53 protein-coding genes (2 of these 53 cut by a window edge) are annotated in these 57160 nt (G+C 59.8%); 30 read left to right on the forward strand and 23 right to left on the reverse strand.

The features are described from left to right. Positions 1–533, forward strand: the 3' end of a protein-coding gene (locus ACMGG9_RS23710) for a putative transporter (RefSeq protein WP_033652317.1). It extends 1126 nt beyond the left edge of the window; the window shows 533 of its 1659 coding nt (coding positions 1127–1659); its start codon lies off the left edge, out of view; it ends in the stop codon at positions 531–533. A 10-nt stretch (positions 534–543) separates the two neighbouring features. Here ACMGG9_RS23710 and ACMGG9_RS23715 read toward each other — a convergent pair whose 3' ends face one another. The 3 genes from ACMGG9_RS23715 to ACMGG9_RS23725 all read right to left on the reverse strand — a co-directional run bounded on the left by ACMGG9_RS23715 (position 544) and on the right by ACMGG9_RS23725 (position 2470). Further along, entirely contained in the window at positions 544–924 is a 381-nt protein-coding gene (locus ACMGG9_RS23715) for a type II toxin-antitoxin system VapC family toxin (RefSeq protein WP_025304766.1), read from the reverse strand. Next, positions 924–1145 carry a ribbon-helix-helix domain-containing protein gene (locus tag ACMGG9_RS23720; RefSeq protein ID WP_025304767.1) on the reverse strand — a complete coding sequence of 74 codons (222 nt, stop codon included), beginning with the start codon at positions 1143–1145 and terminating at the stop codon, positions 924–926. Before ACMGG9_RS23720 ends, ACMGG9_RS23715 begins: the two co-directional genes overlap by 1 nt. A 74-nt stretch (positions 1146–1219) precedes the next feature. After that, positions 1220–2470: a valine--pyruvate transaminase gene (locus tag ACMGG9_RS23725; protein ID WP_273974498.1), complete on the reverse strand. Its 1251-nt coding sequence runs from the start codon at positions 2468–2470 to the stop codon at positions 1220–1222. Between the two features lie 1014 nt (positions 2471–3484). Here ACMGG9_RS23725 and ACMGG9_RS23730 point away from each other — a divergent pair. The 5 genes from ACMGG9_RS23730 (at position 3485) to ACMGG9_RS23750 (ending at position 8733) form a co-directional block, all read left to right on the forward strand. Continuing rightward, the gene (locus ACMGG9_RS23730) at positions 3485–4264 is read left to right on the forward strand and encodes a 2OG-Fe dioxygenase family protein (RefSeq protein ID WP_033645137.1); all 780 of its coding nucleotides are present in this window, start codon (positions 3485–3487) and stop codon (positions 4262–4264) included. 79 nt (positions 4265–4343) lie between these two features. Continuing rightward, on the forward strand, positions 4344–5483 hold the full coding sequence (locus tag ACMGG9_RS23735; protein ID WP_033645136.1) for a trans-sulfuration enzyme family protein: 1140 nt from the start codon (positions 4344–4346) through the stop codon (positions 5481–5483). Positions 5484–5488: 5 nt separating this feature from the next. Next, the gene (locus ACMGG9_RS23740) at positions 5489–6427 is read left to right on the forward strand and encodes a phosphotransferase (RefSeq protein WP_414161754.1); all 939 of its coding nucleotides are present in this window, start codon (positions 5489–5491) and stop codon (positions 6425–6427) included. A 103-nt stretch (positions 6428–6530) separates the two neighbouring features. Continuing rightward, entirely contained in the window at positions 6531–7793 is a 1263-nt protein-coding gene (locus ACMGG9_RS23745; protein ID WP_033645134.1) for an ATP-grasp domain-containing protein, read from the forward strand. Beyond that, complete coding sequence (locus ACMGG9_RS23750; protein WP_096242698.1) at positions 7783–8733, forward strand: hypothetical protein; 951 nt, start codon at positions 7783–7785, stop codon at positions 8731–8733. The genes ACMGG9_RS23745 and ACMGG9_RS23750 overlap by 11 nt, the downstream gene beginning before the upstream one ends. A 67-nt stretch (positions 8734–8800) precedes the next feature. Here ACMGG9_RS23750 and ghrB read toward each other — a convergent pair whose 3' ends face one another. The 8 genes from ghrB to ACMGG9_RS23790 all read right to left on the reverse strand — a co-directional run bounded on the left by ghrB (position 8801) and on the right by ACMGG9_RS23790 (position 16236). Further along, positions 8801–9778 carry a glyoxylate/hydroxypyruvate reductase GhrB gene (gene ghrB / locus ACMGG9_RS23755; protein WP_033645132.1) on the reverse strand — a complete coding sequence of 326 codons (978 nt, stop codon included), beginning with the start codon at positions 9776–9778 and terminating at the stop codon, positions 8801–8803. Between the two features lie 73 nt (positions 9779–9851). Next, positions 9852–11120, reverse strand: coding sequence for an MFS transporter (locus ACMGG9_RS23760; protein ID WP_033645131.1), 1269 nt, complete (start codon positions 11118–11120; stop codon positions 9852–9854). A gap of 139 nt (positions 11121–11259) precedes the next feature. Then, positions 11260–12225 carry a sugar kinase gene (locus ACMGG9_RS23765; protein WP_047026010.1) on the reverse strand — a complete coding sequence of 322 codons (966 nt, stop codon included), beginning with the start codon at positions 12223–12225 and terminating at the stop codon, positions 11260–11262. A 7-nt stretch (positions 12226–12232) separates the two neighbouring features. Next, positions 12233–12985, reverse strand: a complete 753-nt coding sequence (locus ACMGG9_RS23770; protein ID WP_333550370.1) for a sugar phosphate isomerase/epimerase family protein — start codon at positions 12983–12985, stop codon at positions 12233–12235. Between the two features lie 165 nt (positions 12986–13150). Further along, positions 13151–14185 (reverse strand): LacI family DNA-binding transcriptional regulator, encoded by a 1035-nt coding sequence (locus ACMGG9_RS23775; RefSeq protein WP_004933951.1) that lies wholly within the window; start codon positions 14183–14185, stop codon positions 13151–13153. 124 nt (positions 14186–14309) lie between these two features. Continuing rightward, positions 14310–14972, reverse strand: a complete 663-nt coding sequence (locus ACMGG9_RS23780) for an OmpA family lipoprotein (protein ID WP_033645129.1) — start codon at positions 14970–14972, stop codon at positions 14310–14312. 248 nt (positions 14973–15220) lie between these two features. Continuing rightward, positions 15221–15673, reverse strand: a complete 453-nt coding sequence (locus ACMGG9_RS23785; protein ID WP_033645128.1) for an N-acetyltransferase — start codon at positions 15671–15673, stop codon at positions 15221–15223. Then, positions 15670–16236 carry a DNA-3-methyladenine glycosylase I gene (locus tag ACMGG9_RS23790; protein WP_042783395.1) on the reverse strand — a complete coding sequence of 189 codons (567 nt, stop codon included), beginning with the start codon at positions 16234–16236 and terminating at the stop codon, positions 15670–15672. The genes ACMGG9_RS23785 and ACMGG9_RS23790 overlap by 4 nt, the downstream gene beginning before the upstream one ends. Positions 16237–16433: 197 nt before the next feature. On the opposite strand from ACMGG9_RS23790, the gene ACMGG9_RS23795 reads away from it, so the two are divergent. Both ACMGG9_RS23795 and ACMGG9_RS23800 read left to right on the forward strand, forming a co-directional pair. Continuing rightward, complete coding sequence (locus tag ACMGG9_RS23795) at positions 16434–18422, forward strand: autotransporter domain-containing esterase (protein WP_033645126.1); 1989 nt, start codon at positions 16434–16436, stop codon at positions 18420–18422. 592 nt (positions 18423–19014) lie between these two features. Then, positions 19015–19761 carry a helix-turn-helix transcriptional regulator gene (locus ACMGG9_RS23800; protein ID WP_033652310.1) on the forward strand — a complete coding sequence of 249 codons (747 nt, stop codon included), beginning with the start codon at positions 19015–19017 and terminating at the stop codon, positions 19759–19761. Here ACMGG9_RS23800 and ACMGG9_RS23805 read toward each other — a convergent pair. Continuing rightward, positions 19708–20382, reverse strand: coding sequence for an acyl-homoserine-lactone synthase (locus ACMGG9_RS23805; RefSeq protein ID WP_033652309.1), 675 nt, complete (start codon positions 20380–20382; stop codon positions 19708–19710). The two genes, ACMGG9_RS23800 and ACMGG9_RS23805, sit on opposite strands and share 54 nt — an antisense overlap. 474 nt (positions 20383–20856) lie before the next feature. Here ACMGG9_RS23805 and glyQ point away from each other — a divergent pair, with 474 nt between their 5' ends. Both glyQ and glyS read left to right on the forward strand, forming a co-directional pair. Next, positions 20857–21774 (forward strand): glycine--tRNA ligase subunit alpha, encoded by a 918-nt coding sequence (gene glyQ, locus ACMGG9_RS23810; RefSeq protein ID WP_004933966.1) that lies wholly within the window; start codon positions 20857–20859, stop codon positions 21772–21774. A 9-nt stretch (positions 21775–21783) separates the two neighbouring features. Further along, entirely contained in the window at positions 21784–23853 is a 2070-nt protein-coding gene (gene glyS / locus ACMGG9_RS23815) for a glycine--tRNA ligase subunit beta (protein ID WP_414161755.1), read from the forward strand. 40 nt (positions 23854–23893) lie between these two features. Here glyS and ACMGG9_RS23820 read toward each other — a convergent pair whose 3' ends face one another. After that, positions 23894–24898 carry a Fic family protein gene (locus ACMGG9_RS23820; protein WP_414161756.1) on the reverse strand — a complete coding sequence of 335 codons (1005 nt, stop codon included), beginning with the start codon at positions 24896–24898 and terminating at the stop codon, positions 23894–23896. 217 nt (positions 24899–25115) lie between these two features. On the opposite strand from ACMGG9_RS23820, the gene ACMGG9_RS23825 reads away from it, so the two are divergent. The 4 genes from ACMGG9_RS23825 (at position 25116) to ACMGG9_RS23840 (ending at position 30147) form a co-directional block, all read left to right on the forward strand. Beyond that, complete coding sequence (locus tag ACMGG9_RS23825; RefSeq protein WP_025304780.1) at positions 25116–25835, forward strand: DUF3053 domain-containing protein; 720 nt, start codon at positions 25116–25118, stop codon at positions 25833–25835. 542 nt (positions 25836–26377) lie between these two features. Continuing rightward, positions 26378–28297, forward strand: coding sequence for a PTS mannitol transporter subunit IICBA (locus ACMGG9_RS23830; protein WP_042783401.1), 1920 nt, complete (start codon positions 26378–26380; stop codon positions 28295–28297). Between the two features lie 58 nt (positions 28298–28355). After that, positions 28356–29501, forward strand: a complete 1146-nt coding sequence (locus ACMGG9_RS23835) for a mannitol-1-phosphate 5-dehydrogenase (RefSeq protein ID WP_042783402.1) — start codon at positions 28356–28358, stop codon at positions 29499–29501. Positions 29502–29595: 94 nt separating this feature from the next. Continuing rightward, positions 29596–30147 (forward strand): MltR family transcriptional regulator, encoded by a 552-nt coding sequence (locus tag ACMGG9_RS23840; protein WP_016929575.1) that lies wholly within the window; start codon positions 29596–29598, stop codon positions 30145–30147. Here the strand turns inward: ACMGG9_RS23840 and ACMGG9_RS23845 are convergent. Next, entirely contained in the window at positions 30144–30752 is a 609-nt protein-coding gene (locus tag ACMGG9_RS23845) for a LysE family translocator (protein WP_033652305.1), read from the reverse strand. The genes ACMGG9_RS23840 and ACMGG9_RS23845 overlap by 4 nt on opposite strands. Before the next feature lie 148 nt (positions 30753–30900). Between ACMGG9_RS23845 and ACMGG9_RS23850 the strand changes: the two genes are divergently transcribed. After that, positions 30901–32367: a PLP-dependent aminotransferase family protein gene (locus tag ACMGG9_RS23850; RefSeq protein ID WP_033652304.1), complete on the forward strand. Its 1467-nt coding sequence runs from the start codon at positions 30901–30903 to the stop codon at positions 32365–32367. 73 nt (positions 32368–32440) lie between these two features. Next, a complete protein-coding gene (locus ACMGG9_RS23855) occupies positions 32441–32803 on the forward strand; it encodes a YibL family ribosome-associated protein (RefSeq protein WP_021504152.1) in 363 nt (120 codons plus the stop codon). Between the two features lie 11 nt (positions 32804–32814). On the opposite strand, the gene ACMGG9_RS23860 is transcribed toward ACMGG9_RS23855, so the two are convergent. Next, a complete protein-coding gene (locus tag ACMGG9_RS23860; protein WP_033652303.1) occupies positions 32815–33594 on the reverse strand; it encodes a class I SAM-dependent methyltransferase in 780 nt (259 codons plus the stop codon). Between the two features lie 102 nt (positions 33595–33696). Further along, the gene (yiiM, locus tag ACMGG9_RS23865; RefSeq protein WP_033645117.1) at positions 33697–34368 is read right to left on the reverse strand and encodes a 6-hydroxyaminopurine reductase; all 672 of its coding nucleotides are present in this window, start codon (positions 34366–34368) and stop codon (positions 33697–33699) included. Between the two features lie 131 nt (positions 34369–34499). Here yiiM and ACMGG9_RS23870 point away from each other — a divergent pair, with 131 nt between their 5' ends. Continuing rightward, on the forward strand, positions 34500–35114 hold the full coding sequence (locus tag ACMGG9_RS23870; RefSeq protein WP_031299772.1) for a histidine phosphatase family protein: 615 nt from the start codon (positions 34500–34502) through the stop codon (positions 35112–35114). Between the two features lie 60 nt (positions 35115–35174). On the opposite strand, the gene ACMGG9_RS23875 is transcribed toward ACMGG9_RS23870, so the two are convergent. Continuing rightward, positions 35175–37103 (reverse strand): methyl-accepting chemotaxis protein, encoded by a 1929-nt coding sequence (locus tag ACMGG9_RS23875; protein ID WP_033652301.1) that lies wholly within the window; start codon positions 37101–37103, stop codon positions 35175–35177. A 125-nt stretch (positions 37104–37228) separates the two neighbouring features. Continuing rightward, on the reverse strand, positions 37229–37849 hold the full coding sequence (gene sodA, locus ACMGG9_RS23880) for a superoxide dismutase [Mn] (protein ID WP_004934003.1): 621 nt from the start codon (positions 37847–37849) through the stop codon (positions 37229–37231). Positions 37850–38276: 427 nt separating this feature from the next. Between sodA and fdnG the strand changes: the two genes are divergently transcribed. The 10 genes from fdnG (at position 38277) to ACMGG9_RS23930 (ending at position 49151) form a co-directional block, all read left to right on the forward strand. Then, positions 38277–41324, forward strand: a complete 3048-nt coding sequence (gene fdnG / locus ACMGG9_RS23885) for a formate dehydrogenase-N subunit alpha (protein ID WP_103101707.1) — start codon at positions 38277–38279, stop codon at positions 41322–41324. 12 nt (positions 41325–41336) lie between these two features. Next, on the forward strand, positions 41337–42239 hold the full coding sequence (gene fdxH / locus ACMGG9_RS23890) for a formate dehydrogenase subunit beta (protein WP_004934014.1): 903 nt from the start codon (positions 41337–41339) through the stop codon (positions 42237–42239). After that, a complete protein-coding gene (gene fdoI / locus ACMGG9_RS23895) occupies positions 42236–42871 on the forward strand; it encodes a formate dehydrogenase cytochrome b556 subunit (protein WP_033645114.1) in 636 nt (211 codons plus the stop codon). The genes fdxH and fdoI overlap by 4 nt, the downstream gene beginning before the upstream one ends. Further along, the gene (gene fdhE, locus ACMGG9_RS23900; RefSeq protein ID WP_089185151.1) at positions 42871–43800 is read left to right on the forward strand and encodes a formate dehydrogenase accessory protein FdhE; all 930 of its coding nucleotides are present in this window, start codon (positions 42871–42873) and stop codon (positions 43798–43800) included. The genes fdoI and fdhE overlap by 1 nt, the downstream gene beginning before the upstream one ends. Before the next feature lie 114 nt (positions 43801–43914). Continuing rightward, positions 43915–44565 carry a DcrB-related protein gene (locus ACMGG9_RS23905; protein ID WP_033645112.1) on the forward strand — a complete coding sequence of 217 codons (651 nt, stop codon included), beginning with the start codon at positions 43915–43917 and terminating at the stop codon, positions 44563–44565. 40 nt (positions 44566–44605) lie between these two features. Then, positions 44606–45211: a glutathione S-transferase gene (locus ACMGG9_RS23910; protein WP_033645111.1), complete on the forward strand. Its 606-nt coding sequence runs from the start codon at positions 44606–44608 to the stop codon at positions 45209–45211. Positions 45212–45280: 69 nt separating this feature from the next. Next, positions 45281–46675, forward strand: coding sequence for an L-seryl-tRNA(Sec) selenium transferase (gene selA, locus ACMGG9_RS23915; protein ID WP_142074801.1), 1395 nt, complete (start codon positions 45281–45283; stop codon positions 46673–46675). After that, the gene (gene selB / locus ACMGG9_RS23920; RefSeq protein ID WP_414161757.1) at positions 46672–48513 is read left to right on the forward strand and encodes a selenocysteine-specific translation elongation factor; all 1842 of its coding nucleotides are present in this window, start codon (positions 46672–46674) and stop codon (positions 48511–48513) included. Before selA ends, selB begins: the two co-directional genes overlap by 4 nt. 102 nt (positions 48514–48615) lie before the next feature. After that, positions 48616–48876 carry a CopG family ribbon-helix-helix protein gene (locus ACMGG9_RS23925; RefSeq protein ID WP_033639076.1) on the forward strand — a complete coding sequence of 87 codons (261 nt, stop codon included), beginning with the start codon at positions 48616–48618 and terminating at the stop codon, positions 48874–48876. Then, entirely contained in the window at positions 48876–49151 is a 276-nt protein-coding gene (locus tag ACMGG9_RS23930; protein WP_198772516.1) for a type II toxin-antitoxin system RelE/ParE family toxin, read from the forward strand. Before ACMGG9_RS23925 ends, ACMGG9_RS23930 begins: the two co-directional genes overlap by 1 nt. 180 nt (positions 49152–49331) lie before the next feature. On the opposite strand, the gene ACMGG9_RS23935 is transcribed toward ACMGG9_RS23930, so the two are convergent. Further along, complete coding sequence (locus ACMGG9_RS23935; RefSeq protein WP_033633516.1) at positions 49332–50579, reverse strand: MFS transporter; 1248 nt, start codon at positions 50577–50579, stop codon at positions 49332–49334. Positions 50580–50796: 217 nt separating this feature from the next. On the opposite strand from ACMGG9_RS23935, the gene ACMGG9_RS23940 reads away from it, so the two are divergent. Continuing rightward, entirely contained in the window at positions 50797–51789 is a 993-nt protein-coding gene (locus ACMGG9_RS23940) for an acyltransferase (RefSeq protein WP_147880992.1), read from the forward strand. Here the strand turns inward: ACMGG9_RS23940 and ACMGG9_RS23945 are convergent. The 4 genes from ACMGG9_RS23945 to ACMGG9_RS23960 form a co-directional block, all read right to left on the reverse strand. Beyond that, positions 51784–52707 carry a GlxA family transcriptional regulator gene (locus tag ACMGG9_RS23945; RefSeq protein WP_101452792.1) on the reverse strand — a complete coding sequence of 308 codons (924 nt, stop codon included), beginning with the start codon at positions 52705–52707 and terminating at the stop codon, positions 51784–51786. The genes ACMGG9_RS23940 and ACMGG9_RS23945 overlap by 6 nt on opposite strands. A 2-nt stretch (positions 52708–52709) precedes the next feature. Continuing rightward, positions 52710–53261 carry an isochorismatase family protein gene (locus tag ACMGG9_RS23950; protein WP_069100550.1) on the reverse strand — a complete coding sequence of 184 codons (552 nt, stop codon included), beginning with the start codon at positions 53259–53261 and terminating at the stop codon, positions 52710–52712. A gap of 100 nt (positions 53262–53361) precedes the next feature. Then, complete coding sequence (locus ACMGG9_RS23955) at positions 53362–54750, reverse strand: amidohydrolase family protein (protein WP_033645103.1); 1389 nt, start codon at positions 54748–54750, stop codon at positions 53362–53364. 130 nt (positions 54751–54880) lie between these two features. Then, entirely contained in the window at positions 54881–55735 is an 855-nt protein-coding gene (locus ACMGG9_RS23960; RefSeq protein WP_208061017.1) for a LysR family transcriptional regulator, read from the reverse strand. Positions 55736–55945: 210 nt separating this feature from the next. Here ACMGG9_RS23960 and ACMGG9_RS23965 point away from each other — a divergent pair, with 210 nt between their 5' ends. Both ACMGG9_RS23965 and ACMGG9_RS23970 read left to right on the forward strand, forming a co-directional pair. Next, positions 55946–57061 (forward strand): cyanate transporter, encoded by a 1116-nt coding sequence (locus tag ACMGG9_RS23965; protein ID WP_274256746.1) that lies wholly within the window; start codon positions 55946–55948, stop codon positions 57059–57061. A 75-nt stretch (positions 57062–57136) separates the two neighbouring features. After that, positions 57137–57160, forward strand: the beginning of a protein-coding gene (locus ACMGG9_RS23970; protein WP_042783417.1) for an esterase-like activity of phytase family protein. It continues 1320 nt past the right edge of the window; the window shows 24 of its 1344 coding nt (coding positions 1–24); its start codon is at positions 57137–57139; its stop codon lies beyond the right edge, outside the window.

Raw genomic sequence — 57160 nt, forward strand, 5'->3', positions numbered from 1 at the left:
TCGGCATCGGCCTCGGGGTGCTGCTGGGCTCCATTCCGCTGTTTGTGCCCGGCTTCCCGGCGGCATTGCGGCTGGGGCTGGCCGGCGGGCCGTTGGTGGCGGCGCTGATCCTGGGGCGCATCGGCAGTATCGGCAAGCTGTACTGGTTTATGCCGCCGAGCGCCAACCTGGCGCTGCGCGAACTGGGCATCGTGCTGTTTCTGGCGGTGGTCGGTTTGAAATCGGGCGGCAATTTTATCGATACGTTGCTGCATGGCGAGGGGCTGACATGGATTGGTTATGGCGCGTTGATCACCGCCATTCCGCTGCTGAGCGTCGGCATTCTGGCGCGCACGGTGGGCAAGATGAACTATCTGACGCTGTCCGGCATGCTGGCGGGATCGATGACCGATCCGCCGGCGCTGGCCTTCGCCAACGGCCTGCATCCCACCAGCGGCGCCGCCGCGCTGTCTTACGCCACCGTATATCCGCTGGCGATGTTCCTGCGCATCATGTCGCCGCAGCTGCTGGCGGTGCTGTTCTGGACGCTGTAGTGCGGATCGTCTACAGCCGATAAGGCATCAACACGCCATTGTCAGTGCCGAAATCTTTGGGGTTGCGGGAGATGAGCATCCGGAATCCCACCTGCGCTGTGGCCCAGATAATGGCGTCTGGCAGTTTCACATGCTGTGAGTGGCGCAGTTCTACGGCGCGTTCGGCGACTTCATCGGTAATAGGCAGCAGCAGAAATTGCCCTAAAAACTGACGTGTTTTCAGCTCCAGTGCCGGACCCTGTTTTTTAGCACCTACCATCACTTCCATCCAGGTGATGGCGCTGATGGCCGGATTGATGTGATACTCGACCAGAACGTCCCTGGCTTGAGGAATGCCGTTGAGATAATCGATCAGGATATTGGTGTCGAATAACGCCCGTTGAGCCACCATTATTCCCACTCCTCGCGCTGACGATTTTCGTACTCCACGCCATCTCCCATCGCCCCGGACCAGAGCCCGAAAGCGTTGCTGGGATCTTCCACGTGGTTCTCCGTCAGATAGCGAGAGACTGCTTGACGAATGATCTCGGCCCGGGGAACGTGGCGGATATTTTTCAGATTATCGAGCTGCCGCAGGTCTTCTTCAGGTAAATCGATCACGATGCGAGTCATCGTTGGCCCTCCAAAAAAAGATATACGATATATGCATCGTATATCTTTATCGGTCGATTTTCAATCAGTCGGCGTTAGCCTTCCTGATGTGCGCGCTCGATCTCTTCCGCCAGAATAGCCACGCCGCGCTCGATTTTCTCCGGATCGGGCACGTAGTTCATGCGCATGCACTGGTGGGTATGCGGCCATTCATGCTCCAGCCCCGGGAAGAAGTAGTGGCCGGGTACCATCAGCACGCCGCGTTTTTTCAGGCGCTGATACAGCACTTCGGTGGTGATCGGCAGATCCTTGAACCACAGCCAGAGGAAGATTGCCCCTTCCGGTTTGTGGATCAGGCAGCGTTCCGGCGACAGGTAGCGGCGAATGATCTCGATGGTGTGCTCGACGCGCTGTTTGTAGAACGGGCGAATCACCTCGTTCGACAGGCGCAGCAGATCGCCGCGCGCGATCATTTCCGTCGCCATCGCCGGTCCCATGCTGCCTGGAGACAGGCTGATGATGCCGTTCATGTTGGTCAACGCGGTGATCACCTTCTCGTCGGCGATCACGATGCCGCAGCGCGAGCCGGGCAGGCCGAGCTTGGACAGACTCATGCACAGGATGGTGTTCGGGTTCCACAGCGGCGTGGCGTCGCTGAAGATGATGCCGGGGAACGGCACGCCGTAGGCGTTGTCGATGACCAGCGGAATATCGCGCTGTTGCGCCAGCAGATCGAGCTTCATCAGCTCTTCGTCGGTGATCACGTTGCCGGTCGGGTTGGTCGGCCGTGAAACGCAGATCATGCCGATGTCATCGCCGATGGTGAGGTGTTCGAAATCGACGTGATACTTAAACTGGCCGTCCGGCAGCAGCTCGATGTTCGGTTTGGCGGAGACGAACAGCCCTTCATCCAGCCCGGCGTCGGCATAGCCGATATATTCCGGCGCCAGTGGGAACAACACGCGGCGGCGCGAGCCGTCGGCGTAGCGGCCGGCGAACAGGTTGAACAAGTAGAAAAACGCGCTCTGACTGCCGTTAGTCAGTGCAATATTCTGTGGCGAGATCTCCCAGCCGAGCTCGTCGCGCAGCAGATTGGCCAGCGCTTTCAGCAGCGCGTCCTTGCCTTGCGGGCCGTCGTAGTTGCACAGCGCTTCGGTCAGTTTGCCCTGGTCGAGCATCTCCTGGCACAGCTGTTTGAAATACGCTTCCATCTCTGAGATCTGTGCGGGGTTGCCGCCGCCGAGCATGATGGCGCCGGGGGTGCGCAGGCCTTCGTTCAGGTCGTCCATCAAACGGGTAATGCCCGCATAACGGGTAAATTTTTCGCCGAAAAGTGAGAAAGTCATAGGTGCAGCAGTACTGTTTTTTAGCAGGTAATCACCCACCATACCGCCAGATAAACCCCGCTGCAATGCGGCTGACAAATCGACCGGTGGGCACAAGTTTTGCCCTGCATTCGATTAGCAGCATATTACGCTGGATTATTGTGACCGTTCGCCGGCCCACGCCATTATCACCTCAACCTTTCAGCTACGCGATCTTAGGGTTGGCACAGGTTTTGCGGCCCCGACCCAGATCACACTTTTTCGCTGCATTTCATTAACACTATGGCAATTTATAACCATATCGAGTAACTTCCGCATCCGTTAAATTTAGCTTAACAATAAAGATTGTCTAAACTAATGCTCGGAAAGGGATGAGTAGTGCGGTAGCGTGGATGAAGCCATGCCAAAAGCACGGCTTTCAAGGCGATTTTACTTGCCTGACCATAGGTTGATTGCCAGTTTCGTCCCTGTCTCTCTACAGAGTAATCGGTTTGATGAGAGGTGTCTCCTGCTGGCCAGCATGGGGCATGTAGGTTGCCGTTGCCGAAAATCGGCTTTTTTGTATAAAAAACACTAATCATACTGCCCGCGAGGGAGCCGCAAATAGCATTCAGCGGCGTAACGCCAGGGTAGGGCGCTCTGTGTCCGGCAGATGCGCATCGCCAGGCATCGCAGCCCATTAGGTGGGTAGGGTTGGAGGATAAAGGTTTCGCGCCGATTCACCTGGCGTCATTTGAAAACCCGTATGCAGCGTAGACTTTCGCTCACCGCGTACAAGTGAGATGAGGTCAGGTAGCAATGAAAAACAGCGCAAGTCTGGTTTCGATAAATAAGTGGAAAAGAAATCTATAAAATTCTCTTTCGCACTTTTTAGCGTGCAGGAAGTTTAAAGAATAAATAATCAAGCTCTTTTATTTGTGAGATGAATTACTTCACTTGAAAAACAGGGAAGCATTTGCTGTTCAATGTTCATGAGCATTGCGGTGAACATCAATATGTCGTTATTCCAATCAGAGTAAAAAGGAAGATTGCACGATGATTCGTGGTAACATTAAAGAGTTTGAGAACACACTTGAGTGCCGTGTGAGCGCATACCCCATGATGACAGATGTAGGGTATTGCAAATTGGCTTCGGATGACTTTAACCTTACCGATGCGCAAAAATCAGACTTAAGTATTATTCAGCGGCATTTCGATACGCTTGCTCTGGATCCCTACGGTGAAAATGCGGGGCGCTATCGGCAGCACAGTAAATATGTGCTTTTACCTTGCTTTAATCTCTTGATTCCTCAATCTTCCGAACACGCCTACAGTTACAAACAAGATGTCGGATTTAATGATGAAGTCGTTGAGGAGGCAAGGAAGTTTCAGCCTGTCCCAAACGAAATTTTGTCAAATAATCTGATCACGTCGCTTGTCCTGCATGATTTTAAAAATTCCCCGTTACATGAGTATGCTTCCACGATTCCCATGGAGGTCGGCATTCACTTCATCAGAATGAAAGCGACGGTTGATGCGCCGGGGATTTCCGTACCGAATCGACTTCATAAGGATGGCGAGCCTTGCACCTGGATACATTTGATCAATCGTGATGGTGTTTCTGGCGGTGAGAACATCATTACAGATAACACCAAGACGAACATCCTGTGTAATGAGGCGATGCTCAAACCGCTGGACTCCATCGGCATCGTTGATGATCTAGTCTGGCACCAGGTGAAACCGGTTCATGTGGATGGGCACGGTAAGGTGGGCTTCCGCGATGTCATATTAATCGATTTCACCCCGATGTTCGCGGTGCCAAATAACCCATCGTAATAAAGACTCACATGAACGGGGGGATCCTTTATTCAAGGCATGCCCCCCACTTCCTGATACTCGAAAATAGGCAGTAACCGTGTTAGCAAAAGAAACTCTTGCCGTTCACAGCGGGACCATTATCGACGAAATGCATGGTGGCATTCTTTCTCCGCTATTCTCCGCGAGTTCTCACAAGCATCTTGATATGACAGAAGATGTCTATCCAAGACATGGTAACTTACCCAATCAGCGCGCCGTTGCCGAGAAGATGTGCGCATTGGAAAGCGGTGGTGAGGCCGCTCTGGTATTCAGTTCCGGTATGGCGGCTTTCGCGACGGCGATGCTTTCGCATTTAAAAGCCGGTGACCATATTGTTTTACAAAACGGCGTGTATTCAGGTGCGCTCAAGTTTGTACAGAATCATTTTGCAAAATTAGGCATCACATACAGCGTTTCGGAGAGTTGTGAAGTAGAGAGCATCATCGCATTAGTCCATTCGAATACGCGAATGATATATATCGAAACACCGACTAATCCATTGCTTAAAATTCTGAACATTGAGCTATTGACCCGATTCGCCAAGAGTCGGGGGGTGTTCACCATTATTGATAACACCGTGGCGACGCCGATCAACCAAAACCCTCTGGAATATGGCGTCGATTTGGTATTGCACAGCGCCACCAAGTTTTTGGGCGGCCACGGCGATGTGTCAGGCGGCGTGGCTGTCGGCAGTGAAGAGTCCATTGCTGCAATGGCCGAATATATGAATGACTTTGGCGGGTGTCTGAACGCGCAGTCATGTCATCTGCTTGAGCGAAGCTTGCGCACGTTGGCCATTCGAATGAATGCCATTAACCGCAACGCGATGGAACTGGCCAGCCGTTTAAATGAGCACCCTAATGTGACGAACGTGTTCTATCCGGGGTTGCCGAGTCATCATAATCATAGCGTAGCCCGCGAACAGATGCGGGGGTTCGGCGGCATGGTCAGCTTTGAAATCGCTCCGCGGTTTGACGCGACAAGTTTTCAGAAGAAGTTAAATCTCATCGTCCCTTCCAACAGTTTGGGGGATTTGGAGACCACGCTGAACTCGCCTTATCAGGCCTCATCGTCGTTCAGAAGTCTTAGCGAGCAGGAGCAGAAAAAATCAGGGATTACGAGGCAATTAATACGAATGTCAGTCGGCATCGAAGACGTTAATGACTTGTATGAAGATTTGCATCAAGCGCTCAAGTGAATGATATGGAATTAGAAATGCAAACAGGCTCAACGTTGAATAGTGATGAAGTTCACCGCATAGAATCTCTTTATGGGCTGACGGTAAAAAGCAGCGCCTTCTTGGGGATGGGATCCGGCAATACCAATTACTGCCTCGAAACGGATATCGGCCGCTGTGTTTTCAGCATTATTGAAGAGCAAAGCCGTGATGACGTTGAGATCATGGCAAAGACGCTGGTATGGCTAGAAGCACATGATTATGAGACCTCCTTGCTGGTCAAACCCAAAGGGCAAGAAAGCTATTCAATTATATTAAGGGGCAAGCACTCTCTATTAAGAACCTATATGGATGGCGCCGTCCGCCGGGATTTCAACGAGCATATGCTCAGGCAGCTCGGCGTTGCCATGGCGAAACTGCATACGATCCCCGTCCCTAATTTCTTAACAGACTCAGTCTTCTATGAGCAGAAAAAGTTCATGGATGCCCTCGATGCCAATATCGATCAGGATTATGAGCGCTGGGCCAAAGACAGACTCAGGCATCTTGCCGTAGAACGCATCAGCGGCTTGCCTACCTCTGTCATCCACTCCGATCTTTTCTACGACAATATGCTGTTTGAAGGCGAGCAGTTCGTCGGCATGATAGATTTTGAGTTGACCTGTATTTATCACTCCGTTTTCGATATCGCCATGGCGATTGTCGGCACCTGCGGCATCAATGGGACGCTGTCGCCGGAAAAAGCGAAGCATATCATCGCGGGTTATAATTCTATAAGAATGCTTGAAGCGCGCGAAATTAAGGTGTTGAAAACCTATACGGAATACGCCGCCATCCTGACATCTCTTTGGCGTTATTGGCGGTATAGAATCTATCAGCCGGGTAGTGATAAATCTGATAAATATCGCGAAATGACAAGCTTGGCTAAAAGTATTGAACGCACCGACTTCTCACAAATTTGCTGACACGTTCCCTTCATAAAGTAAAAGGGCGTCGAGCGTAAATTCGACGCCAAGACAATCGAACGTTAATATTCGGCCCTGATTATAGTACGGAGTAACCCGCTGCATGGACATCAAAGACACGAAAAAAATCGTCATCCTCGTTGACGCCTACTCATCCGGAAATGATGTGGCACCGGAATTCAATAAAAAAGGATACGGGTGCGCGCACATTCAAAGTCGAGAAGATATCCCGGCGAAGCTGCTGAATAGCTACAGAGGGGATGATTTCTTTATCAGTTTGCAATACACAGGGGATGAGATCCTCAATCAATTGCAAGAGTATGATGTTATCGCGGTGATTGCAGGCTGTGAAACAGGCATTGAACTCGCAGATCATCTGGCTGAGCTTCTGGACCTGCCCGGTAACGATACCGGCACGAGCCGTTCTCGCAGGAATAAATACCTGATGCAGGAGTGCTTGAAAAATAGCGCGATCAATCATATCCCCACGCTCCGATTAACTACCCTTAAAGACGCCACGCAATATGCGACCGAGCTGTTTAAAAAATACCGGAAGCTGGTCCTAAAACCCGTTGACAGTGCAGGCACGGACTCCGTTTTTGTTTGCAAAACGGTTGAAGAAGTTGAAGCTCATTCGGGTGATTTGTTCAAAAAAAGCAATCAGCTCAATTTAAAAAATGAAGTCATTATTCTGCAGCCTTTTATTGAGGGGGAAGAGTACGTCGTCGATACTGTCAGTTATCAAGGCCGTCACAAGATCTGTGCGATATGGAAGATGGGCAAGGGCAGTTACAACGGGGCCGATTCCATCTGTGAGTTCACCGAACTGACCTCCTTCGATGCGCAGAATCACGCTCAGCTCAAAGATTACATCTTTAGCTGTCTGGATGCTTTAGGGATCACGTTTGGCGCAGCGCACTCGGAACTGTTTTTAACCAAAGACGGTTGGACGCTAATTGAAACCGGGGCCAGACCGCACGGCGCGGGTTTTCCGGCGTTGTCATCCCTGGCGTTGAAGCGCACGCAGATTGACGAACTGGTACTGAGCGTGTGTTCAACCGAGGCATTCCTGGAAGCGGTCGCAGAGGAATATAAACCGTTAAACTATTTAAAAATTAAAGAGCTGATATCTTTTAGCGCTGGCACTATCAAGGCCGTTAAGCATGTCGATACCATCGCCGGTTTGCCATCCTACAAGAAATCAAATCTGCCGGATGTTGATCAGGAAATAAAACTCACGACGGACGTTTACAGCTCTCCGGGCTGGATTGCGTTAAGCCACCGTTGCGCCGATCAGCTCAATGCCGACTATCAATATATCGTTGGCCTTGAAAGTAAGGGCATGTTTGAAGTCTATGAACAGTAAAATCAAGGCGTCCGGCCCAACGTACATTCTTGGATATTGCATCCTGGGTGCGGCCATAGATGTTTTTCTCTCAGGTTTGTTGCAGAGCATCGATCTGTTCGTATTATTGTTTTGGACTTTCACCTTGACCTGGCTCGGTTTCTTTGTGATCTCCGTGCTGTTTTTCCCCGTCAAGCTGCGAGCTTGCCTCAACGCCTGGAAGTTAATTCTATTATTGAATATCTCTACGCTGGGAGCTTGGGTTGGGCTTTTCGTTGGGTTGAAATGGACGGAGCCCTCCATTCTGGTGGCCATGCTTTTTGGACTGAGCCCGATCATTTCTGTTTTCATTGAGATTTATAACCGAAATTCGGTGGGTGTAAAAAACATCGTTATAGCCGTGATGCTGGCTTTTATTGTCGCCGTGCTGATGATATTGGCCGTGAAAGGGCAGCGTTTTAACCCCTTCGATTCAAACACCCTATTTGTTCTGGCGCTTGGCTTAGTGTGTCTCGTCACCTCAACCTGTATGGCTGTCGGCACCTATATTGCAAAATCATTGTCCAAACAAGCGTTTAACGCCGTCAATATTCAGTCGTTCAGATTTCCCTTGCTCATTGGCGTTTGCGCGCTGATGTTGCCGAGCGAAGGCGTATTGGCAACGACGCAATCCAGCTTCTGGATGTACCTGCCGATCATCGTCATATTAGGGAATATATTGCCGCTATGGATGCTGCAAAAGGGTATTGAACTCACCAGCGCCTTGACCACCAACATTATTGTGAATGTTTCACCCTGCATTACGCTGTTGCTGGAGGCTTTTGACCCGTCGATAGCCTACAGCCATATGAAACTGGCGGTGTTGGTGATGCTGCTGCTGGTCATGCTGATCGCCAATGACGACGTGGGCAAATTTGTCGTCAGCAAGATAAGGGGGAAGCCCGTGAGTTTGACGGAGTGAAAATACTCCGTCGACAGCCGCAAAAAGCGGCGAGGCCGGCGATCCGCAGATCGCCGGCCTCGATAAGTTATTTCTGCAACAGCTGCGGGTTGACGCAGTTTTCTTTCACCGTGCCGGTCAATGCCGCGATCAAGTTATCCACCGCGCAGGCGGCCATGCCGTAGCGCGTTTCATGGGTGGCGGAGCCGATGTGCGGCAACGCCACCACGTTCGGCATGCTGAGCAGCGGCGAGTCGGCCGGCAGCGGTTCCTTCTCGAACACATCCAACCCCGCGGCGTGGATCACGCCGTTTTGCAGCGCTTCGATCAGCGCCTGCTCATCCACCACCGGCCCGCGGCCGGCGTTGATCAGAATGCCGCTTTTCTTCATCTTCGCCAGCTGATCGCGGCCGATCAGATGGAAAGTTTGTTCGGTCAGCGGCAGCGTGATGCAAACGAAATCCGACTCGGCCAGCAGGGTATCCAGATCGCAGCGGCGGGCGTTGAAGCGTTGCTCCGCCTCTTCGTGCGTGCGGCGGGCGTTGTACAGCACCGGCATGCCGAAGCCGAAGTGCGCGCGCTGCGCCAGCGCCAGGCCGATGCGGCCCATGCCGAGGATGCCGATGGTTTTGTGGTGCACGTCGACGCCGAACCAGTCCGGCCCGATGCTGCCGCGCCATTCGCCGGCCTTGACCCGTTCCGCCACTTCCACCACCCGGCGCGCCGTCGCCAGCACCAGGCTCATGATGGTGTCGGCGACGGTTTCGGTCAGCACCGTCGGGGTGTGCATCAACAGCACGTTATGGGCGTTGAGCGCCTCGACGTCGAAGTTGTCGTAGCCGACGGAAACGGTCGAAGCCGCGCGCAGTTTGGGCGCCTGCTGCAGGAAGGCTTCGTCAATTTTGCCGCCGGAACCGATGATCCCTTCGGCCTGCTGCAACGCCTGGCGCAGTTCCTCGCGGTTCTCCGGCTGCAGGCCGTTGAACGCGTGTACGGTGAAGTGTTGTTCCAGACGTTCACGCAGGTCGGCGGGCAGGCTTTTGTACAATACGATAGAAGGTTTCATCACGAACTCCAGCTGGGCCAAAGGGGGCCTGGCGCCCCCTCGGGTTGATTGACAGAGAAAAAGTATAACCGGATCAAGCCATCTGCGGCTGGATCTCGTTGCGGGCGGGCTTGACGATCAGCGTCAACACCACCGCCACCACCAGTGCGATAGCCATAAACATGTAGGAAGCCGCCGGGCTGCCGGTGGCGCCGTTCAGGTAACCGACGAACCAGGAACCGAAGAACGAACCCAGCGCGCCCATGCTGTTGATCAGCGCCATGGCGCCGCCGGCGACGTTTTTCGGCAGCATTTCCGGAATGATGGCGAAGAACGGCCCATAAGGGGCGTACATCGCGGCGCCGGCGACCACCAGCAGGCCGTAAGAGATCCAGAAATGGTTGGTGCCGACGGCGTAAGAGCCGAAGAACGCCAGCGCGCCGATCAGCAGCAGCGGCCAGACAAACAGCTTGCGGTTTTGCATTTTGTCCGACGCCCAGGAGACCACGATCATGGCGATGGTCGCCGCCAGGTAAGGCACCGCCGACAGCCAGCCGGCTTCCACCATGCCCATCTGCATGCCGCTGCGCAGGATGGAAGGCAGCCACAGCACGAAGCCGTATACGCCGATGCTCCAGGCGAAGTACTGCACGCACAGCAGGATCACGTTGCGCGAACGGAAGGCTTCGCCGTAGTTGCGCACGGCCTTGATGCCTTTCTGTTCTTCGTCCAGCTGCTGTTGCAGCGCCTGTTTCTCATCGGCGCTCAACCAGCCGGCCTGTGCCGGTTTGTCTTTCGCCAGCACCCACCAGCAGAACGCCCAGATGACCGCCGGAATGCCCTCGATGATGAACATTTCGCGCCAGCCGAAGGCGTGGATCAGGTAACCGGACACCACCGACATCCACAGCACCGTCACCGGGTTGCCGAGGATCAGGAAGGTATTGGCGCGTGAACGCTCCGATTTGGTGAACCAGTTGCTGATGTAGATCAGCATTGCCGGCATCACCGCCGCTTCCACCACGCCGAGGATAAAGCGGATGGCGGCCAGCATCGGGATATTGCTCACCACGCCGGTCAGCGAGGCGCAGCCGCCCCACAGGATCAGGCACCAGAAGATCAGTTTTTTGACGCTGCGGCGCTCGGCGTAGATGGCGCCGGGAATTTGGAAGAAGAAATAACCGAGGAAAAACAGCGCGCCCAGCAGTGAGGCCATGCCCTTGGTGATGCCGAGATCCTCATTGATGCCGGCGGCGGAGGCGAAGCTGAAGTTGGCGCGATCGAGATAGGCCAGGCTGTAGGTGATAAACACGATGGGCATGATGTACCACCAGCGTTTGGCCGCGACAGTCGCTTTGTTCATGTTCAGTATCCTTCAGTGGTGTTGCATCCCCTTCGCCCAGCCCGTTGGGCATGAAAGACGAAGGGGCAGATGCTCTCCCGACGCGTCCCGGTTGTAGGGCCAGAGGCTGACGTCATGCGGAGAAGTCGTTTTTTTATTGTTATTCGGCCAGCGCCGCGCGGGTCGGCAGGCCTTCGCTGTCGCCGATGGCCTGGATCGCCAGCGAGCCGATTTTGTTGCCGCGTTGCACCGCCTGTACCAGCGTTTTGCCTTCCAGCAGGGCGCTGAGGGTGCCGACGGCAAAGCCGTCACCCGCCCCTACGGTATCCACCACGTTGTCGACCTTGACCGCGGCCACCGCCGCTTTATCGCCGGCGGCGGTTTTAAACCAGGCGCCGTCCGGGCCGGTTTTGATGATCACCGCCTGCACGCCGCGCTCCAGATAGAAATCGGCGATGCCTTCCGGCGTCGACTGGCCGGTGAGGATCTGTCCCTCTTTCAACCCCGGCAGCACCCAGTCGGCGGCGAACGCCAGCTGGTTCAGCTGCTCGATCATCACCTCGCGGCTGGGCCACAGCACCGGGCGTAGATTGGGATCGAACGAAATGGTTTTGCCCATGGCGCGCATCTCGCGCGCCGCATGGTGGCACAGCGCCAGCGATTCGCCGGACAGCGCCGCCGCCACACCGCTCAGGTGCAGGTGGCGCGCGGAACCGAAATACTCGCGGTTGAAATCGGCGACTGACAGGCGGCTGGCCGCCGAGCCTTTACGGAAATATTCCACGCTGGGATCGGTACCATCGGTAGTCTTGGATTTCACCTGAAAACCGGTCGGATAGTGGCCGTCGACCGTCACCTGCCGGTAGTTGATGCCTTCTTTTTTCAGCTGCTGCAGGGTGAAGCGGCCAAACGAGTCGTTGCCGACGCGGCTGACCCAGCCGACGTTCATGCCCAGACGGGCCAGGCCGATCGCCACGTTCAGTTCGGCGCCGGCGATGCGTTTGGTGAAGGTTTCCACCTCCGCCAAATCGCCGGTCTGCGCCGCCACGAACATCGCCATGGCTTCACCCAGCGTGACCACATCCAGGGGCGCCTGGTGCGCCGTCGTTGCCGTTAACGTTGTCATCATGGGGTTACTCCGCACGCAAAATATTGACGTAATGGCGGGTGACGGCTTCCAGGTCATCACCCTGCAACGGGAATTCGATGCCGCGCGGCGCATCGTGCGGCAGGCGGGCCAGCAGATCGCGCCAGCTGCCGTCGGTATCGTCCAGCGCAATGGCGCGCCAGCCGCGCTGGCCTTGCGTCGCGGCCTTGACGTGCACGTAACCCACGTGGCGGGCCAGGCGCTCGGCGGCGGCGAAGGCGTCTTGCCCCACCCACAGCCAGTTGGCCATATCGAAGGTCATGCTGACCGGCAGGTGGCTATCTTCCGCTGCATGGAAAAAGGCGTTCAGCATCGACAAAATGCCGCAGTCCGGCGTTTGGTCGTTCTCGACCACCAGTTTGACCGGATGTTGCTCCAGCGCCACTTTCAGCTCGGTAAAATCGAAGCCGGGGCGGAAATGGCCGAGGGAGAGCTTCAGCTGGCGCGCGTTCAGCGCCTGCGCTTCCGCCAGCAGCGCCGGCAGGTTGGGATTCAGCGTATGTTGCGGAGTGAACAGCGCCTCAGGGGCGGAATAGACGGCGAACAGCTGCTGGCGTTCTATCTCCTGGGCCAGCGCAGGCAGGCTGTCCAGTTCGCCGGCGGCGAACAGTTCGCGGCGGATCTCCACCCCGTCGGCGCCCGCGCCGGCGATGATGGGCAACAGCGCGCGCTGGCCGCCCTGTTGTTTGACGGTATCGGCGCCGTAGGCACCGGTGACCACGATGATTTCTGTTTTCATTTTGACTCCTGAGGCGGCATTGTCGCCGCCGCTGCTGTTACCGGTACGTTAAATGGAACCGGTTCCAGTAGAAAGCGACAGAGTGTAAAAATATGATCGCAATCACGAAGCTGAGCAAAAAACAGCCGATGAAGGCGGGGCGGTTAAGGCCCCGGAGAAGGCGGGTTAGCGGGTGGTGGAGCCGCGGACGATCAGCTCGCCGGAGAACATCTGCTCGCCGCTGGGGGCGGCCAGACCCTGAATACGCTGCACCAGCCGCTCCAGCGCCGCGTGCCCCATTTGGTAGGTGGGTTGTTTCAGCGTGGTGATGCCGACGCCCGCCAGTTCCGCCCACTCCAGCTCGTCGAAGCCCAGCAGGCCGATGTCGTTGCCCCACTGGATGCCGAGCCGGCGCATGGCGCGCGCCACCTGCAGCGTCAGGGCGCCGTTGGCGGAGATCACCGCCTTGCGCATGCCGCGATGACGGCCGCTGAAATCGCTCAGCACCTGTTCCAGTTTTTGCCGATCGTTGAGCGGCGTTTCGGCCTGCTCCGCCAGCAGCGCAGGGTGCTGCGCCATGGTATGCCTGAAGGCGTGCAGGCGTTCCAGGCGGGTATTGACCGTACCGAGCGGTTCGCTGAGGAACAGGATCGCTTCGAAGCCTTGTTGCAGCAGGTGCTCGGTGGCGACGGTGGCGGCTTCACGGTTGTTCAGGCCCACTACGTCGCAGGCGAAGTCGGGGATTTTGCGGTCGATCAGCACCATCGGCAGCATCGACTGTTGCAGCGTGGATAACGCTTCCTCGCGCATGCCGACCGCGTTGACCACGATGCCTTCCACCCGGTAACTGCTGAGCAGCTGCAGGTAGTGCTGTTCCTGATTGACTTCGTTGTTGGTGTTGCACACCAGCAGGGTAAAGCCGTGTTGGCGGCAGGCGGCCTCGATGCCGCGCATCACGTCCACCGAATAGGGGTTGGTGATATCGGCGAGGATCAGGCCGATCAGGCGCGTTTGGCCGCCCTTCAGGCTGCGCGCCATCTGGCTTGGGCGGTAGTCGAGCTGCTGGATCGCCTGTTCGATGCGCTGTTTGAGATCGTCGGAAAGCAGGTGCTGTTCACCATTCAGATAGCGTGACACGCTGGTCTTGCCGGTTTTGGCGATGCTCGCTACATCGCTGATGGTGGCGCGTCCTGAGGCGCGCGTTGCCTTGACAGTGCTCACAGCCGATCCCTCCTGCGGTTAATTGCCAAGGAGACTACCATACCCGGCGTGCGGGCGGGAATGTTGAAGGATAAGGAGAAAATCGCAGGGAAGCGGCGGGGCGCCGGTGGCGCCCCGCGCGGGATTATTGCAGCGGGCTGAGGGTGATCTCGACGCGGCGGTTTTGCGCCTTGCCTTCCGCGGTGCTGTTGGACGCGATCGGGTTGTCCGGGCCGGCACCGGCGGTGCGGATACGGTTCGCCGCCACGCCCTGGGTGATCAGCGCGCTGGCTACGCCATCGGCGCGCTGCTGCGACAGGTTCATGTTGAGCGAACGGGAACCGGTGCTGTCGGTGTAGCCGATGACGTTGACTGCGGTTTTCGGATACTCTTTCAGCACCATAGCGACGCCGGTCAGGGTGTTGGCGCCCGCCGGTTTCAGCGTGGCGCTGCTGCTGTCGAAGGTCACGTTGTTCGGCATGTTCAGCACGATGTTGTCGCCCTGACGGGTGACGCTGACGCCGGTGCCTTTCATCTTGTCGCGCAGTTTGGCTTCCTGCACGTCCATGTAATAGCCAGCGCCGCCGCCGAGCGCCGCACCGGCCGCCGCGCCGATCAGCGCGCCCTTGCCGCGATCTTTCTTGGAAGAGGACAGTACGCCGACGCCGGCGCCCAGTGCGGCCCCGAGGCCCGCGCCGATGCCGGACTTGCCGACTTCGGATTCGCCGGTGTAAGGGTTGGTGGTACAGGCCGACAGCGTGAGTGCGACGCTCACTGCGCCGGCAATAATTGCAATGCGTTTTTTCATGTTCTTGTCCTTAATGGCATCAATATCTGTACGCGCCGGCCCAACACGGGGGCGCAAAAAAGTAGGCGACGCAGGTGGGGCCCGCATCACCGCGCTACTATGACGCGTTGGCTCGCCGGCAGTTCCGGAGAAAAACGTGACAAATGATGAGCGCGGGTAAGTGCTGGGGGAGTTATGCGACAAAACGCCGGGCGGCGCCATGCAGCGGATTCCTAATTGCGCGCCGCCAGGGCGCGAATGCGCCTTTTTTAACCGTAACCGGTTGAATTCTCGATTGCCGGCCAGTTCATGATCAGCGTATAGGCCTGGGTTTCGTCGTTAAACAGGCGCTGCGTTACCTGAAAACCGTGCTTGTGGTAAAACGCGCAGGCGCGCAGGTTTTGCTGATAAACCTCCAGGCTGAGCCGGCGGTAGCGCTGCTGCACGTGCGTCATCAGCGCCCGGGCTACGCCGCGGCCGTGATACGCCCGATCGACAAACAGCGCGCCGATGAACTGTTCGTCCAGCACGCTGATAAAGCCGACGATCTCGTTTTCATGCCAGCAGGCCCAGCTCTGCGCGCGCGGCAGGTAATTTTCCCGCACCAGTGCGGCGCTTTCACGCCAGTATTTTTCCGCCACGAACGGATGGGCGGCGATGGTGCTGGGCAGCCACAGCGCCATCAGCCGGTCGATATCCGCCGGGCCACAGGGGCGGATCACCGTGGCTTTGGGTAGCACATGCACCCTGTGAGATGATCGTTCACCAGCCCGCTGGCCTGCATGAAGGCGTAACAGATGGTGGAGCCGATAAACTTGAAGCCGCGCTTTTTCAACGCTTTGGACATGGCGTCGGACTGCTCGGTTTTGGCCGGAACCTGGTTCAACGCCTGCCAGCGGTTGAGCTGCGGCCTGCCGCCGACGAAGTCCCATATGAAGGTGACGAAATTCTCGCCGGCCGCCTCCATCGCCAGATAGGCTTTGGCGTTGGTGATGATGGCTTCTATCTTGCCGCGGTGACGGATGATGCCGCTGTCTTGCAGCAGCCTTTCCACGTCTTGTTCGGTCATGGCGGCGACCCGCTGCGGATCGAAATCATGGAAGGCGCGGCGGTAGTTCTCGCGCTTTTTCAGCACGGTGATCCAGGAAAGACCGGCCTGTTGTCCCTCCAGACACAGCATTTCAAACAGCTCGCGCGCGTCGGTGGTGGGCGTGCCCCATTCCTTGTCGTGATACTCGAGATACAACGGATCGGCCGTCACCCAACCGCAACGTTCGTCTGCCATCCTGAATGTCCTTATGCTGTATTTATGAACAGTAATCATCGCTCGAAGCGGCGAACTTGGCAAGCCTCTGATTGTTTTGTCCGCAGCCCCGCTTGACGTGACGAAAAAGCCGACAATAGTTACTACATGGCCGGTGGAAAACCGGCCAACGATAAAAACGACATTGCCTTCATTTGCAGGCTCTCAGGAGTCGATTCATGCCTCTAAAAATAACATGCATGCCCCGCCCGGCGGCGCTTGCAGTGGCGTTACTTTGCAGTGTGACCCTTCCGGTTCAGGCGTATGACCAACTCTACGTCTTTGGCGACAGCCTGAGTGATACCGGCAACAACGGCCGGTTCACCTATGACGGCAGTCAGCACCTGCTGTACGACGAAGCGTTGGCGCAACGCATCGGCGCGGCGCTGGTGGCCTCGGACAACGGCGGTGAAAACTACGCCGCCGGCGGCGCCGTGGCGGTGCCGGGCCTGAACCCGGTCGACAACACTCAGGATCAGGTGCAGCGCTACCTGAATCGGGTTAACGGCCAGGCCGATGGCGACGGTTTGTATATTCACTGGATCGGCGGTAACGATTTGGCGGCGGCGGCGCTGAACGCCGCTACCGCGCCCGGCGTGGCCTATAACAGCGCCGCGGCCGCCGCCGCGCAGGTGCATTCGCTGCTGAACGCCGGCGCCGGCACGGTGATCGTGCCGACGGTGCCGAACATCGGCTCCACGCCGCAGCTGATGGAGCTGATCATTCAGCAGGCGCTGCCGCCGGTACAGGGGGCGGCGATTCAGGCGGCCTATGCCACGCTCAATTCGGTGGCTACCCCGGACAACGCTTCGCGCACGCAGGCGATCCACGCGGCGTTGGCCGCCGCGGCGAAGCAGGGCAGCGCGATCCCTCAGGTGCAGCAGGCGATCGCCGCCCAGCTTGTGGCGGCGTATGACAGCCTGAGCGCGCAGGCCGCTCAGCTGACCGATTTCTATAATCAAAGCGAAGACCGTTTGCTGGCGCAGGGGGGCGGCAATATCGTGCGGGTGGACGTGAACAAGCTGTTCGCCGAAGCGATCGCCAATCCGGCGCAGTTCGGCTTCGCCAACACGGCCGGCATGGCTTGTCCGGCGGGCGTTTCCTCGGCGGTTTGCCGTTCCGACATGCCTGGCTTCGACGCCGGCCAGTCCTATCTGTTCTCCGACCATTTCCACCCCAGCCCGCAGGCGCACCTGCTGATTGCGGATTATATCCAGGCGGTGTTGGATGGCCCGGCGCAGGTGGTGGCGCTGAATCAGGCGACGGCGGCGATGGCGCGTGACAGCCGCGCCACGCTCGACAGCCGTTTCCAGCAGCTGCGCAACGGCGACAATCCGCAGGGCTCGCTGGGCGTGTTCGGCGGCTACGCAGGCCAACACTATGACTATGCCGATAACCGGGCGGCGGGGGATGGCAACGCCACCACCCACAACCTGACCGTCGGCGTGGACTATCAGCTGACCGACAGCTGGTTGATCGGTGCGTTGATCGCCGGTTCCAACGACGATCAGCATCCTTCCAGCCGCTATGACTACAAGGCGCGTGGGGTGCTGCTGTCGGCCTTCAGTTCGCTGGCCATATTCGAGCAGGGGTGGGTCAATGCCGATCTGCACTATGCGACGATGGATTATGACGACATCCGTCGCAGCATGCGGTTGGGGCCGCTGACGCGCACCGAAACCGGTTCGACCTCCGGCAAGCAGTGGGGCGCGCGCGTGACCGCCGGCTATGACTTCCCTATCGCTGCTTACCTCACCACCGGGCCGGTGGCGCAGTTCGCCTGGGATTACAGCCATGTGTCCGGCTACAGCGAAGACGGTGATGACAGCACCGCCATGCGCTTCAACGATCAAACCTATCATTCGCAGATCGGCGCGTTGGGCTGGCGGTTGGATACGCAATTCGGCGTGTTTAACCCCTATGCGGAAGTGAGTTATCAGCATCAGTTCGGCGATGACGTCTACCGCGCCGGCGGCGGCCTGAAATCGACGCAAACCTCATTTACTCGCGACAGTGCGGGTCAGGACAAAAACTGGGTGGATGTCACGCTGGGGGCCAACATGCCGTTGACGGATAGAGTGTCGGCCTTCGCCACCGTCTCGCAAACCGGCGGCCTGAGCAGCGGCGAGCAGTTTATGTATAACGTCGGCGTCAGCGCGCGCTTCTGAGAACTCTCGGGAGAGGATGGAGCCTGTGACGGCGAGATGGCGAGGCGATGTGGGCGGATGAGACTGTACTTTAGTACAACTATCATTTATCGCTGAAAGTTCTTATCGTTATTGCATAACGATAAAATACAGCGCTACAAAAAAAAACTGATCCTATAAAGGATCAGGTAGCCACTTGGCCAACACCAGGGAAAATTTTGGTTATTATTGTATATCCAAATCTTCACTGTCAATGGCTTTTTCCCTTCATCATCGGATGCGGGGCGTTTTCGCCTGCCTGTCTGGCCCCCTCTCATCTTCAACGCGACAGAACGCTTTTGTCAGATGCATGTCATGATGCCGAGTTGTTATGATTTTGTTTTCTTTGTGTTTCTTTGCCGGATAATGCCCTCTGCCGCCCCTTCTTCAGCGACGCGCTTATTTCTCGATTAAATTAGTTTCCCCTCCGAAATTATTTTAATTGACTCTTTAAAACGCCTGTTGATTATTAACGCTTCCTATTATGCCTGTCGGTTTAATTTACTTGGCGGCGCAACCGGGTTATACTCTTCTCAGTTTTATAGTGATGTTATTTCTTGAAGAGGATTGGTGAGTGTCTAACTTTTTTTTCAATAATGAAACCATTAATGCCTCTATAAAAGAAGAGTTGGAAAGCGGGCTGAGCAAATACAATAATATAAAATATGCTTATGCTATAATGAATAAAAGAAATCCGACTAGCTTTTCAATCATTTCCAATAGAACGGAGTGGTTCGAGTTTTATATCAAAAACAACTATCAGTTTATTGATCCTGTTTTGATTACCGCGTCACATAGAATTACCCCGTTTACCTGGGATAAAGATTTGGAAATTGGCGCAGGATTAAAATTGCCAAAGATTTTTGATATGGCCAAGAACTACAATATTATTAATGGGTATACTTTCGTCTTGCACGATCATCATCATAATCTGGTGGTGTTATCCATTATGTTGGATAAGCATTGTGATGCGGATGTTGAACAGCAGATTGACAATAATAAGGCCGAAATTCAAATGCTGCTGATTACCATGCACGGCAAAATGACGGCGCTCTACCAGGAAATGAGCACGCCTGCTGACTTTGAAAAAATGAACCAGCGAGAGTTTTTCTCCAAGCGTGAAAATGAGATCATCTACTGGGCGAGCTTAGGTAAATCCTATCAAGAAATTGCCCTTATCCTGGGAATAAAACTCACCACCGTAAAATATCACATCGGCAACGCCGTCAAAAAGCTTGGCGTCACCAATGCCAAACATGCCATCAGGTTAGGTGTGGAGCTGCAGCTCATCCGGCCGCTTCTCGCTGACTCGGAAGGATAATGGCCAGGAATCCAACGGGTTATCCCACTTTGTGGCGTGTTGGTTGATGCGCGCCAGCAATCTGTTCCGGTTGGCATCGTCTATCGGCAGATAGATCAGATAAATATTTTTATTCTTTTCGGAGCATCCGGTTTTTACCACCGAGATATGCCAGCCGGAGCGTTGGAAAATAATGCGCATCGGGTGACTGATAATGGCGTATATGCCTTCGTAGCCGCAGCTTCTTGCATAGTTTATCATCGACAGGAAAAGCATGGTGCTAATTGGCGCTTGATGGAGTTGAAGTGCTTGAATGCGCGCCTTGTCTATAAATAATCTGCTGGCTTCAACGTAATTCCCTTCGGGGAGTTTTATACCGTTAAAGTAATTGTCGAATACGCCATCGCTGATCATGTTTGGGTATTTCGTTTCGATAAATCGCAAGCTGCAAATGACGTGATCTTGGTAGGTGCCGAAAATATAGGTGGCGTGACGGTTGTCGTATTCGTCAAACTCCATGTTATTTTCGCAATTAACGAGCCAGTCTAAACGGTCTTTAAACGTTTTTTTTCTTAAAGAGAATAGTTCTTTCGATCTGTTATCTGGCAGCAAATTATAGTCTACGTCAAAGAGCTCTATCATTTTCAATCTTTTTCCTAAGCGACTTAAATGGCTTTTTAGCTGCGGCTGTTATTTGTTCTTGTTATACTACCAGAGTCACTATGGCAAGTAAATTTCAGTCGATGCCGCGTTGGTGAGAATAAAGTAAATATATAACACTGAGTTATGTTTTTTTTCATTCCATTCACTTATTTGAATATTGTTCAACACGCCTGTTGTTTGTCGAAGAAGCCTCAAGCTGCCGGTAGTGGAAGCATGCGGGGGATGAATCGGCGTTTCTCTAAAGCCAGCCGATACCCGAGCCTGCGAAAGCGGTGCGGTACCTCGCCCTCTGCGGCGCCGATGCTGCCGACGTTTTTCTTGGCCGACGGGTGAAAATCCAGCGCTTCTCGCCCCGATTCGCACTTGTTGCCGGATTCTGGCTGTATATCTTACGGTCAAAGGGTATACTGGCGCATTCCATATAAATCCACTTGTATCGCGTGCGAATTCAACATGCAAAAGTTTGATACCAAGACCTTCCAGGGCCTGATCCTGACACTGCAGGATTATTGGGCGCGCCAGGGCTGCACCATCGTTCAACCATTGGACATGGAAGTCGGCGCGGGAACCTCACACCCGATGACGTGCCTGCGCGCACTGGGGCCGGAGCCGATGGCCGCCGCTTATGTGCAGCCATCCCGTCGCCCGACCGACGGCCGCTACGGCGAAAACCCGAACCGTCTGCAGCACTACTATCAGTTCCAGGTGGTGATTAAGCCATCGCCGGACAACATTCAGGAACTCTACCTGGGCTCGCTGAAAGAGCTGGGTCTGGATCCGACTATCCACGACATCCGCTTCGTGGAAGACAACTGGGAAAACCCGACGCTCGGCGCCTGGGGCCTGGGTTGGGAAGTGTGGCTGAACGGCATGGAAGTGACGCAGTTCACCTACTTCCAGCAGGTCGGCGGCCTGGAGTGCAAGCCGGTGACCGGCGAGATCACCTATGGCCTGGAGCGTCTGGCGATGTACATCCAGGGCGTGGACAGCGTGTACGATCTGGTGTGGAGCAACGGCCCGCTGGGCGTCACCACCTACGGCGACGTGTTCCATCAGAACGAAGTGGAGCAGTCCACCTACAACTTCGAATACGCCGATGTCGACTTCCTGTTCTCCTGCTTCGAGCAGTACGAGAAAGAAGCCCAATCGCTGCTGGCGCTGGAAAAACCGCTGCCGCTGCCGGCCTACGAACGCATCCTGAAGGCGGGCCATACCTTCAACCTGCTGGACGCGCGCAAGGCGATTTCGGTGACCGAGCGTCAACGCTACATTCTGCGCATCCGCACGCTGACCAAAGCCGTTGCCGAAGCCTACTACGCTTCCCGCGAAGCGCTGGGCTTCCCGATGTGCAACAAGAAGAACGAGAACTAAGAGGCAGCCATGACTCAACAGACTTTCCTGGTGGAAATCGGCACGGAAGAGCTGCCGCCGAAGGCTCTTCGTTCCCTGGCGGAATCTTTCGCCGCCAACTTCACCGCCGAGCTGGACAACGCCGGCCTGGAACACGGTGACGTGAGCTGGTTCGCCGCACCGCGCCGTCTGGCGCTGAAAGTGGCCAACCTGAGCGCGGCGCAGGCCGATCGCGAAATTGAAAAACGCGGCCCGGCGATCGCTCAGGCGTTCGACGCCGAAGGCAAACCGAGCAAAGCGGCCGAAGGCTGGGCGCGCGGCTGCGGCATCACCGTCGATCAGGCGGAGCGCCTGGTGACCGACAAGGGCGAGTGGTTGATGTACCGCGCCCATGTCAAAGGCCAGTCGGCGCAACAACTGCTGGCCGGCATGGTCAGCACCGCACTCGGCAAGCTGCCGATCCCGAAACTGATGCGCTGGGGCGATTCCGACGTGCAGTTCGTGCGTCCGGTGCACACCGTCACGATGCTGCTGGGCGCCGATCTGATCCCGGGCACCGTGCTGGGCATCGAATCCGCGCGCACCGTGCGCGGCCACCGCTTCATGGGCGAAGCCGAGTTCACCCTCGACAATGCCGACCAATATCCGCAGATCCTGCTGGAGCGCGGCAAAGTGGTCGCTGACTACGAAGCGCGCAAAGCCCTTATCAAACGCGACGCCGAACTGGCGGCGCAGAAGATCGGCGGCAAGGCCGATCTGAGCGACAGCCTGCTGGAAGAAGTGGCCTCGCTGGTGGAATGGCCGGTGGTGCTGACCGCCAGATTCGAAGAGAAATTCCTGGCGGTGCCGGCGGAAGCGCTGGTGTACACCATGAAGGGCGACCAGAAGTATTTCCCGGTGTACGACGCCGCAGGCAAACTGCTGCCTAACTTTATCTTCGTGGCCAACATCGAGTCGAAAGACCCGCAGCAGATCATCTCCGGCAACGAGAAGGTGGTGCGTCCGCGTTTGGCCGACGCCGAGTTCTTCTTCAACACCGACCGCAAAAAACGTCTGGAAGACAACCTGCCGCGCCTGGAAACCGTGCTGTTCCAACAGCAGCTGGGCACCCTGCGCGACAAAACCGATCGCATCCAGGCGCTGGCGGGCTGGGTTGCCGGCCAGATTGGCGCCGACGTCAACCACGCCACCCGCGCTGGCCTGTTGTCGAAGTGCGACCTGATGACCAACATGGTGTTCGAATTCACCGACACCCAGGGCGTGATGGGCATGCACTATGCGCGCCACGACGGTGAGGCGGAAGACGTCGCCGTTGCGCTGAACGAGCAGTATCAGCCGCGCTACGCCGGTGATGCGCTGCCGCAGTCGCTGGTGGCCTGCTCGCTGGCGATCGCCGACAAGATGGACACCCTGGCCGGCATCTTCGGCATCGGGCAGCATCCGAAGGGCGATAAAGACCCGTTCGCGCTGCGCCGCGCCGCGCTGGGCGTGTTGCGCATCATCGTCGAGAAAAATCTGCCGCTGGATCTGCAGACTCTGACCGAAGAGGCCGTGCGCCTGTACGGCAGCAAGTTGACCAATGCCAAGGTGGTCGACGACGTGGTGGAATTCATGCTGGGCCGCTTCCGCGCCTGGTATCAGGAAGAAGGCCACGCGGTCGATACCATTCAGGCGGTGCTGGCGCGCCGTCCGACCAAACCGGCCGACTTCGACGCGCGCGTCAAGGCGGTATCCCATTTCCGCACGCTGGACGAGGCGGCGGCATTGGCTGCGGCCAACAAACGCGTCTCCAACATTCTGGCCAAGTCTAGCGAAACGCTGAACGACAGCGTGCGCGCCTCGGTGCTGAAGGATGCGGCGGAGATCCAGCTGGCGACTCACCTGGTTGTGCTGCGCGACAAGCTGCAGCCGTACTTCGCGGCGGGCAACTATCAGGAAGCGCTGGTGGAACTGGCCGCGCTGCGTGAGCCGGTGGATGCGTTCTTCGACAACGTGATGGTAATGGCGGACGATGCGGAAGTGCGCGTTAACCGCCTGACGCTGCTGAGCAAACTGCGCGAGCTGTTCCTGCAGGTGGCGGATATCTCCGTGCTGCAGTAAGCGATTCTCTGCTGTGAAAAGGCGCCTGCGGGCGCCTTTTTTATGGTTGGCGTAACAGTCTGATACCGGCAGCGGTCAAGCGATAGCGTTGTAAACGGCTCTTGGGTTTATTCGGTAGCGTCATTTCAATCCAACCCGCATTCAAGGCCGGCTGTAGATAGCGCTCGCGGAAAGATTTTCGATCTTGCAACTGTAGAACATTCTGGAGCGCTTCTCGCGACATCTCCCCTCGCAGCGCCGCTAGCAAGTCAGCGACTTGGGGGGTGACTTGGGGGGTGACTTGGGGGGTAATGCTCAGCTCAAGCGCTTTTAGAATCATTTCCAGCATGAATTCAACGAAGGGTGAGCAATCGGTCTTTTGGTTGCTGGCATTCAGCGCCTGGTAATATCCGGGTTGGTTATCATGTACCAGGCTCTCAACCGGCACGTTGGCGAACAACGGATCCCAGCGTGACAAAATCAGCGTTTGCCACAACCGTCCCATACGGCCGTTTCCATCGGCAAAGGGATGGATAAATTCGAATTCATAGTGAAATACACAGCTGCCGATCAGCGGTGGCAGGTCGGTTTGTTGCAGCCAGATGAGCAATTGACGGATTAGCAACGGTACGCGTTCCGCCGGTGGAGCCATATGGATCACAACATTGCCGTTCATCACGCCGACGCCGCTTTGACGATAGCGGCCGGCATCAGGCAGTAAGCTGTTCATCAACATCCCATGTGCGGCAAGCAGATCGCGTTCATTTTCGGGATGCCAATGATTCAGGTTGGTATAGCAATGGATGGCATTCATCGCTTCCTGAACGTCACGCGGAGGGGCGATGACGCGCTTACCTGCGATGATAGCGGTGATTTGCTCTTCGCTCAGGGTATTGCCTTCGATCGCCAACGAACCTTGAATAGTGCGGATCCGATTGATGCGCCTTAGCCGCAATGCATGCTCTTGTTCCGCTTGTATCGTCAAACGGGCCAATGCGGCGCCGACGTCTGTCGCCAGATGCAGAATGGAGGGCGTGATGGTCAACGGTGGCTGATAAGAGGACATGAGCAAGTTGGCCCGACGATAAACGTTGGAAAAGTGTACCATGCGTGCGTGGCACGTGCAGTACGCCGTTTTCAACCGCCCGGCCGAGCCAATGTTCACCGCAAGCGGAATCGCGTATCGGAACGCCGCCAGTTGATCTATTCTTATAGGCGCACGGAGTGCGGAAAAAGGGGCGGAGTCCAATGAAAAAGCAGGTTTATAACAGGAGTTATGTCACATGGCGGTAGGGATCCAGAGCAGAGGTTTCGCGCGTTGGTTGGCACCGGTATTGGCATTGTTGGTGGTCATGCAATTGACCGCCTGCGGCGATAAAGAGCCGGAACAGCGCAAAGCATTTATCGATTACTTACAGAATACCGTGATGCGCAGCGGGGCGAATATCCCCACGCTGAGCGAAGATCAGAAGCAGAAGTTCGGCAACTATGCCGGTGATTACGCGATATTGGTCGGCTTTTCGCAGCAGTTGTCCAAGTCGGTCGGCGCCAGCCTGACCCCGGCGCTGGATCAGATTAACCAGATCCGCACCGCGCAGGACTACCTGAACAAACGCGACGCGCTGCAGCAATCGGTCGGGGCGTTGAACCTGTTGGGCCAGCAGATCCAGTCGGCCAAATCGCAGGCGGATACTGCCCACGCGGCGCTGAAGCAGCCTGACGATCTGAAGGCGGTGTACAACCAGGCCTATGACAAGATCGTCACCGCCCCGGCCAACGCCTTGATGCCGGCGATCCCGACTACCGCCAGCTTTGTGCAGGATCTGGTGCAGGTCGGCGACTTCCTGCAGAGCCAGGGCAATCAGGTCAGCTTCAACAACAACGGCGTGCAGTTCCGCACTGCGCAGCAGGTGGCGCAATACAACACCATGATGTCGAATCTGGTGGCTAAGCAGCAGAACCTGATGAATGCGCAGAAAACCATTCAAAGCGTGACGCAATAATAACGCGTCCAGGCGCGAAACAGGCCGGCATTGCCGGCCTGTTTTATTTCCCCTCAGCGTTTCCAATCGCTTGCTGGCTTATTGCGCAGGCTTCTGTACTACACTTCAATTAATCCATTCATTAGGCAATGTAGTTTTCTTTCATTCATCACTTCGCTAGTTCCCGGCGGGATGAGTGCTCACAGGGAAGATCAAACAGAGCGTTGCGATCGGCGCTGCAGCTAAAAATAAATTGTGACTAATGTCACAATTCAAAAACAAAACGCCAATTTAAAAATGTGATCATAGTCACTTTATTGGGGGTTTTGTGGCGACTTTGTTCTCACTGTGCTTTTTTTACACGCCATATATGTGATCTTTATCACTATAAAGGGTGGTTTGTTGGGGTGTTGTGTGTGATTTGTATCACAAAAAATCCGTGAAGTTCGCGTGACAAAAACAGCGTGATAGAGTCCGTTTCGCATACAGCGGCAACACGGCTGGATCGTCACAACAATAATCACGCGCTCTATTGTCAGCGCGTAACAATAGGGGTGTGTTTTATGTTTTCACCAGACATCAAGGTTAAAGTGCAAAACTTTGGCCGCTTCCTGAGCAACATGGTGATGCCCAACATCGGCGCCTTTATCGCCTGGGGGATTATCACCGCGCTATTCATTCCAACCGGCTGGCTGCCGAATGAGACCTTGGCCAAGCTGGTAGGCCCGATGATCACCTACCTGCTGCCGCTGCTGATCGGCTACACCGGCGGGCGGCTGGTGGGTGGCGATCGCGGCGGCGTGGTCGGCGCCATCACCACCATGGGCGTCATCGTCGGCGCCGACATGCCGATGTTCCTCGGCGCGATGATCGCCGGCCCGCTGGGCGGTTGGGCCATCAAGCATTTCGATCGCTGGGTGGACGGCAAGATCAAAAGCGGCTTTGAAATGCTGGTGAACAACTTCTCCGCCGGCATCATCGGCATGCTGCTGGCGATCCTGGCCTTCCTGGGCATCGGGCCGCTGGTGGAGGTGCTCTCCAAACTGTTGGCCGCGGGCGTGCACGTGATGGTGACGAACAACCTGCTGCCACTGGCCTCCATCTTCGTTGAACCGGCGAAAATCCTGTTCCTGAACAACGCCATCAACCACGGCATCTTCTCGCCGCTGGGTATTCAGCAGGCCACGGAAGCCGGCAAATCGGTGTTCTTCCTGATAGAAGCCAACCCAGGTCCGGGCATGGGCGTGCTGATGGCCTACATGTTCTTTGGCCGCGGCAGCGCCAAGCAATCCGCCGGCGGTGCGGCGATCATTCACTTCCTGGGCGGCATCCACGAAATCTACTTCCCCTACGTGCTGATGAACCCACGCTTGCTGCTGGCGGTGATCCTGGGCGGCATGACCGGCGTCTTTACCCTGACGATGCTGAACGGAGGCCTGGTTTCTCCGGCTTCCCCGGGTTCGATTTTGGCGGTGCTGGCGATGACGCCGAAAGGCGCTTACTTCGCCAACATTGCGGCGGTATGCGCAGCCTTCGCCGTCTCCTTCGTGGTATCCGCTTTCCTGCTGAAAACCTCCAAGGTGAAAGAGGATGACGATCTGGAAGCCGCGACCCGTCGCATGCAAGAGATGAAATCGCAGTCCAAAGGCGGCGCGGCGGCGCCGGCATCGGTCGACGGCGATCTGAGCACCGTGCGCAAAATCATCGTCGCCTGCGATGCGGGCATGGGTTCCAGCGCCATGGGCGCCGGGGTGCTGCGCAAGAAAGTGGCCGACGCCGGACTGAAGAACATCTCGGTGACCAACAGCGCCATCAACAGCCTGCCGGACGACGTGGATCTGGTGATCACCCACCGCGATCTGACCGAGCGCGCGATGCGCCACGCGCCGCAGGCCCAGCACATCTCGCTGACCAACTTCCTCGACAGCAAGCTGTACAGCGATCTGGTCGAGCGTTTGGTGGCGGTCAACAAAACCACCGACAACCAGCAGAAGGTGCTGGGCGCGCTGGACGACAGCTTTGAAGCCGGGGAACCGAACCTGTTCAAGCTGAGCGAGAGCAACGTGTTCCTCAACCTGCAGGCCAGCGACAAAGAGCAGGCGATCCGCTTCGCCGGCGAGCAGCTGGTGAAGGGCGGCTACGTCGAGGCGGAATACGTGCCGGCGATGCTGGAGCGCGAAAAGCTCACCTCCACCTACCTGGGCGAATCGATCGCCGTGCCGCACGGCACCATCGAGGCCAAGGACCGGGTGCTGCGCACCGGCGTGGTGTTCTGTCAGTACCCACAGGGCGTGCGCTTCGGCGATGAAGAGGATGAAGTGGCCCGTCTGGTGATCGGCATCGCCGCGCGCAACAACGAGCATATTCAGGTGATCACCAGCCTGACCAACGCGCTGGATGACGAGAGCGTGATCGAGCGGCTGGCGAATACCACCAGCGTTCAGGAAGTGCTGGACCTGCTCGGCGGCAAAAAAGCCGGATAACGGAATCATTTTAAAGGGTGCAGCTTGCTGCACCCTTCGACATTAAGAAGGTAGAGTTATGAAAGCATTACATTTTGGCGCAGGGAATATCGGCCGTGGTTTTATCGGCAAGCTGCTGGCGGACGCGGGGGTTGAGGTGACCTTCGCCGACGTCAATCAAACGGTGCTGGATCTGCTGAACAGCCGAAAAAGCTACTCGGTGCACGTGGTGGGCGAGCAAGAGCGCGTGGAGCGCGTCAACAACGTCAGCGCCGTCAACAGCGGCAGCGAGGCGGCGGTGGCGCTGATCGCCAAGGCGGATCTGGTGACCACCGCCGTTGGCCCGCAAATTCTCGCCAAAATCGCCGGCACGATCGCCAAAGGGCTGGTGCTGCGCCATCAGCAGGGCAATGTGCAGCCGCTGAACATCATTGCCTGCGAGAACATGGTGCGCGGCACCAGCCAGCTGAAGCAGCACGTGTTCGCCGCGCTGCCGCAGGACGAGCAGGCATGGGTTGAACAGCACGTCGGCTTCGTCGATTCGGCGGTCGACCGCATCGTGCCGCCGGCGGACAGCAGCGATCCGCTGGAAGTGACGGTGGAAACCTTCAGCGAATGGATCGTCGATCAGACGCAGTTTAAAGGCCAGCCACCGGCGATCGCCGGCATGGAACTGACCGACAACCTGATGGCGTTCGTCGAGCGCAAGCTGTTCACCCTCAACACCGGCCACGCCATCACCGCCTACCTCGGCCAACGGGCCGGGCTGCAAACCATTCGCGACGCCATTCTCGACCCGGCGATCCGCCGCGTGGTGAAAGGGGCGATGGAAGAGAGCGGCGCGGTGCTGATCAAGCGTTACGGCTTCGACGCCGACAAGCATGCCGCCTACATCAACAAAATCCTCGGCCGCTTTGAAAATCCGTATCTGCACGACGACGTCGAGCGCGTAGGGCGCCAGCCGCTGCGTAAACTGAGCGCCGGCGATCGCCTGATCAAACCGCTGCTGGGCACGCTGGAATACGGCCTGCCGCATGCCAACCTGATCCAGGGCATCGCCGCCGCCATGAGCTACCGCAGCGAACAGGATCCGCAGGCGCAGGAACTGGCGGAACTGCTGAACACGCTCGGGCCGAAAGCCGCGCTGGCGCAAATTTCCGGCCTGCCGGCGGAAAGCGAGGTTGTAGAAGAGGCCGTTGCTGTGTATAACGCCATGCACAAGTAGAATCGTGATGATGAACACCCGAGCGCAGCTTGCTGCGCTCCTGGAACCCGAGTTCGGCATCGACGGCCCTCCCCACGCCTTTCGAAAAGCGACGATGGAAGAAGCACAGGCATTTGAAAACCAGGTTCTGGAAAAGCTGAACGCGGGCAAAACGGTGCGCAGCTTCCTGATCGCGGCGGTAGAGCTGCTGGCGGAAGCGCTCAACGTGCTGGTGGTGCAGGTATTCCGCAAGGACGACTATGCGGTGAAATATGCCGTCGAACCGCTATTGTCCGGCAGCGGCCCGCTGGGGGAGCTGTCGGTACGCCTGAAGCTGATGTACGGGCTGGGGGTGATCTCCCGCCACGAATATGAAGACGCCGAACTGCTGATGGCGATGCGCGAAGAGCTGAACCACGACGGTTCGGAATACCGCTTCGTCGACGACGAAATCCTCGGGCCGTTCGGCGAGCTGCACTGCGTGGCCGCGCTGCCGCCGGTGCCGACCTTCCTGCAGCCGGGCGAGGCGGATGAAGCGCTGATCGCCATGCAGCGCCAGCGCTATCAGCAGATGGTGCGCTCCACCATGGTGCTGTCCATTACCGACCTGATCGCCGGCATCGGCGCCAAACAACCTTCCCGACTCTCTCCTCTCGGCCGCGGCTAAGCGAAGGCCGCGCGCCATTCGTCGAACAGCAACCACAGCGCGGTGGCGGCCATCAGCCCGGACATCACTCCGTTGAAGGCGCGCAGTTTCCAGGTGACCCGCAGCGCGTTGCGCAACCGGTCGCCCAACACCGCCCACAGCAGCACGCACGGCAAGTTCAGCAGCGCGAAACCGGCGATGATAGACAGCGTATGGACGAAAGTGGCGCCTTCGCGCGGGGTGAACAGGATCGCCACGTTGATCACCATCAGCCAGGCCTTGGGGTTGACCGCCTGAAACAGCGCGCCGCTGAGCAGGCTCATCGGCTGCGCCTGTTCTTTGGCGTCCGGCGAGGCCGCCTGAAACAGCTTCCATGACAGCCACAGCAGATAGGCGCAGCCGATCACCGCCAGCGGCAGGCGGATGACGCCGGCCCAGCTCAGCGCCAGCGCCAGCAGCGGGATAATGATCGCCAGCTGTACCGCACAACCGACGCAGATGCCGAACAGCATCGGCAGGGTGCGGCGCAGGCCGAAGTTAACGCCCGACGAGGCCAGCAGCAGGTTGTTGGGGCCGGGAGTGATCGACATGACGGTGACGTAGCTGACAAAGGCGGAGTCCAGCATGGCAGGTTCCTTGAACGTGAAAATGACGGTAATAACGAGAGGATCAGCATAATCGCTGCGATGGGATGGTGACAGAATCACAAATCGGATATTGTCATGGTTACAGTTGTATGAAATGTAAACTGTACCCATTGCCTGGAGAGAAACTGTGACCTTGCTCGATGAAACCCCGGATACCCGTTACCTGCAGCTGGCGGATACGCTGGCCGAAGCCATTCGCCGCGGCACGCTGCAGCCCGGCGACCGCTTGCCTTCGGTGCGGCGCTGTGCGCAAACCCATCGCGTCAGCATCAATACCGTGGTGTCGGCTTACCGCACGCTGGAGGATCGCGGGCTGATCGAAGCGCGGCCGCAGTCGGGGTTTTATGTCCGCAGCACGCTGCCGGCGCTGAAGATGGCCTCGGCGCCCAGCGGCCGCATCGAGCCGCCGGCGGACGACGTGCTGGCGTTGATCGATACGGTGTTCGCCGCCCAGCAGAACCCGGCCTTCACCAACATTGCGCTGGCCTGCCCGCAGACCAGCGATTTCTATCCCGGCGGCAAACTGGGGCGCATGCTGTCTTCCCAACTGCGCCGCCAGCCGGGTCTGATCGGACAATATCCGTTGCCGCCCGGCAGCCTGCGGCTGCGTCAGCAGATCGCCCGCCGCTCAATGACGCTCGGCATGCTGTTGGAGCCGGGCGACGTGGTGTTGACCCACGGCTGCATGGAGGCGCTGCAGCTGGCGCTGCGCGTCACCACCAAACCGGGCGACTGTGTCGGGCTGGAGTCACCGACCTACTTTTATCTGCTGCCGCTGCTGGCCAGCCTGGGGCTGAAAGCGCTGGAAATCCCTACCGATCCGCAGCTGGGGCTGTCGCTGGACGCGCTGGAGCTGCTGCTGAACGAGAAGCGGCTGAATGCGGTGATCGCCATGCCGACGGTGCAAAACCCGCTGGGTTGCACCATGCCGCTGGCGGCGAAAAAGCGGCTGGCGCGGTTGATGAACGATCATCAGGTGCCGTTGATTGAAGATGGGCTGTATGCCGAGATCCAGTTTGGCGGCGCGCTGTCGCCGGCGGTGAAGGCGTTCGATCGCGACGGCTGGGTGCTGTTTTGCTCCAGCTTCACCAAAACGCTGGCGCCGGATTTTCGCGTCGGCTGGATCTGCGGCGGCCGTTTTCACGAGGCGTTGCGCAAGCTGAAGGCGGTGTCGTCGATGTCCGAGTCGCAGCTGCTGTCGGAAACGCTGGCGACCTTCCTGGAGAGCGGCGGCTACGATCACCATTTGCGCAACCTGCGCAAGCGCTATGCGGCGCAGGTCGACGAGGCGAGGGCGCTGATCGCCCGGCATTTCCCGCGCGGCACGCTGGCCACGCAGCCGGCGGGCGGCTTCGTGTTCTGGGTCGAATTCCCTCCCGGCGTGGACAGCGTGGCGCTGTTCCATCAGCTGCTGGAGGAGCAGATCTGTTTGACGCCGGGCACCCTGTATTCCCCGAGCGGGCGCTACCGCAACGCGCTGCGGCTCTCCTGCTGCTACCCGTTCAACGCGCGCTACACCCAGGCGCTGGCTCGGCTCGGCGCCAGGGCCTGCGAGATGAGCGGCCTGCCGCCCGGCATTGCGCAGGACGGGTAACGGCGCGCGCCTTTTGCTACAATGCCGGTATCATTGATTAGCGTGCCATTTTGGGCACAACGGGCCAGAGACCATGAAAGAGAAAGAAAAGGCAGAGATCAAGCGCCTGAGCGACCTGCTGGACGCCTTGAACCACAAAGATGCCACCGTGATCCAACAGGGCAACCCTGAGTTGATCGCGCAGCACACCAAAGAGAAAGAGAAGCTGGCGACGGAGATCGAGCGCCTGAAAAACGTGCGCGGCGAGAAGCTGAGCGCCGAAGCGCAGAAGCTGAGCCAGCTGCCGTTCAGCCGCGAGATCACCAAGAAAGAGCAGGCCGATATGGGCGCGCTGAAGAAAAGCGCGCGCGGGCTGATCGTCGTGCACCCGATGACCGCGCTGGGCCGCGAGATGGGTCTGAAAGCGGTCACCGGCTACGCCAAGAAAGCGTTCTGAATCCCCGGGCGTCAGACCTTGGTGGTGAAATACGCCTTGGTCTGATAGGGCACGGTGACCGTGTCCTTGCCCCGCAGTTCCTCTTCTTCCGCCACCAGTTGGCGCAACCGATCGATAACCTGCTCCTGTTGCGGCTGCGGCAGCGCGGCGATAAAGCTGGTTGAACGCACGCGGTTGTAGATCACGTCCTCCACCGCGCCGCGGTGGCCGAGCATAAACACCTGCTCCTGCAGCGGTTCAAAGCCTTTGAACGGGAAGAGTTTGCGCCATTCGCCGGTATAGAAACGCGGCGCATCGCCTTCGTGGCTATCGACGATCTGATTCAGTTTACGCACCCAACCGACGCGCGCATCGCGCATGTTCCACACCAGGCCGAGTTTGCCGCCGGGCTTGAGAATGCGCTGGATTTCCGCCAGCGCCTGCGGCGTGGCGAACCAGTGGAAGGACTGGGCGCACACCACGGCATCCACCGACTCGTCCGGTAGCGGGATCGCGTCGGCGGTGCCCGCCAGCGTTTTCACCTGCGGCAGCGCCGCCGACAGTTTTTCCAGCATTTGCGGCACCGGTTCGACGGCGATCACCTGCGCGCCGGTTTCCAGCAGGCGCGGGGTGAACTTGCCGGTGCCGGCGCCGAGATCGATGACCGTCATGCCGGCGTGCAGGCCGATGACGTCACGCAGCCAGGCGGCGATTTCCGGCGGGTAATCCGGCCGGCCTTTCACATAGCGATCGGCATTGGCCTGATAGCCCTCGGCGGCGGCGTGATGAATCGAATGGGTCGGGGTGGTCATATACCTGGCTCCTGGCTGAAAAAACGTGCGGCTACAGTATAGGCGGAAGAAAAGGGTTAACGCGGCATTCGGTGCACGTTTTTCATTTTTCCGCCCGCGCTTTCAATGGCCGAGCAGGCGGCGGTTGAAATCCTCAAGGCGCCCTTCGGCGAGCCGCGTGAGCATGGTCTTGCTCCAGCTGGCGGAGAGGCCGGCCACCGCCAACAGGCGGCGATACTGTTCCGCATCGAACGGCATGTGCCAGGCGATGGCGATGGCTTCGGCCACCGACACATCGCTGTTGCGCGCCGCCAGCGCCAGCGGACGATCGCCGCTGACCGCGCCCGGCGACACCACCCGATACAGCCAGCCGCAGCGGCCGCTTTGCTGCATCAGCACCGAAATGTCCTCGATGGCGAAGTGATAATTGAGCTTGAAGCACGGCGAGCGCGGCTGGGTGACCTGGATCAGCGCCTCGCCCCAGCGGAAGATGTCGCCCATAAACACATTGTGTTCGGTCAGCCCTTCGGTGGAGATATTCTCGCCGAAGGCCGGGGCGCAAAATTGCTCGGCCTGCGCCGGAAACTGCTCGCGCCAGTGGGCATAATGCTCGCGCGGGTAGTGGCACAGCGCGCGGTCCGGCCCGCCGTGGTAGCTTTTTTCGGCCTGTTCGTCGCCTTCCAGGCCGAGCGGCGTGAGCCGGATGGCGCCATCCACCTGGCGTTTGGCGATGGCGCTGGGGCGCCCGCCTTCATAGGGTTGGATGCTGCCGATGTAAACGTCTGGGTGATGCATGTGCGCCTCCGTGTCTCGCGTCGAGGGCTCAGCATAGCCTGAGTTGTTCTCGTACACTACCCGGCATTTACCTGTACGGAAGGATGTGTTTTTCCTGTCTATATTTAGGCTTTTATCGTCGAGAAAAAACCATGCGTTTCATTGTATTGAGGCATGCGGAGTCAGAATGGAACCGCTCGGGGATTATTCAGGGGCGAAGTGACAGTCCGCTGACAGAAGAGGGGCGACGTCAAATCGCTGGGCTTGGCGCTCGCTTGCAAATGTTATCGGTCACTTTGTTGATCAGTTCACCGGCTGGTCGGGCTTTTACGACAGCGGAGACGTTGGCTGAGAGATGTGGCTGCACTGTGCAAATGGATGAGCGTTTGCAGGAGCAAGATTTTGGCCGACTGGAAGGATTATCTTATGCGCAGGCCATGCGCGATTATCCAGAAGCGACGCAGTGCCTCTTTGCCGGTAAGGCAGAGGCGTCGGCTCCGGGAGGGGAGAATGCTTATGAGGTTGCCTGGCGCCTGATGGCTTGTCTGTCCGATCTGGCTGTCGATGGACAAAATCAAACGCTTGGTGTTGTTACGCACGGCCATGCTCTGCAGGCACTGATTTGGTGGCTTAAAGGGGCCGACCCGCAGGAGGACCTCCGCAGATACGGTCATCGCAATTGCGGCTACGCAATGCTTGATGCGACCGCCTCTGGTTTTAACTTGTTGAATTGGGGAGTCGCGACCCACCTGTTGCCACAAAGATAGGGCGAGGAACGGATATTCCTCGCCTGAGGGCGAGGAACGGATATTCCTCGCCTGAGGGCGTCAGAAGGTGGTCCAGTTCTCTTCCGCTGCGGCGTTGGCGGCCGCGGGTTTTACGGCCGGCGCTTTCGGCGCAGCGGCTTTCACGGCGGCGGGTTCGGTCTGCTCCGCCAAACGGAACACCGAAACGCTCTGCAACAGCATGTCGGCCTGCTCTTCCAGCGAATCGGCGGCGGCGGCGGACTCTTCCACCAGCGCGGCGTTCTGCTGAGTGGTATGGTCCATTTCGACGATCGCCTGGCCAATCTGGGCGATGCCGCGCGTCTGTTCATCGGAGGCGGCAGCGATCTCGGCCATGATGTCGCGCACGTGGGTAACCGAGCGGACGATCTGCTCCATGGTATTGCCGGTGCTTTCCACCAGTTCGGTGCCGGTTTTCACCCGGCTGACCGATTCGGCGATCAGCCCTTCGATCTCCTTCGCCGCCTGGGCGCTGCGGCTCGCCAGGCTGCGCACTTCGCTGGCGACCACCGAGAAGCCGCGTCCCTGTTCGCCGGCGCGCGCCGCTTCCACCGCGGCGTTGAGCGCCAGGATGTTGGTCTGGAAGGCAATACCGTTGATCAGGGTGGTAATTTCTGCGATACGCTGCGAACTGCTGGAAATATCGCGCATGGTGCTGACCACGTTCTCCACCAGCTTGCCGCCCTGTTGCGCGGTCTGCGAGGCGTCGGTGGCCAGCTGGTTGGCGTGATGAGCATTGTCGGCGTTTTGTTTCACCGTGGCGGTCAGCTGTTCCATGCTGGCGGCGGTTTCCTCGACCGCCGCCGCCTGCTGCTCGGTGCGGGAAGAGAGATCGGTGTTGCCGGCGGCGATTTCCGCGGAGGCGGTGGAGACCTGGCTGACCCCCATCTGGATCTTCTCAATCATGGTGCGCAGATTTTGGCTCATCGCCGCCACCGCGTTCAGCAACTGCCCCAACTCATCGCGGCGGGTGCTGGTCTGCGCCTGGCGCAGATCGCCGCTGGCGATGCGTTCCGCCATCGCCAGCGTACTTTGCAGCGGACGGGTGATCTGCAGCGTGATGCGCCAGGCGATAAGCACTCCGGCGATAATCGCGATCAGGGTGGTGATGCCCATCTGCAGCTGCGCCAGGTTGATGTTGCTGCGCGTCTGAGCCAGTTCGTCCTGCATAAAGGCGTTCACCAGCGTGCCGATCTCATGCGCGCGTTCACCGAGCTGCCGACTGATCTGCTGCTCGTGCTCATAGGCCGGCAGGTAGGCCGCGATACGGTTTTTGTAATCGTCCAGGGCGGCCAGCAGCGGTTGCAGCTGCGGGCGCTGCGCGTCGCTGACCCGGCGGCTCAAGGCGTTGGCCGCGTCGCGCGCGTCGTCGATGGCCGCCATCAGCGGCGCTTCGGTTTCCTTGTTCAGGCTCAGCAGCAGACCGCGCGCGCCGTAGCGCACCTGGGTCAGCTTCTGGTTCAGCTGGATGAAGGCCAACTGCAGATCGCCGTTGGTGAGCTGGCGCTCCACCTGGCTCAGGCTAGCCTGCACTTCCGACATGTTCCAGCTCTGGCGCACCGCGTCTTTCGCCGAGACCGCCTGCTCAAAGATTTTTTGCTGTTGCTGATATTCCCCAATCAGCGTCACCAGACGCTGCAGATCCTTGCGGCTTTGGGCGTCCCAATCCAACGCCTGACCCTGGTCTATCAGTTTGACGGCGTTATCGATATTGGCGCGGTTGTTCTGCAGATACTCCGGCTGGTAGGTCTGGCCGTACATGGCGCGGTTGTATTTGGCCTGGTTGATCTCCTCGTTCAGCCGGTTGCTGAAGTCGATGCGATCGGCGCGGGATTCGATGATGTGCAGGTATTGCGCCCCGGTGCCGGCGATGACGACCGCCAACAGCAGCAACAGCGCGAAGCCGAGGCCGAGCTTTTTACCTACGGTGAGATGGGTGAACTTTCCTGCCAATGCTTGCAATGCCGCCATAGCGTTTTTCCTTCTCCGGGCGAACGTCAATTGAACAAACCATCGGCAAGAAGTGGTCAAACTTTAGCGGATTTCAGGCAAAAAAATACCCGCCGGCGGCGGGCATCTTCATCAACGGGGGCGAATTACTTCTTCGCGGCGAAGCGTGCGGCCGCTTCGTCCCAGTTGACCACGTTCCAGAACGCCTTGATGTAGTCAGGGCGTTTGTTCTGATATTTCAGGTAGTAAGCGTGTTCCCACACGTCCAGACCGATGATTGGGAAACCGGAAGCGCCGGCGACGGCTTCGCCCATCAGCGGGCTGTCCTGGTTAGCGGTAGACACCACGGCCAGTTTGCCGTCTTTCAGCACCAGCCAGGCCCAACCGGAACCGAAGCGGGTGGCTGCGGCTTTCTCGAACTCTTCCTGGAATTTCTCAACGCTGCCGAAATCGCGCTCGATGGCCGCTTTCAGATCGCCGCCCAGCGTGGTGCCGGTTTTCAGGTTTTTCCAGAAGAAGCTGTGGTTGGCGTGGCCGCCGGCGTTGTTGCGCATGAAGGTGCGTTTGTCGGCAGGCACTTTATCCAGATCCTGGATCAGCTCTTCAACGCTGTATTTGGCCAGCTCAGGGTAAGCTTCCAGCACGGTGTTGGCGTTGTTGACGTAGGTCTGATGGTGTTTGGTGTGATGGATTTCCATCGTCTGCTTGTCGAAATGCGGTTCCAGTGCGTCGTAAGCGTACGGCAGGGATGGCAGTGAATAACTCATAATCATCATCTCCAGTGGTGTATGGGCGGCGCAAAGGGCGAGCACCGCGTAAGCAGTCGGATCATTATAGTTAATTAAATGATATTGAAAATGATTATCAATGCCCTGCTGACTGTGTGGTTAATGAGCAAATCGCTGCGTTAACATACTGATAGAAAAGAAGCCTTGAGCGCCTCCTCATGCCTTGGCGCCGATGCGTTGGTTACTCTCTATACTGTAGAGAGCGCCGAGCCTGCTGCGACGCCGAAATGTATCGAAATGTGCCAATGCGTTCACTGAATGAGCACGAGTGTGTAACAACCACAAGCACGCTGTGGTAATATCGCCGCGTCGCGTATCAGCATAACAACAGTGACATTAGCGCTCCGCCGTTTTGGCGAGGAGCGCCATTTGAACAATGTGACAATCGAGAGTAAAGGAGACCCCCATGCAGGTCAGCAGAAGGCAGTTCTTTAAGATCTGCGCTGGCGGTATGGCAGGAACGACGGTGGCCGCGCTGGGCTTTGCCCCCGAAGTGGCGTTGGCGGAAACCCGGCAGTACAAACTGCTGCGCGCCCGCGAGACCCGTAATACCTGTACGTATTGTTCCGTCGGCTGTGGGCTGTTGATGTACAGCCTTGGTGATGGCGCCAAAAACGCCAAAGAAAGCATTTTCCATATCGAAGGGGATCCGGATCACCCGGTAAACCGTGGCGCGCTTTGCCCGAAAGGCGCCGGCCTGGTTGACTTTATCCACAGCGAAAGCCGCCTCAAGTACCCGGAATACCGGGCGCCGGGGTCGGACAAATGGCAGCGCATCAGCTGGGACGACGCCTTTACCCGCATCGCCAAGCTGGTGAAAGAAGACCGTGACGCCAACTTCATCAAAACCAACGACCAGGGCGTTACCGTCAACCGTTGGCTGACCACCGGCATGCTGTGCGCCTCGGCCGCCAGCAACGAAACCGGTTTTCTGTCGCAAAAATTTAGTCGCGCTCTCGGCATGCTTGCCGTAGACAACCAGGCGCGTGTCTGACACGGACCAACGGTAGCAAGTCTTGCTCCAACATTTGGTCGCGGTGCGATGACCAACCACTGGGTTGATATCAAGAACGCGAATTTGATTATCGTCATGGGCGGTAATGCGGCGGAAGCGCATCCGGTGGGGTTCCGCTGGGCGATGGAAGCCAAAATACACAACAATGCCAAGCTGATCGTGATCGATCCGCGCTTTACCCGAACCGCATCGGTGGCGGACTTCTACACGCCGATCCGCTCCGGGACCGACATCGCTTTCCTGTCGGGCGTGTTGCTGTATCTGATGACCAACAACAAGTTTAACCGCGAGTACGTCGAGGCCTACACCAACGCCAGCCTGCTGGTGCGGGAAGACTTTGCCTTCGAAGACGGCTTGTTCAGCGGCTACGACGCGGAAAACCGCAAGTACGACAAAACCACCTGGAACTACCAGTTCGACGAGAACGGCTTCGCCAAGCGCGACGTCACGTTGCAGGATCCGCGCTGCGTGTGGAACCTGCTGAAGCAGCACGTGAGCCGCTACACGCCTGACGTGGTGACCAACATCTGCGGCACGCCGAAGGACGATTTCCTCAAGGTGTGCGAATACATCGCCGAAACCTGCGTCGCGGATAAGACCGCTTCGTTCCTGTACGCCCTGGGCTGGACTCAGCACTCGGTCGGCGCGCAGAACATCCGCACCATGGCGATGATCCAGCTGCTGCTCGGCAACATGGGCATGGCGGGCGGCGGCGTCAACGCGCTGCGCGGCCACTCCAACATCCAGGGGTTGACCGATCTCGGCCTGCTGTCGCAGAGCCTGCCGGGCTACCTGACGCTGCCGTCGGAGAAACAGACCGATCTCGAGACCTACCTGAAGGCCAACACGCCGAAGGCGCTGCTGCCGGGCCAGGTGAACTACTGGGGCAACTACCCGAAATTCTTCGTCAGCATGATGAAGACCTTCTACGGCGACAAGGCGCAGAAGGACAACAGCTGGGGCTTTGACTGGCTGCCTAAGTGGGACAAAGGCTACGACGTGCTGCAGTACTTCGAGATGATGTCGCAGGGCAAGGTCAACGGCTACTTCTGCCAGGGCTTTAACCCGGTGGCGTCGTTCCCGAACAAAAACAAGGTGGTGGCTTCGCTGTCCAAGCTGAAGTTCCTGGTGACCATCGATCCGTTGAACACCGAGACCTCCAACTTCTGGCAGAACCACGGCGAGTTCAACGAGGTGGATTCCTCGCAGATCCAGACCGAAGTGTTCCGCCTGCCGTCCACCTGCTTCGCCGAAGAGAACGGCTCGATCGTCAACTCCGGCCGCTGGCTGCAGTGGCACTGGAAAGGCGCGGACGCCCCGGGTGAAGCGCTGAACGACGGCGAGATCCTGGCGGGCATCTTCAGCCGCCTGCGCGAGATGTATGCGCGCGACGGCGGCGCGGTGCCGGAACAGGTGCTGAACATGCGCTGGGACTACCTGACGCCGGACAACCCGGCCCCGGAAGAGGTGGCGCAGGAGAACAACGGCAAGGCGCTGGCGGATCTGCTGGATGCCGATGGCAAAGTGGTGGTGAAAAAAGGCGAGCTGCTCAGCTCGTTCGCGCAGCTGCGCGACGACGGCACCACCGCCAGCGGTTGCTGGATCTTCGCCGGCAGCTGGACGCCGGCCGGCAACCAGATGGCGCGGCGCGACAACGCCGATCCGTCCGGCCTCGGCAACACGCTGGGCTGGGCCTGGGCATGGCCGCTCAACCGTCGCATTCTGTACAACCGCGCCTCGGCGGATCCGCAGGGTAAACCGTGGGATCCGAAACGCCAGCTGCTGGAGTGGGACGGCGCCAAGTGGGTCGGGGCCGATATCCCGGACTACAGCACCGCCGCGCCGGGCAGCGACGTCGGGCCGTTCATCATGCAGCCGGAAGGCATGGGCCGCCTGTTCGCCACCGACAAGATGGCGGAAGGGCCGTTCCCTGAACACTACGAGCCGTTCGAAACGCCGCTCGGCACCAACCCGCTGCACCCGAACGTGGTGTCCAACCCGGCGGCGCGCGTGTTCAAGGACGATCTGGCGGCGATGGGCAAATCCGACAAGTTCCCGTACGTCGGCACCACCTATCGTCTGACCGAGCACTTCCACTACTGGACCAAGCACGCGCGGCTGAACGCCATCGCGCAGCCGGAGCAGTTTGTGGAGATCGGCGAAAAGCTGGCGGAGAAGAAGGGCATCAAGCAGGGCGATACCGTGAAGGTCAGTTCCAACCGTGGCTACATCAAGGCCAAGGCGGTGGTGACCAAGCGTATTCGCACGCTGCAGGTGCACGGCCAGGAAGTCGACACCATCGGCATCCCGATTCACTGGGGTTACGAAGGGGTGGCGAAGAAAGGCTTTATCGCCAACACGCTGACGCCGTTCGTCGGCGATGCCAATACGCAAACGCCGGAGTTCAAGGCGTTCCTGGTCAACGTGGAAAAGGTGTAACGGAGACGAATTATGGCCATGCAATCTCAAGACATCATTCGTAAATCCGCCACCAATGGCTTCACGCCGGCGCCGCGCGCCCGTGACCACCAGGAAGAAGTGGCCAAACTGATCGATGTCACCACCTGTATCGGCTGCAAGGCCTGTCAGGTGGCCTGTTCCGAATGGAACGACATCCGCGACGAAGTGGGGCACAACGTCGGGGTGTACGATAACCCCGCCGATCTGACCGCCAAGTCGTGGACGGTGATGCGCTTCTCCGAGGTGGAGGAAAACGGCAAGCTGGAATGGCTGATCCGCAAGGATGGCTGCATGCACTGCGCCGATCCGGGCTGCCTGAAGGCCTGCCCGTCGGAAGGCGCGATCATTCAGTACGCCAACGGCATCGTCGACTTCCAGTCCGAGCACTGCATCGGCTGCGGCTACTGCATCGCCGGCTGCCCGTTCGACGTGCCGCGCATGAACAAGGACGACAACCGGGTGTACAAGTGCACCCTGTGCGTCGACCGCGTGGACGTCGGCCAGGAACCGGCCTGCGTGAAAACCTGTCCGACCGGCGCCATTCACTTCGGCACCAAGGAAGCGATGAAGCAGGTGGCGGCGGATCGCGTCAGCGAGCTGAACACCCGCGGCTACCAGAACGCCGGTCTGTACGATCCGGCAGGGGTGGGCGGTACGCACGTGATGTACGTATTGCACCACGCCGACAAACCGCAGCTGTACCACGGTTTGCCGGACAACCCGAGCATCAGCCCGGCGGTGACCTTCTGGAAGGGCGTGTGGAAACCCCTGGCGGCCATCGGCTTTGCCGCCACCTTCGCGGCCAGCGTGTTCCACTATGTCGGCGTCGGGCCTAACCGCGTCGAGGATGAGGACGAGCACGACGAGTCGCATGACGAGGAGACGCGCAAATGAGAAAGGAAAAGCCCATTCAGCGTTACAGCGCGCCGGAGCGCATCAACCACTGGATAGTGGCGTTCTGCTTCGTGTTCGCCGCCATCAGCGGGCTGGGGTTCTTCTTCCCCTCCTTCAACTGGCTGATGAACATCTTCGGGACGCCGCAGCTGGCGCGCATTCTGCACCCGTTTGTCGGGGTCATCATGTTCGCCGCGTTCCTGCTGATGTTCCTGCGCTACTGGAAGCATAACCTGATCAACCGGGAAGATATCGTCTGGGCCAAGAATATCCACAAAATCGCCATGAACGAGGAAGTGGGTGACACCGGGCGCTATAATTTCGGCCAGAAGTGCGTGTTCTGGGCGGCGATCGTCAGCCTGGTGCTGCTGCTGGCCAGCGGCGTGGTGATCTGGCGGCCGTATTTTGCGCCGTCGTTCTCCATTCCGCTGATCCGCATCGCGCTGCTGGTGCATTCGCTGGCCGCGGTCGGCCTTATCATCGTGATTATGGTGCACATTTACGCCGCATTGTGGGTAAAAGGCACCATTACCGCGATGGTGGAAGGCTGGGTGCCGGCGGCCTGGGCCAAGAAACATCATCCGCGCTGGTACCGTGAGGTCCGCGAGAAACGACAGGAAGATAAACCCTGATGAGTATCCGCATCGTTCCTAAAGAGCAGTTAGGGGCACAGCGTGAGAAGTCCACAACGGCGGAGAACATCCCGCCGTTACTTTTCGCCAACCTGAAAAGCCTGTACAGCCGCCGCGCCGATCGTCTGCGTCAGCTGGCGGTCGACAACCCGCTGGGTGACTACCTGAACTTCGCCGCCGAGCTGGCGCAGGCGCAGCAGCATGCGCTGCACGATAACCCGCTGCAGCTCGATCTGAGTGAAGCGTTGGCGCAGGGCGCCGCCAGCGGCAAACCGCCGCTCGATCTGAGCGTGTTCCCGCGCAGCGAGCACTGGCGCAAGCTGTTGACGTCGCTGATCGCCGAGCTGCGTCCGCAGGCGCCGGAACACATTCTGGTGGTGCTGGACAACCTGGAGAAGGCCTCGGCGCACGAGCTGGAGCTGATGGCCGACGCCTTGCTCAACCGCGAGTTCGGCAAGGTGGGCAGCGAGAAGGCGCCGTTCCTCTGGGCCGCACTGTCGCTCTATTGGGCGCAGATGGCCAGTCTGATCCCCGGCAAGGCGCGCGCCGAATACGGCGAGCAGCGCCAGTTCTGCCCGGTGTGCGGCAGCATCCCGGTTTCCAGCATGGTGCATATCGGCACCGTTAACGGCCTGCGCTACCTGCACTGCAACCTGTGCGAAAGCGAATGGCACGTGGTGCGGGTGAAGTGCAGCAACTGCGAGCAGACCCGCGATCTCAACTACTGGTCGCTGGACAGCGAGCAGGCGGCGGTGAAGGCGGAAAGCTGCGGCGACTGCGGCACTTACCTGAAGATCCTCTATCAGGAAAAAGACCCGCAGGTCGAAGCGGTGGCCGACGATCTGGCTTCGCTGGTGCTGGACGCCCGCATGGAAGAGGAAGGCTTCGGCCGCAGCAGCATCAATCCGTTCCTGTTCCCGGCGGAGTAACCGCCCGGCCCCGTTCGCACGGGGCCGGACAAGCAATTTCAGAACGGGCTTCTGGCATTCGCCCGGGCGAGTTGCTACGTTTAGGCCATGACGCGCCAAGCGAAAGGAACCACGATGTTAAACACCCTGGCAAAACTGACCGCGGTCGCCGTGTTGGCGATCGGACTGGCGGCCTGCGACAACAAGGACGACACCAAACCGGCGGTGCCGCCACCGGACACCAAGCCGACCGTGACGCAGCCCGCGCCACCGCCGCCGCCTGCGCCGGTAGAGGCCCCACCCGCGCCGCCGGGGCTGAACGTGTCGCTGCAGAAGGGCAAGATCACCTTCGAGTTGCCGCCGGGCTTTAGCGATCAAACGCTGAACAGCGGCATCGTCAATGACAGCACCTCCACCATCCAGCGCTTTCTTGACGGCAAGTCGCGCCAGAGCGCGGTTTCGTCCGAAGTGATCCCGCCGGACGGCATGAAGATCAATACCAGCGACAAAATGCTGAAAGAGCTGACGCAGAGCGCCATCACGGTGCTGGCCGAGCGCTATCAGAATATCCAGACCACCAAAGAAGAGAACTTCACCGTCGGCAAACAGAAGTTTCGCCGGGTGGATACCGAGCAGACCGTCAACGGCCAAAAGGTGGTGTCCACCCTGGTGTTGACGGTGTTCAACAAACGGGTGGTAACGCTGCAAATGCTGTCGCCGGCCAAAACGCCGGAAGTGCATCAGGCGCTGGTGCAGCGGATTATCGATACTCTGGCGGTGAAGTAAGGGCATTGCGCCGCGGCCAGGACGAAGCGGAGGAGACCGGATGAAGCTTATCGGCAGTTACACCAGCCCCTTTGTGCGCAAGATTTCCGTGATGCTGCTGGAGAAGGGGATCGCGTTTGAATTCGTCAACGATCCGCCGTATGAGCCCGGCAGCCGGGTGAAGGAGCAGAACCCGCTCGGCAAAGTGCCGGTGCTGATCGCCGATGACGGCGAGGTGTTTTACGACTCGCCGATCGTGGCCGAATACCTCGAACTGCTGACGGTGGAGCCGGCGTTTTTGCCGGCCGATCGCGCCGTGGCGCTGCGCGTCCGCCAGGTGGCGGCGCTGGCGGACGGCGTGACCGAAGCGGCGGCGACGCTGTACCGCGAAAGCCGGCGTGCGCCGGAAAAGCAGGACGAAAACTGGATGCTGCGCCAACGTGACAAGCTGACGCACGGTCTGGATGCGCTGGAGGCGCTGGCGCAGGAAAAAACGTGGCTCAATGCCGAGCGGCTGACGCTGGCGGATATCGCCACCGGCTGCGCGCTGGGCTACCTGAATTTCCGCCGCATCCTGCCCAACTGGTGCGTCCAACGTCCGGCGCTGGTCAAGCTGGCCGAACGCCTGTTCGCCCGCGAAAGTTTCGCCCGCACGGCGCCGCCCTGAACGTTCTTTTCTCCCCGCCGCCGCGGGGTTTTGCTATGCCGATACGTCTAAACTGAAAACCGAGCGACCATGAGCACTGAATCCCACCTTCTTTACAGCCAACTGCCCGCCATCGACCGCCTGCTGCGAGAACCCGCGATTGAACCGCTGGTGGCGCAGCATGGCCAGACGCTGATCGGCGAACTGCTGCGCCAGCTGCAGGCCGAGGCGCGCGACGCGATAAAACAGCAGCAACGTTTACCGGCCTGGTGCGGCGACTGGCCGCAGGCGCTGCGGGCCGAGCTGGCCCGGCAGCAACGCCCGGCGTTATTGCCGGTGTTCAACCTCAGCGGCACCGTGCTGCACACCAACCTCGGGCGCGCCCTGCTGGCGCAGCCGGTGCAGGATGCGGTAAGCGCGGTGATGGGGGAGGCGGTGACGCTGGAGTACGATCTGGACGGCGCCGGGCGCGGCCATCGCGATCGGGCGGTGGCGAGTCTGCTGTGCCGGCTGACCGGCGCGGAAGACGCTTGCATCGTCAATAACAACGCGGCGGCGGTGCTGCTGATGCTGGCGGCGATCGCCCCCGGCAAAGAGGTGGTGGTATCGCGCGGCGAGCTGGTGGAGATCGGCGGCGCGTTCCGCATTCCCGACGTGATGCGCCAGGCCGGCTGTCAATTGGTTGAGGTCGGCACCACCAACCGCACCCATCTGAAGGATTACCGCCAGGCCATCAACGAGCAGACCGGCCTGTTGATGAAAGTGCACACCAGCAACTACAGCATTCAGGGCTTTACCGCGGCGGTCGATGAGGCCGAACTGGCGCAGCTCGGGGCCGAACAGGGCGTGCCGACCGCCACCGATCTGGGCAGCGGCTCGCTGATCGATATGGCGCAGTACGGCCTGCCCGCCGAACCGATGCCGCAGCGGTTGCTGGCCGCCGGCGTCGATCTGGTGACGTTCTCCGGCGATAAGCTGCTGGGCGGCCCGCAGGCCGGCATCATCGTCGGCAAAAAGGCGCTGATCGCGCGCCTGCAGCAGCACCCGCTCAAGCGCGCGCTGCGCGTCGGCAAGCTGACGCTGGCGGCCCTGGAGGCCACGCTGCGGCTTTATCTGCAGCCGGAAAAGCTGGCTGAGCAACTGCCGACGCTGCGGCTGCTGACCCGCCCGCAGCAGGAGATGCAACAGATGGCCGAGCGGCTGCTGACGGTGCTGACGCCACGGTTCACCGCCGATTTCGCGCTGCGCGCCGAACCGTGCTGGTCGCAGATTGGCAGCGGTTCGCTGCCGGTGGATCGCCTGCCCAGCTATGCGCTGACCTTCACGCCGCGCGACGGCCGCGGCGCCACGCTGGAAGCGCTGGCTGAACGCTGGCGCCGCCTGCCGCAGCCGGTGATCGGCCGCCTCGGCGACGGCCGGCTGTGGCTGGATCTGCGCTGTCTGGAACAGGAAGGGGCGCTGATCGACGCGTTGAGCGCATCATGATCATCGCCACCGCCGGCCATGTCGATCATGGCAAAACCACTCTGCTGCAGGCGATCTCCGGGATCAACGCGGATCGCCTGCCGGAAGAAAAGCGCCGCGGCATGACCATCGATCTGGGCTACGCCTACTGGCCGCAGCCGGACGGCCGGGTGCTGGGCTTTATCGACGTGCCCGGCCACGAAAAATTCCTCGCCAATATGCTGGCGGGCGTCGGCGGCATTGACCATGCGCTGCTGGTGGTGGCCTGCGACGATGGTGTGATGGCGCAGACCCGCGAGCATCTGGCGATCCTGCGCCTGAGCGGGCGTCCGGCGCTGACGGTGGCGCTGACCAAGGCCGACCGGGTGGAGGTGGCGCGTGTCGATGAGGTGCGCGTTCAGGTGCGCGACGAGCTGGCGCGCCAGGGCTGGCCCGATGCGCCGCTGTTTGTCACCGCGGCGGCGGCGGGCGAGGGCATTGAGGCGCTGCGCGCGCATTTGCTGGCGCTGTCGCCCGGCGAGCATGCGCTGACGCGCCGTTTTCGTCTGGCGGTAGACCGTGCGTTCAGCGTCAAAGGGGCGGGGCTGGTGGTGACCGGCACCGCGCTCGGCGGCCGGGTGAAGGTGGGGGATACGCTGTGGCTGACCGGCGCCGACACGCCGGTGCGGGTGCGCGGCCTGCATGCCCAGAATCAGACCGTGGAACAGGCGCAGGCCGGGCAACGCATCGCGCTTAACATCAGCGGCGATGTCGATAAAGACCGGATCGCGCGCGGCGATTGGCTGCTGGCGCAGCGTCCGCCGGAGGCGGCGGAACGCATTCTGGTGGCGCTGGAGACGGATCGGCCGATCCGCCATTGGCAGCCGCTGCATCTGCACCATGCCGCCAGCCACATCACCGGGCGCATTTCGCTGCTGAACGACGGGCTGGCGGAACTGATCCTCGATCGTCCGCTGTGGCTGGCGGAGAACGATCGGCTGGTGCTGCGCGATATCGGCGCGCGGCAAACGCTGGGCGCGGCCCGGGTACTCAGGCTGAATGCGCCCAAGCGCGGCAAGCGCCAGCCGGACTATCTGGCTTGGCTGCAGGCCCTGGCGCAGGCGCAAGACGATGCGCAGGCGCTGGCGCTTGAGTTGCCGCACGGCGCGCTGTCGCTGGCGGCGTTTGCCTGGGCGCGTCAGTTGACCGACGACGGCCTGGCGGCACTGCTGGCGAACCGCGATCTGCTGATCGTCGGTGACCGGGCGCTGGCGCAGGATCAGGTGCAACAGGCGGAAAGCCGCCTGTTGCAGGTGCTGGCGGAGTATCACCAACAGCACGCCGATCAGCTGGGCTTAGGGCGCGCCCGCCTGCGGCGCATGGCTCTGCCTCAGCAGCCGGAGGCGTTGGTGTTTATGATGATCGATCGGCTGCTGAAGGCCGGCGCGCTGCGCAATACGCGCGGCTGGCTGCACCTGCCGGAACACGGCCTGGCGTTCAGCGCCGACGAGGCGCCGCTGTGGGCGCGCATCGAGCCGCTGTTCGGCGACGAGCCGTGGTGGGTGCGCGATCTGGCGAGCGAGCTGGGCGAAGAGGAAAGCCGGGTGCGCGCGCTGCTGCGCAAGGCGGCTCAGCTGGGCCATGTGACGGCGGTGGTGGTGGATCGCTACTACCTCAGCCGACGCATCGATCAGTTCGCGGCGCTGATCCGCGAGCTGGATGCGGAGCGCGGGGGCGCCAACGCCGCCGATTTCCGCGATCGGCTCGGCGTCGGGCGCAAGCTGGCAATCCAGGTGCTGGAGTTCTTCGATCGCAGCGGCTTTACCCGCCGCAAGGGCAACGAGCATCTGCTGCGCGACGGCGGGCTGTTCGGCAACTGATTGCGTGTTTTTTGTTCTCTGATGGCGGTATAATCAGCTTTAATCAGCTTTAATCAGCTTTAATCACTTTGATTGATATTGATTGTACTGAGGAGCAAGACGATGAATACGAAAGTCATCACCGCTCATGTCCCGCTGCCTTTGGCTGAAAAGGTGGATGAAATGGCCGCCAAACTTGAACGCTCACGGGGATGGATAGTGAAGCAAGCCCTCGCCGCCTGGCTTGAGCAAGAGGAAGAGCGCCGTCGGTTAACGCTGGCGGCGCTGGCCGATGTCGAACAGCAAAACGTTATCGATCATGAGTCGGTAGAAGCCTGGGCGGCCAGCCTGGACAGTGACGAGCCGCTGCCGGTACCGCGCTGATGGAGTTAAAATGGACGAGTAAGGCGCTACCGGATTTGGCGCGTTTGTTTGAGTTTCTTGCCTTGGCTAACCGCACTGCGGCAGCGAATTCGGTGAAGGCCTTGGTCGCCGCGCCTAAAGCGTTGCTCGATAATCCTCGCCTGGGTGAAAGACTGGACGAGTTTTTACCGCGGGAAGTGAGGCGTATTCTGGTCGGCCGTTATGAGATACGTTACCAGGTGCAGCCGGCAACGATTTATGTTCTGCGTATTTGGCATACCCGCGAAGAGCGATAGGCCGAATTCCCCTACCCGATAAACCTGACGGCGTGCCCGGCGGGCGATCTCCGTCCTGTCGGCGTTGCTGTTGTTGGCGGTAGCGGTGGTGGGAGCGGGGTATGCGCTGTGGGGGCTGCTCGGCTGAAGCCGCATAAAAAACGCCGGTCGGGAAACCAGACCGGCGTTTTATCGTCGCGCTTATGCCGCGCCGTTCGGCTGCGGGGTGGGATCGCCGTTGCGGCGTTTGGCGAGGAACAGCGCCACCAACGTCAGCCAGCACAGGCCGCTGATAAGGTTGAACAGGTTGAACAGCCCGCTGCCGCCCCAGACGTAGGCGACCTTGGCCAGCTCGATGCCGACGGTGAACACCATCATGCTCAGCATGCCCATGGTGGCGGACACGGTGCCTTTGCTGACGTTGCTGGAGAACAGCGTCAGGCGGTACAGCCCGGCGTTGGCGAGGCCGATGCCGAAGGCGTACAGGCTCAGGCCGGCGGTCATCCACAGGTAGGCGTGGCTGGAGAATTGAGTCGCCAGCGCGGCGATCAGCAGCCCCAGCAGCATCGGGCCTGCGCCCAGCTTGATCAGGCGCTCCACGCTGTTTTTGCCGGTCAGGCGCGCCAGCGTCAGGTTGCCGAGGATCAGCGCGCCGAACACCGGGATTTGCAGCAGGCCGTAATCCAGCGTCGACAACGACTCCCCGCTGATCAGGATCACCGGCGACTGGGCGATCCAGGCCAGCAGCGGCAGGCTGGCGAAACCGATCGCCAGGGCGCCGCACAGGAAGCGGCGGTTGCCCAGCACCTGGCGGTAGTCGCGCCACAGGTTGGCGGCGGAGAACGCCTCGCCCTGCAGCGTGGCGGTCTCCGGCATGGCTTTCCACAGGCCGTAGAAGGCGATGGCCGCCAGCGCGGCAAACAGCACGAACATGCTTTGCCACGGTGCGACGTGGATTAGCGCCGCACCGGCCAGCGGCCCCAGCAGCGGGGCGATCAGCGCCACGTTAGCCATCAGGGCGGTGATTTTGATGCACACCGCCTCTTCGAACGACTCCTGGATCGTGGCGTAGCCGACCGCGCCGATAAAGCACAGGCCGATGCCCTGCAGGAAACGCATGGCGATGAACTGCTCGATGGTGGTGACCAGCAGGATCGCCAGGCAGGAGACGATAAAGAACGCCACCCCGGCCAGCATCACCGGGCGACGGCCGCGGCGATCCGACAGCGGCCCGAGCAGCCACTGCAGGAAGATGCCGCCGGCCAGATAGGCGGTCATCGAGGTGGGCACCCACTCTTCGCCGGCGTTGAAATCCGCCACGACGGCCAGCATGCCGGGCTGAATCATATCGTTGCCGATATAGGTGGCGAACTCGAACAGCACCAGACAAAGAGGGAATAAAAGCGCCTGCCGGCCCAAACGTGCCGCAGGTGGTAATGTTGTTTTCATATTATTGTACTGATAGTAAAAGAGAAAAAGGAACTGCCAGGGCGGGAAGCGCAAACTGAGCGAGTTATGGCGGCTATTTTGCCGCCAATTGTTCACCTTCGCAATCATAAGGTGTTGTTTAAGTGCATTCTGATATTTCGCTTTTGGGTTGTCGCCGAACGCCGTGCCCGATAACCTCTTCTTAACATATCAATATGACACAAGATCGGGCGAGCGTTTGAGCGAGAAAATCGGCTGGATAGACAACCTGCGGGCGATGGCGTGCATGATGGTGGTGATGATCCACGCCACCACCTATTACGTCACCAACGGCGCGGCGATAGGGTTGCACAACTGGGACATCGCCAACGTGCTGAACTCACTGTCGCGCGTGTCGGTGCCGCTGTTCTTCATGATTTCCGGCTACCTGTTCTTCGGCGAAAAGAGCGCCGGCCGGCGGCATTTCACCCGCATCCTCTGCTGCATTCTGTTCTACAGCGCCATTGCGCTGATCTATATCGCGGCTTTCACCAAGATCGGTTTCTGGCCGTCGCTGCGCGGCATCCTGCAAAAGCCGGTGTTCTATCATCTGTGGTTTTTCTACGCCATCGCGGTGATTTACCTGCTGTCGCCGCTGATTAGCGTCAAACCGGTATCGCGCCGCTACCTGGCCGCCGCGCTGGTGGTGTTGGCGGCGATCGCCAACCCGAATACCGATAAGCTGACCTTCGGCAACGCGCATCTGCTGCCGGTTAACCTGTATATTTACGGCGATACCTTCTACTACCTGCTGTATGCGTTGGCCGGACGGGCGATTGGTATGATGGAGGCGCGCGGGCGCGTCGTGGGCTGGTTGGCGGCGTTGGGATTTGCGCTGTGCGTGGCGCTGATCGCGCGCGGCACCAAGCATCAGCTGTTCATCAACGGCAACTTCGCCGATACCTACTACATCTACAGCGGCCCGCTGGTGTTTATGGCGGCGGTGGCGCTGCTGGTGTGGGTGAAACACTGTCTGCCGCAGCCGATCGGCTGGCTGAGCGTATTTTCCCGTCATTCGCTGGCGATTTACGGTTTTCACGCCCTTATCGTCAACGTGATGCGCAATCGGCACCTTGATTTCACCGGCCACCCGCTGCTGGATATCTTCTGGGTGTTCGGCGTGGCGCTGGGGGGCAGCCTGCTGCTGTCTGTCGGCCTGCAGCGGCTGGATACCCGCCGGCTGGTGTCATAGCGGCGAGCGCTGGCGCTGCTGGGCGCGGCGCAGCTGCCGCCCGGAAGAAAACCCAGCCGCCAGCGCGGCCTTCTCCAAGCCATACCCTTGCTGCAGGCGCTGTTGTGCCACCGCCAGCCGCAGCTGCTCATGATACTCCCGCACGCTGATGCCGACGTGGTTGCGAAACAGCCGCGCCAGGTGGCGGCTGCTGACGTGCGCCTTCTCCGCTATCTGCGGCACTGACCAGTCGGCCTCCGGCTCTGCGGCCATCACGTCCTGCGCGCGGTGCACCGCCGGGTGCAGGTGGTTGCGGTAGCGCAGCCAGGGCGACAGCTGCGGATCGTCGCCGGCGCGGCGGAAATAAACCACCATGTCGCGTGCGACGTCGCGCGCCCGGCCGGAGCCGCAGTGGCGGTGGACCAGGTGCAGCGCCAAATCGATGCCGGTGGTGATGCCCGCGCTGGTGTAGACGCCACGGTCTTCGACGAAGATGCGGTTCTCTTTCACCTGCGCCGCCGGCGCCTGGAGGCGGATACGTTCGATGACGTCGTGGTGGGTGGTGCACTGATAGCCGTCGAGCAGCCCGGCCTGCGCCGCCAGCAGCGCGCCGGAACAGATGCACACCAGGGTGATGCGCTGCCGTTGCAGATCGGGCCGCAGCGTCGCCAGCCAGCGGCGCGCCTGCTCGGCCTCCTCTCCGGCGAAATAGCGCTGCGAATCGCCGACGCCCGGCAGCACCAGGATGGCGCCGTCTTCCAGGCGCTCGGGCAACGGCTGCAGGCCGCTCAGCGTCATGCCGATGGAGCAGACGATCTGCGGCGCCGGGCTGAGGTAACGCAGGCTGAACTGCCCGGCGAGGCGCAGGGTTTCCGCCGGGCCGCTGACGTCCAGCGACAGCACGTTGGGCAACAGCAGAAAATAGACGGCCTGCGACATGATTACTCCTGTGCGAGTTGCGCCAGCGCCTCATCCACGCTGGCGATGCGGGCGAAACGATCGACCAGTACGGTTTCAGTATGCCGCTTCAACTGCGCGGGGGTAAAGACTTCACCGTCGGGATGGCGCATCGGGAAGGTTAACGTCGCCTCAGTGACGAAAGTCACCCGATAACCGAGATCGGACGCCACCCGGGTGGTGGTTTCGCAGCACTGCTCGGTGCGGATGCCGGAGACGATCAGGTGGTTGATGTCCCGCTCACGCAGCCAGGCGTTGAGGCCGGATTCGGTCAGCGCATTGTGCACATGCTTGTGTACGGTGATATCCGCCTGGTGGGTGAGGAACGGCAGGCGCTGCACATGGCCCGAAGCCAGTGAGAACGGCCCTTGCGGCGAAACGTGCAGCACGTCGACCAGGGCCGCGCCGCGCTGTCGGCAGCCCGCAATCAGGCGGGTCAGCGCCTGTTGAAACGCAGGCAAATCGTCCTCCTGCCAGAATGGACGGTGCTGGAATGATTGCTGGACATCGATGATCAATAACGCGCTCTGTGACATTTTCGGCCCTCCGCCAGTGTGTGTAGCGACCATCTTGCGCCGCGCCTTACTCTGGCAGAAGGCCAAAAACGGCCATCATGATGACAACAACGGACCGACCTTAGGCTTTGCTCACCTGGCCGGCGACCAGGCGCCCCTGATGGAAGGTGGCGCTGCGCGCCGGCAGACGGGCGACCGCCTCGGCGGAACAGCTGGCGTTGACCAGCACGAACTCGGCGGCATCGCCGGCTTTCGGCCAGGCGCGCTGCCCCTTATCGTCCAGTGGCAGCACGCCGCCGGTGGAGATGGCCATGGCGCGCGACAGGTGATACTCGTCGGAACCGCGGTACAGCTGGGCGTACAGATTGGCCTTCTCCAGGATGTCGCCGGTGCCGAACGGCGACCAGTGGTCGATCACGCTGTCGGTGCCGGTCATCACGAACACCCCTTTCTCACTGAGCTGCGGCAGCGGCATCATCAGGCCGCCGATCGGCACCGTGGAGGCGATGGTGATCTGCTGCGCCGCCAGCCGGGTGGCGGTTTCCGCCAGTTCGCCCGGCGTCAACGTGGTCAGGGCGAAAGCGTGGCTAATGGTGACCTTGCCGCGCAGCGCTGGGTTTTTCTCCACGGTGGTGATCATGTAGTTGATGGCGGCGACCCCGGCCGGGCTGGTTTCATGCAGGTGGATATCCACGCCTTTGCCGGTATCGAGGGCGATCTGGAACATGGCGTCGAGCGATTTCTCCATCGCGCCGTCGACGTTGGTCGGATCCAGCCCGCCGACGTACTGCACGCCCATCTGCATCGCTTCGCGCATCAGCGCATCGACCCTGGAGTGCAGCAGGCCGTGCTGCGGGAAGGCGACGATTTCACAGCTGAAGTCCGCCCGGTGGTTTTCCAGCGCGCGCTGCAGGTGCTCCAGGCTTTTCAGGCCGCTGACCGGATCGATATTGCAGTGGCTGCGCGCCACGGTGCTGCCTTTGGACTGCAGCAAGGCGATCAGGTTTTCCGCCCGTTGCTGCGAGGTGGGCAGCAGTGTCGGGATCAGTGTCTGCTCCAGCGCGATCATGTCCATGATGGTTTTGCCCTGGCGCGGGCGCGGCGCCTGCCACGGGCCGCTGTAGAAGGTTTTATCCAGGTGGATGTGCATATCGCGAAATGCCGGCAGCAGCAGCCGGCCCTGCGCCTTATAGCGGGGCACGCCGGCCGGCAATGCGGCGTTGGCGGCGTGAATGGCGGCGATCTTGCCGTCTTTGATCTCCAGGGTGTACAGCGCGGTGCGGGTGCCGATCACCGTTTCGCCGTCGTATTCAAAGCCGTCTTCCAGCCGCACCTCGCTCAGGCAGTAGTGGCGATCGGTCAGGGTCATCGGCGTTGGCGCACACGGCTCGCCGCCAGGCGAAGCGGCCTGCGCCATGCCGCCGGTCAGGCCGATCACTGCGCAAGCGGTGGTGAGTTTGCCGGTTTGGCTGAGGAAGGCTCTGCGGCCCGGTTGTTGAGGGTTTTCCACGTTCGGTTCCTTAATCCAGAGGTGAGGTGGGTGAAAACATCCCCCAATTTAGGAGAGGAACCGGCCGGTTGGCAGCGACATTTGCCACTGGTGACTATTCGATTTGGTAATGACCGGCGTGCGCCGGCATTTATATCAACCCGCAAAACGCCGCCAGCCGCTGGGCCAGGGCCAGCGTGGCGGCGGGGGCGCCGTCGCGGTAGTAGAGCGCCAGTTCGAAACTGTCTATCGGCGGCAATCCTTCGGCCGCGCCCAGCACCCGGTGCGTCGCCAGACGGCAGCCGGCCGGCAGCAGGGTGACGCCCAGCCCGGCGGCCGAAGCGGCGGTCAGCGCCGCCAGGCTGGCGCTGCTGTAGCCGATGCGCCAGCGTTTGCCGAGGGTATCCAGCGCCTGGCACAGCTCGTCGCGGTACAGGCCGTTCAGTGGAAATACCGCCAGCGGCACCGGCGATTGCTCGATGGCCGGGAAGGCCAGGCTGTCCAGCCACAGCAGCGGTTCCGGCCGCGCGGCGCGCGGCGGTTGCCGGCGGCGCTGCTTCACCAGGATCAGATCCAGCTCTTCACGCGCGTAGGCGTTGTGCAGATCGGCGCTCAGGCCGCTGGCGACGTCCAGCCGCAGGTGCGGGTGCTCGCGACTGAATTCGGCCAGCAGCCCGGTGGTGGGCACGGCGAAATCTTCCGGCATGCCGATCCGCAGCACGCCGTCGCGCCAGATGCCGGTCAGCGCATCGTGGGCTTCTTCATTCAGCGCGATAATGCGGCGCGCGTAGCTCAACAGCTTGACGCCTTCTTCGGTCAGCAGCACCTGATGCGAGGAACGCTCAAACAGCGGCTTGCCCAGCATCTCTTCCAGCCGGCGCACCTGCTGGCTGACGGTGGACTGCGACAAAAACACCCGCTCTGCGGCGCGGGTGAAGCTGTTGCTGTCGCACACGGCGACGAAGCTGAGCAGCAGCTGCGGATTGAACATCGGGTAGCGATTCATTTTCCCACTGTTGGCTATTTTATTATTTAATTTCCCAATACTAGCGGCGTTGCCTACAGTAACGCAACGCTGCGGCGATCGCGCTGTGACGCCGCACTCTTCATTTCGCAGTACCAGGAATATGCCGTGTTAAATCATTCTGTTAATTCACCTTCTCCACGCCGTTGGCTCAACCCCCTGTTGCTGGCGCTGGTGTTGATCGGCCTGAACATGCGGCCGCTGTTGACCTCGATCGGCCCGTTGCTGCCGACGTTGCGCCAGGCCACCGGGCTGAGTTTTGGCGGCGCGGCGCTGTTGACCACGCTGCCGGTGCTGATGATGGGCCTGATGGCGCTGGCGGGCGGCGCCATCAACCGACTGTTCAGCGAACGCAGCGCCGTGGCGTTGAGCCTGTTGGCGATCGGGCTGGGCGCGCTTTGGCGCGAACTGGCCCCCGGCAGCGTGCAACTGCTGATGAGCGCGGTGCTGGGCGGGCTCGGCATCGGAGTGATCCAGGCGGTGATGCCCGGCATCATCAAGCATCACTTCCTCAAAAGCATGGCGCTGGTGGCCGGGCTGTGGTCGGCGGCGCTGATGGGCGGTGGCGGGTTGGGGGCGGCGATCACGCCGTGGCTGATGAGCGTAGGGCACGACTGGCACAGCGCACTGGCCTGGTGGGCGTTGCCGGCCCTGGTGGCGCTGCTGGCCTGGTGGCCGGTCAGCCGCGGGCTATCTCGCTTGGGCGCGGCGGGCGAAAACCGCGGGCCAAGCCTGCTACGCAACCGGCGCGCCTGGCTGCTCGGCGCCTATTTCGGCCTGATCAACGGCGGTTATACCAGCCTGATTGCGTGGCTGCCGCCGTATTACATGCAGCTCGGCTGGCAGCCGCAGGCCAGCGGTTCGCTGCTGGCGCTGATGACCTTCGGCCAGGTGGTGGGGGCGCTGCTGTTGCCGGCGCTGGCGCGCAATCATGACCGGCGGCCGCTGCTGTTGCTGGCGCTGATGATGCAACTGATCGGCTTTATCGGCCTGATTTATCTGCCGCAGACGCTGCCGTGGCTGTGGGTGTTGCTTTCCGGGCTGGGGCTGGGCGGCGCGTTCCCGCTGTGCCTGGTGCTGGCGCTCGATCACTTGCACCAGCCGGCGGCGGCCGGGCGACTGGTGGCCTTTATGCAGGGCGTTGGCTTCCTGTTGGCGGGCGTCACGCCTTACCTTTCCGGCCTGCTGCGCGACTACAGCGGCGGCTTCGTGCTGGACTGGCAGATCCACGCGCTGCTGGTGGTGGTGTTGATCGCCATCACCTGGCGCTTCCATCCGCACAGCTACCGGCGGGCGTTCGCCGAATAATATTTCTGTCATTGCCGCTCCCTATAGTGACGTTGCTTTTACTTCTGGGCGATAACAACGAAAAGGGACAATGACATGCACAACACCAAAACCCGGCTG

The sequence above is a fragment of the Serratia sp. BNK-10 genome, from assembly GCF_047456065.1.
Taxonomy (GTDB): Bacteria; Pseudomonadota; Gammaproteobacteria; order Enterobacterales; family Enterobacteriaceae; genus Serratia; species Serratia ureilytica.

Excerpts from the sequence above, each read along its gene's own strand:
- ACMGG9_RS23715 (WP_025304766.1), bottom strand. The coding sequence starts at position 924 with ATGGTGGCTCAACGGGCGTTATTCGACACCAATATCCTGATCGATTAT.
- ACMGG9_RS23720 (WP_025304767.1), bottom strand. The coding sequence starts at position 1,145 with ATGACTCGCATCGTGATCGATTTACCTGAAGAAGACCTGCGGCAGCTC.
- ACMGG9_RS23725 (WP_273974498.1), bottom strand. The coding sequence starts at position 2,470 with ATGACTTTCTCACTTTTCGGCGAAAAATTTACCCGTTATGCGGGCATT.
- ACMGG9_RS23730 (WP_033645137.1), top strand. The coding sequence starts at position 3,485 with ATGATTCGTGGTAACATTAAAGAGTTTGAGAACACACTTGAGTGCCGT.
- ACMGG9_RS23740 (WP_414161754.1), top strand. The coding sequence starts at position 5,489 with ATGGAATTAGAAATGCAAACAGGCTCAACGTTGAATAGTGATGAAGTT.
- ACMGG9_RS23745 (WP_033645134.1), top strand. The coding sequence starts at position 6,531 with ATGGACATCAAAGACACGAAAAAAATCGTCATCCTCGTTGACGCCTAC.
- ACMGG9_RS23750 (WP_096242698.1), top strand. The coding sequence starts at position 7,783 with ATGAACAGTAAAATCAAGGCGTCCGGCCCAACGTACATTCTTGGATAT.
- ghrB (WP_033645132.1), bottom strand. The coding sequence starts at position 9,778 with ATGAAACCTTCTATCGTATTGTACAAAAGCCTGCCCGCCGACCTGCGT.
- ACMGG9_RS23760 (WP_033645131.1), bottom strand. The coding sequence starts at position 11,120 with ATGAACAAAGCGACTGTCGCGGCCAAACGCTGGTGGTACATCATGCCC.
- ACMGG9_RS23765 (WP_047026010.1), bottom strand. The coding sequence starts at position 12,225 with ATGACAACGTTAACGGCAACGACGGCGCACCAGGCGCCCCTGGATGTG.
- ACMGG9_RS23770 (WP_333550370.1), bottom strand. The coding sequence starts at position 12,985 with ATGAAAACAGAAATCATCGTGGTCACCGGTGCCTACGGCGCCGATACC.
- ACMGG9_RS23780 (WP_033645129.1), bottom strand. The coding sequence starts at position 14,972 with ATGAAAAAACGCATTGCAATTATTGCCGGCGCAGTGAGCGTCGCACTC.
- ACMGG9_RS23790 (WP_042783395.1), bottom strand. The coding sequence starts at position 16,236 with ATGGCAGACGAACGTTGCGGTTGGGTGACGGCCGATCCGTTGTATCTC.
- ACMGG9_RS23795 (WP_033645126.1), top strand. The coding sequence starts at position 16,434 with ATGCCTCTAAAAATAACATGCATGCCCCGCCCGGCGGCGCTTGCAGTG.
- ACMGG9_RS23805 (WP_033652309.1), bottom strand. The coding sequence starts at position 20,382 with ATGATAGAGCTCTTTGACGTAGACTATAATTTGCTGCCAGATAACAGA.
- glyQ (WP_004933966.1), top strand. The coding sequence starts at position 20,857 with ATGCAAAAGTTTGATACCAAGACCTTCCAGGGCCTGATCCTGACACTG.
- glyS (WP_414161755.1), top strand. The coding sequence starts at position 21,784 with ATGACTCAACAGACTTTCCTGGTGGAAATCGGCACGGAAGAGCTGCCG.
- ACMGG9_RS23820 (WP_414161756.1), bottom strand. The coding sequence starts at position 24,898 with ATGTCCTCTTATCAGCCACCGTTGACCATCACGCCCTCCATTCTGCAT.
- ACMGG9_RS23825 (WP_025304780.1), top strand. The coding sequence starts at position 25,116 with ATGGCGGTAGGGATCCAGAGCAGAGGTTTCGCGCGTTGGTTGGCACCG.
- ACMGG9_RS23830 (WP_042783401.1), top strand. The coding sequence starts at position 26,378 with ATGTTTTCACCAGACATCAAGGTTAAAGTGCAAAACTTTGGCCGCTTC.
- ACMGG9_RS23835 (WP_042783402.1), top strand. The coding sequence starts at position 28,356 with ATGAAAGCATTACATTTTGGCGCAGGGAATATCGGCCGTGGTTTTATC.
- ACMGG9_RS23840 (WP_016929575.1), top strand. The coding sequence starts at position 29,596 with ATGGAAGAAGCACAGGCATTTGAAAACCAGGTTCTGGAAAAGCTGAAC.
- ACMGG9_RS23845 (WP_033652305.1), bottom strand. The coding sequence starts at position 30,752 with ATGCTGGACTCCGCCTTTGTCAGCTACGTCACCGTCATGTCGATCACT.
- ACMGG9_RS23855 (WP_021504152.1), top strand. The coding sequence starts at position 32,441 with ATGAAAGAGAAAGAAAAGGCAGAGATCAAGCGCCTGAGCGACCTGCTG.
- ACMGG9_RS23860 (WP_033652303.1), bottom strand. The coding sequence starts at position 33,594 with ATGACCACCCCGACCCATTCGATTCATCACGCCGCCGCCGAGGGCTAT.
- yiiM (WP_033645117.1), bottom strand. The coding sequence starts at position 34,368 with ATGCATCACCCAGACGTTTACATCGGCAGCATCCAACCCTATGAAGGC.
- ACMGG9_RS23870 (WP_031299772.1), top strand. The coding sequence starts at position 34,500 with ATGCGTTTCATTGTATTGAGGCATGCGGAGTCAGAATGGAACCGCTCG.
- ACMGG9_RS23875 (WP_033652301.1), bottom strand. The coding sequence starts at position 37,103 with ATGGCGGCATTGCAAGCATTGGCAGGAAAGTTCACCCATCTCACCGTA.
- sodA (WP_004934003.1), bottom strand. The coding sequence starts at position 37,849 with ATGAGTTATTCACTGCCATCCCTGCCGTACGCTTACGACGCACTGGAA.
- fdxH (WP_004934014.1), top strand. The coding sequence starts at position 41,337 with ATGGCCATGCAATCTCAAGACATCATTCGTAAATCCGCCACCAATGGC.
- fdoI (WP_033645114.1), top strand. The coding sequence starts at position 42,236 with ATGAGAAAGGAAAAGCCCATTCAGCGTTACAGCGCGCCGGAGCGCATC.
- fdhE (WP_089185151.1), top strand. The coding sequence starts at position 42,871 with ATGAGTATCCGCATCGTTCCTAAAGAGCAGTTAGGGGCACAGCGTGAG.
- ACMGG9_RS23905 (WP_033645112.1), top strand. The coding sequence starts at position 43,915 with ATGTTAAACACCCTGGCAAAACTGACCGCGGTCGCCGTGTTGGCGATC.
- ACMGG9_RS23910 (WP_033645111.1), top strand. The coding sequence starts at position 44,606 with ATGAAGCTTATCGGCAGTTACACCAGCCCCTTTGTGCGCAAGATTTCC.
- selA (WP_142074801.1), top strand. The coding sequence starts at position 45,281 with ATGAGCACTGAATCCCACCTTCTTTACAGCCAACTGCCCGCCATCGAC.
- selB (WP_414161757.1), top strand. The coding sequence starts at position 46,672 with ATGATCATCGCCACCGCCGGCCATGTCGATCATGGCAAAACCACTCTG.
- ACMGG9_RS23925 (WP_033639076.1), top strand. The coding sequence starts at position 48,616 with ATGAATACGAAAGTCATCACCGCTCATGTCCCGCTGCCTTTGGCTGAA.
- ACMGG9_RS23930 (WP_198772516.1), top strand. The coding sequence starts at position 48,876 with ATGGAGTTAAAATGGACGAGTAAGGCGCTACCGGATTTGGCGCGTTTG.
- ACMGG9_RS23935 (WP_033633516.1), bottom strand. The coding sequence starts at position 50,579 with ATGAAAACAACATTACCACCTGCGGCACGTTTGGGCCGGCAGGCGCTT.
- ACMGG9_RS23945 (WP_101452792.1), bottom strand. The coding sequence starts at position 52,707 with ATGTCGCAGGCCGTCTATTTTCTGCTGTTGCCCAACGTGCTGTCGCTG.
- ACMGG9_RS23950 (WP_069100550.1), bottom strand. The coding sequence starts at position 53,261 with ATGTCACAGAGCGCGTTATTGATCATCGATGTCCAGCAATCATTCCAG.
- ACMGG9_RS23960 (WP_208061017.1), bottom strand. The coding sequence starts at position 55,735 with ATGAATCGCTACCCGATGTTCAATCCGCAGCTGCTGCTCAGCTTCGTC.
- ACMGG9_RS23965 (WP_274256746.1), top strand. The coding sequence starts at position 55,946 with ATGCGGCCGCTGTTGACCTCGATCGGCCCGTTGCTGCCGACGTTGCGC.